The sequence below is a fragment of the endosymbiont of Galathealinum brachiosum genome, assembly GCA_003349885.1.
Classification (GTDB): domain Bacteria; phylum Pseudomonadota; class Gammaproteobacteria; order SZUA-229; family SZUA-229; genus SZUA-229.
The window spans coordinates 634,383-692,053 of sequence record QFXC01000013.1; the positions used below are offsets into that span (position 1 = coordinate 634,383).

The 57,671-nt window shown below is 38.8% G+C and carries 52 protein-coding genes (1 of these 52 only partly in view); 22 read left to right on the forward strand and 30 right to left on the reverse strand.

Features of this window, described 5'->3' with window-relative positions; all coding sequences use genetic code 11:
- The 18 genes from DIZ80_15795 to DIZ80_15880 all read right to left on the reverse strand — a co-directional run.
- Positions 1 to 378, reverse strand: the start of a protein-coding gene (locus DIZ80_15795; GenBank protein RDH81539.1) for a hypothetical protein. 432 nt of this gene lie to the left of the window's left edge; 378 of the gene's 810 nt are visible here — the first part of the coding sequence; its start codon is at positions 376 to 378; its stop codon lies off the left edge, out of view.
- Positions 371 to 862: a hypothetical protein gene (locus tag DIZ80_15800; protein ID RDH81540.1), complete on the reverse strand. Its 492-nt coding sequence runs from the start codon at positions 860 to 862 to the stop codon at positions 371 to 373. Before DIZ80_15800 ends, DIZ80_15795 begins: the two co-directional genes overlap by 8 nt.
- A gap of 25 nt (positions 863 to 887) precedes the next feature.
- The gene (locus DIZ80_15805) at positions 888 to 1,946 is read right to left on the reverse strand and encodes an N-acetylneuraminate synthase (GenBank protein ID RDH81720.1); all 1,059 of its coding nucleotides are present in this window, start codon (positions 1,944 to 1,946) and stop codon (positions 888 to 890) included.
- Positions 1,936 to 2,850, reverse strand: a complete 915-nt coding sequence (locus tag DIZ80_15810; GenBank protein ID RDH81541.1) for a hypothetical protein — start codon at positions 2,848 to 2,850, stop codon at positions 1,936 to 1,938. The genes DIZ80_15805 and DIZ80_15810 overlap by 11 nt, the downstream gene beginning before the upstream one ends.
- A complete protein-coding gene (locus DIZ80_15815; GenBank protein RDH81542.1) occupies positions 2,850 to 3,509 on the reverse strand; it encodes a GlcNAc-PI de-N-acetylase in 660 nt (219 codons plus the stop codon). Before DIZ80_15815 ends, DIZ80_15810 begins: the two co-directional genes overlap by 1 nt.
- Positions 3,509 to 4,294 carry a GNAT family N-acetyltransferase gene (locus tag DIZ80_15820; GenBank protein RDH81543.1) on the reverse strand — a complete coding sequence of 262 codons (786 nt, stop codon included), beginning with the start codon at positions 4,292 to 4,294 and terminating at the stop codon, positions 3,509 to 3,511. The genes DIZ80_15815 and DIZ80_15820 overlap by 1 nt, the downstream gene beginning before the upstream one ends.
- A complete protein-coding gene (locus tag DIZ80_15825; GenBank protein RDH81544.1) occupies positions 4,287 to 5,075 on the reverse strand; it encodes a hypothetical protein in 789 nt (262 codons plus the stop codon). The genes DIZ80_15820 and DIZ80_15825 overlap by 8 nt, the downstream gene beginning before the upstream one ends.
- A 99-nt stretch (positions 5,076 to 5,174) precedes the next feature.
- Positions 5,175 to 5,756, reverse strand: a complete 582-nt coding sequence (locus tag DIZ80_15830; protein ID RDH81545.1) for an acetyltransferase — start codon at positions 5,754 to 5,756, stop codon at positions 5,175 to 5,177.
- On the reverse strand, positions 5,753 to 6,895 hold the full coding sequence (locus tag DIZ80_15835) for a LegC family aminotransferase (GenBank protein ID RDH81546.1): 1,143 nt from the start codon (positions 6,893 to 6,895) through the stop codon (positions 5,753 to 5,755). Before DIZ80_15835 ends, DIZ80_15830 begins: the two co-directional genes overlap by 4 nt.
- Positions 6,895 to 8,085: a UDP-N-acetylglucosamine 4,6-dehydratase gene (locus tag DIZ80_15840; GenBank protein RDH81547.1), complete on the reverse strand. Its 1,191-nt coding sequence runs from the start codon at positions 8,083 to 8,085 to the stop codon at positions 6,895 to 6,897. The genes DIZ80_15835 and DIZ80_15840 overlap by 1 nt, the downstream gene beginning before the upstream one ends.
- Before the next feature lie 50 nt (positions 8,086 to 8,135).
- Complete coding sequence (locus DIZ80_15845) at positions 8,136 to 8,330, reverse strand: zinc-finger domain-containing protein (protein RDH81548.1); 195 nt, start codon at positions 8,328 to 8,330, stop codon at positions 8,136 to 8,138.
- A 67-nt stretch (positions 8,331 to 8,397) separates the two neighbouring features.
- Positions 8,398 to 9,324, reverse strand: a complete 927-nt coding sequence (locus DIZ80_15850; protein ID RDH81549.1) for a branched chain amino acid aminotransferase — start codon at positions 9,322 to 9,324, stop codon at positions 8,398 to 8,400.
- Positions 9,325 to 9,374: 50 nt separating this feature from the next.
- Complete coding sequence (locus tag DIZ80_15855; protein RDH81550.1) at positions 9,375 to 12,302, reverse strand: bifunctional [glutamate--ammonia ligase]-adenylyl-L-tyrosine phosphorylase/[glutamate--ammonia-ligase] adenylyltransferase; 2,928 nt, start codon at positions 12,300 to 12,302, stop codon at positions 9,375 to 9,377.
- A 145-nt stretch (positions 12,303 to 12,447) separates the two neighbouring features.
- Entirely contained in the window at positions 12,448 to 13,239 is a 792-nt protein-coding gene (locus tag DIZ80_15860) for a co-chaperone DjlA (GenBank protein ID RDH81551.1), read from the reverse strand.
- Positions 13,240 to 13,374: 135 nt separating this feature from the next.
- A complete protein-coding gene (locus DIZ80_15865) occupies positions 13,375 to 13,941 on the reverse strand; it encodes a hypothetical protein (protein RDH81552.1) in 567 nt (188 codons plus the stop codon).
- Positions 13,942 to 14,124: 183 nt separating this feature from the next.
- Complete coding sequence (locus DIZ80_15870; GenBank protein RDH81553.1) at positions 14,125 to 15,315, reverse strand: phosphoribosylglycinamide formyltransferase 2; 1,191 nt, start codon at positions 15,313 to 15,315, stop codon at positions 14,125 to 14,127.
- 122 nt (positions 15,316 to 15,437) lie between these two features.
- Positions 15,438 to 17,285 (reverse strand): dihydroxy-acid dehydratase, encoded by a 1,848-nt coding sequence (locus tag DIZ80_15875; GenBank protein ID RDH81554.1) that lies wholly within the window; start codon positions 17,283 to 17,285, stop codon positions 15,438 to 15,440.
- A gap of 169 nt (positions 17,286 to 17,454) precedes the next feature.
- Positions 17,455 to 19,041, reverse strand: a complete 1,587-nt coding sequence (locus tag DIZ80_15880) for a methyl-accepting chemotaxis protein (GenBank protein RDH81555.1) — start codon at positions 19,039 to 19,041, stop codon at positions 17,455 to 17,457.
- Between the two features lie 223 nt (positions 19,042 to 19,264).
- Between DIZ80_15880 and DIZ80_15885 the strand changes: the two genes are divergently transcribed.
- The 7 genes from DIZ80_15885 (at position 19,265) to DIZ80_15915 (ending at position 27,575) form a co-directional block, all read left to right on the forward strand.
- Positions 19,265 to 20,212, forward strand: coding sequence for a LysR family transcriptional regulator (locus tag DIZ80_15885; protein RDH81556.1), 948 nt, complete (start codon positions 19,265 to 19,267; stop codon positions 20,210 to 20,212).
- Between the two features lie 32 nt (positions 20,213 to 20,244).
- On the forward strand, positions 20,245 to 21,366 hold the full coding sequence (locus tag DIZ80_15890) for an acetylornithine deacetylase (protein RDH81721.1): 1,122 nt from the start codon (positions 20,245 to 20,247) through the stop codon (positions 21,364 to 21,366).
- Positions 21,367 to 21,450: 84 nt separating this feature from the next.
- A complete protein-coding gene (locus tag DIZ80_15895) occupies positions 21,451 to 22,761 on the forward strand; it encodes an amino-acid N-acetyltransferase (GenBank protein RDH81557.1) in 1,311 nt (436 codons plus the stop codon).
- Between the two features lie 18 nt (positions 22,762 to 22,779).
- Complete coding sequence (locus DIZ80_15900) at positions 22,780 to 24,336, forward strand: hypothetical protein (protein RDH81558.1); 1,557 nt, start codon at positions 22,780 to 22,782, stop codon at positions 24,334 to 24,336.
- Between the two features lie 308 nt (positions 24,337 to 24,644).
- On the forward strand, positions 24,645 to 26,219 hold the full coding sequence (locus DIZ80_15905; protein RDH81559.1) for a metal-dependent phosphohydrolase: 1,575 nt from the start codon (positions 24,645 to 24,647) through the stop codon (positions 26,217 to 26,219).
- Positions 26,220 to 26,295: 76 nt separating this feature from the next.
- On the forward strand, positions 26,296 to 27,162 hold the full coding sequence (locus DIZ80_15910) for a histidine kinase (GenBank protein ID RDH81560.1): 867 nt from the start codon (positions 26,296 to 26,298) through the stop codon (positions 27,160 to 27,162).
- Between the two features lie 26 nt (positions 27,163 to 27,188).
- The gene (locus tag DIZ80_15915) at positions 27,189 to 27,575 is read left to right on the forward strand and encodes a hypothetical protein (protein ID RDH81561.1); all 387 of its coding nucleotides are present in this window, start codon (positions 27,189 to 27,191) and stop codon (positions 27,573 to 27,575) included.
- On the opposite strand, the gene DIZ80_15920 is transcribed toward DIZ80_15915, so the two are convergent.
- Entirely contained in the window at positions 27,572 to 29,353 is a 1,782-nt protein-coding gene (locus DIZ80_15920; GenBank protein ID RDH81562.1) for a hypothetical protein, read from the reverse strand. The two genes, DIZ80_15915 and DIZ80_15920, sit on opposite strands and share 4 nt — an antisense overlap.
- A 206-nt stretch (positions 29,354 to 29,559) precedes the next feature.
- On the opposite strand from DIZ80_15920, the gene DIZ80_15925 reads away from it, so the two are divergent.
- The 3 genes from DIZ80_15925 to DIZ80_15935 all read left to right on the forward strand — a co-directional run bounded on the left by DIZ80_15925 (position 29,560) and on the right by DIZ80_15935 (position 32,355).
- The gene (locus DIZ80_15925; GenBank protein ID RDH81563.1) at positions 29,560 to 30,711 is read left to right on the forward strand and encodes an ergothioneine biosynthesis protein EgtB; all 1,152 of its coding nucleotides are present in this window, start codon (positions 29,560 to 29,562) and stop codon (positions 30,709 to 30,711) included.
- 61 nt (positions 30,712 to 30,772) lie between these two features.
- A complete protein-coding gene (nadC, locus tag DIZ80_15930; GenBank protein RDH81564.1) occupies positions 30,773 to 31,603 on the forward strand; it encodes a carboxylating nicotinate-nucleotide diphosphorylase in 831 nt (276 codons plus the stop codon).
- Complete coding sequence (locus DIZ80_15935) at positions 31,600 to 32,355, forward strand: 1-acyl-sn-glycerol-3-phosphate acyltransferase (GenBank protein RDH81565.1); 756 nt, start codon at positions 31,600 to 31,602, stop codon at positions 32,353 to 32,355. Before nadC ends, DIZ80_15935 begins: the two co-directional genes overlap by 4 nt.
- A 22-nt stretch (positions 32,356 to 32,377) precedes the next feature.
- Here the strand turns inward: DIZ80_15935 and DIZ80_15940 are convergent, their stop codons facing one another.
- Both DIZ80_15940 and DIZ80_15945 read right to left on the reverse strand, forming a co-directional pair.
- The gene (locus tag DIZ80_15940) at positions 32,378 to 33,169 is read right to left on the reverse strand and encodes a hypothetical protein (GenBank protein ID RDH81722.1); all 792 of its coding nucleotides are present in this window, start codon (positions 33,167 to 33,169) and stop codon (positions 32,378 to 32,380) included.
- Complete coding sequence (locus DIZ80_15945; protein ID RDH81566.1) at positions 33,162 to 33,929, reverse strand: zinc ABC transporter ATP-binding protein ZnuC; 768 nt, start codon at positions 33,927 to 33,929, stop codon at positions 33,162 to 33,164. Before DIZ80_15945 ends, DIZ80_15940 begins: the two co-directional genes overlap by 8 nt.
- A gap of 76 nt (positions 33,930 to 34,005) precedes the next feature.
- Between DIZ80_15945 and DIZ80_15950 the strand changes: the two genes are divergently transcribed.
- Both DIZ80_15950 and DIZ80_15955 read left to right on the forward strand, forming a co-directional pair.
- A complete protein-coding gene (locus DIZ80_15950; protein ID RDH81567.1) occupies positions 34,006 to 34,920 on the forward strand; it encodes a hypothetical protein in 915 nt (304 codons plus the stop codon).
- Between the two features lie 10 nt (positions 34,921 to 34,930).
- Positions 34,931 to 35,260, forward strand: coding sequence for a hypothetical protein (locus DIZ80_15955; protein RDH81568.1), 330 nt, complete (start codon positions 34,931 to 34,933; stop codon positions 35,258 to 35,260).
- A gap of 968 nt (positions 35,261 to 36,228) precedes the next feature.
- On the opposite strand, the gene groL is transcribed toward DIZ80_15955, so the two are convergent.
- The 3 genes from groL to DIZ80_15970 form a co-directional block, all read right to left on the reverse strand.
- Entirely contained in the window at positions 36,229 to 37,881 is a 1,653-nt protein-coding gene (gene groL, locus DIZ80_15960) for a chaperonin GroEL (GenBank protein RDH81569.1), read from the reverse strand.
- Positions 37,882 to 37,979: 98 nt separating this feature from the next.
- Positions 37,980 to 38,270 carry a co-chaperone GroES gene (locus DIZ80_15965; protein RDH81570.1) on the reverse strand — a complete coding sequence of 97 codons (291 nt, stop codon included), beginning with the start codon at positions 38,268 to 38,270 and terminating at the stop codon, positions 37,980 to 37,982.
- Positions 38,271 to 38,376: 106 nt separating this feature from the next.
- Positions 38,377 to 38,814 (reverse strand): biotin--acetyl-CoA-carboxylase ligase, encoded by a 438-nt coding sequence (locus DIZ80_15970; protein RDH81571.1) that lies wholly within the window; start codon positions 38,812 to 38,814, stop codon positions 38,377 to 38,379.
- Between the two features lie 180 nt (positions 38,815 to 38,994).
- Between DIZ80_15970 and DIZ80_15975 the strand changes: the two genes are divergently transcribed.
- From DIZ80_15975 to DIZ80_15985, 3 genes are all read left to right on the forward strand, one after another.
- Complete coding sequence (locus tag DIZ80_15975; protein RDH81572.1) at positions 38,995 to 40,872, forward strand: thiol:disulfide interchange protein; 1,878 nt, start codon at positions 38,995 to 38,997, stop codon at positions 40,870 to 40,872.
- A gap of 124 nt (positions 40,873 to 40,996) precedes the next feature.
- Positions 40,997 to 41,554, forward strand: coding sequence for a TlpA family protein disulfide reductase (locus DIZ80_15980; protein RDH81573.1), 558 nt, complete (start codon positions 40,997 to 40,999; stop codon positions 41,552 to 41,554).
- Positions 41,555 to 41,811: 257 nt separating this feature from the next.
- Positions 41,812 to 44,277, forward strand: coding sequence for a hypothetical protein (locus DIZ80_15985; GenBank protein RDH81574.1), 2,466 nt, complete (start codon positions 41,812 to 41,814; stop codon positions 44,275 to 44,277).
- A 125-nt stretch (positions 44,278 to 44,402) separates the two neighbouring features.
- Here DIZ80_15985 and DIZ80_15990 read toward each other — a convergent pair whose 3' ends face one another.
- Complete coding sequence (locus DIZ80_15990) at positions 44,403 to 46,562, reverse strand: hypothetical protein (GenBank protein RDH81575.1); 2,160 nt, start codon at positions 46,560 to 46,562, stop codon at positions 44,403 to 44,405.
- 291 nt (positions 46,563 to 46,853) lie between these two features.
- Here DIZ80_15990 and aroQ point away from each other — a divergent pair, with 291 nt between their 5' ends.
- From aroQ to DIZ80_16015, 5 genes are all read left to right on the forward strand, one after another.
- Positions 46,854 to 47,309 (forward strand): type II 3-dehydroquinate dehydratase, encoded by a 456-nt coding sequence (gene aroQ, locus DIZ80_15995; GenBank protein ID RDH81576.1) that lies wholly within the window; start codon positions 46,854 to 46,856, stop codon positions 47,307 to 47,309.
- A 42-nt stretch (positions 47,310 to 47,351) separates the two neighbouring features.
- The gene (locus tag DIZ80_16000) at positions 47,352 to 47,804 is read left to right on the forward strand and encodes an acetyl-CoA carboxylase biotin carboxyl carrier protein (GenBank protein ID RDH81577.1); all 453 of its coding nucleotides are present in this window, start codon (positions 47,352 to 47,354) and stop codon (positions 47,802 to 47,804) included.
- Between the two features lie 9 nt (positions 47,805 to 47,813).
- Complete coding sequence (gene accC / locus DIZ80_16005; GenBank protein ID RDH81578.1) at positions 47,814 to 49,160, forward strand: acetyl-CoA carboxylase biotin carboxylase subunit; 1,347 nt, start codon at positions 47,814 to 47,816, stop codon at positions 49,158 to 49,160.
- Positions 49,161 to 49,251: 91 nt separating this feature from the next.
- The gene (locus DIZ80_16010; protein RDH81579.1) at positions 49,252 to 50,148 is read left to right on the forward strand and encodes a 50S ribosomal protein L11 methyltransferase; all 897 of its coding nucleotides are present in this window, start codon (positions 49,252 to 49,254) and stop codon (positions 50,146 to 50,148) included.
- A 25-nt stretch (positions 50,149 to 50,173) separates the two neighbouring features.
- Positions 50,174 to 50,923, forward strand: coding sequence for a hypothetical protein (locus tag DIZ80_16015; protein RDH81723.1), 750 nt, complete (start codon positions 50,174 to 50,176; stop codon positions 50,921 to 50,923).
- Between the two features lie 103 nt (positions 50,924 to 51,026).
- On the opposite strand, the gene DIZ80_16020 is transcribed toward DIZ80_16015, so the two are convergent.
- The 3 genes from DIZ80_16020 to DIZ80_16030 all read right to left on the reverse strand — a co-directional run bounded on the left by DIZ80_16020 (position 51,027) and on the right by DIZ80_16030 (position 53,115).
- Positions 51,027 to 51,566, reverse strand: a complete 540-nt coding sequence (locus DIZ80_16020) for a DUF2058 domain-containing protein (GenBank protein RDH81580.1) — start codon at positions 51,564 to 51,566, stop codon at positions 51,027 to 51,029.
- A gap of 76 nt (positions 51,567 to 51,642) precedes the next feature.
- Positions 51,643 to 52,533: a fructokinase gene (locus tag DIZ80_16025; protein ID RDH81581.1), complete on the reverse strand. Its 891-nt coding sequence runs from the start codon at positions 52,531 to 52,533 to the stop codon at positions 51,643 to 51,645.
- Positions 52,534 to 52,560: 27 nt separating this feature from the next.
- Positions 52,561 to 53,115, reverse strand: a complete 555-nt coding sequence (locus DIZ80_16030) for a cob(I)yrinic acid a,c-diamide adenosyltransferase (protein ID RDH81582.1) — start codon at positions 53,113 to 53,115, stop codon at positions 52,561 to 52,563.
- An 85-nt stretch (positions 53,116 to 53,200) separates the two neighbouring features.
- Between DIZ80_16030 and DIZ80_16035 the strand changes: the two genes are divergently transcribed.
- Complete coding sequence (locus tag DIZ80_16035; protein RDH81724.1) at positions 53,201 to 54,199, forward strand: ABC transporter permease; 999 nt, start codon at positions 53,201 to 53,203, stop codon at positions 54,197 to 54,199.
- Positions 54,196 to 54,963: an ABC transporter gene (locus DIZ80_16040; GenBank protein RDH81583.1), complete on the forward strand. Its 768-nt coding sequence runs from the start codon at positions 54,196 to 54,198 to the stop codon at positions 54,961 to 54,963. Before DIZ80_16035 ends, DIZ80_16040 begins: the two co-directional genes overlap by 4 nt.
- 26 nt (positions 54,964 to 54,989) lie before the next feature.
- On the opposite strand, the gene DIZ80_16045 is transcribed toward DIZ80_16040, so the two are convergent.
- Complete coding sequence (locus DIZ80_16045) at positions 54,990 to 55,673, reverse strand: hypothetical protein (protein ID RDH81584.1); 684 nt, start codon at positions 55,671 to 55,673, stop codon at positions 54,990 to 54,992.
- Between the two features lie 3 nt (positions 55,674 to 55,676).
- On the reverse strand, positions 55,677 to 57,284 hold the full coding sequence (locus DIZ80_16050) for a hypothetical protein (protein RDH81725.1): 1,608 nt from the start codon (positions 57,282 to 57,284) through the stop codon (positions 55,677 to 55,679).
- Positions 57,285 to 57,671 lie beyond the last annotated feature (387 nt).

Here is a 57,671-nt window from a genome sequence, read left to right on the forward strand (position 1 = left end):
GTAATCCAGGTCATTTAAATTATGAATATTTATTTGTTCTTCTAAATATTCATAAGATGTAAATACGTTGTCACCTGTAATTCTTATAACATTATCAGCACACTCATTATTGCCTACTGAAATCATCCTCTCGATAACAGCATCAGGAGAGCCTCTATATATCTTGATTTCATTCCTACTAGCTACATCCTCCAAAATATCATCTACAGCTTCATGTGATGTGCATAAATATATTTCATTAATATTATTAACTAACTTTAATCTTTGTATCATAAAATCAAGCATTGTGAAGTCTTCAACAACATTTCTTAAAACTTTTAGCGGAAGCCTCGTTGAGACAGTTCTAGCTATGATGCAGGCAATAGTTTTTTTACTCATAGTGAAATACTTTTTCAAATAAATTTAATTTAATTTTAACAACCAACTTAACGACATTCGAGCAATCGCAGCCTGCCTTAACCCCAGTTTTATGCACATCTTCAAACATAAACACGCCTGCTTTTCCAGGTTCCAATATAATATTTTTTACTTTTTTATCGGAGTTATATAAATAATAATCGTTATCAATATCTGACTCAAAACATTCTAACGAATTATCAAACTTTAATAATTCTATTTTTTCACAACCATCAAGAACAATATGCACATCAATATATTTTTTGTGCGATTCAAACACGCTTTCAGGCTTTAGAGTGGCATGCATTGCGATGCAAAAAACATCTTCATTTAATATTATTTTTTCAGCTTCACCCAATTCAAGTGTTGTTGCTTTAATTTTACATCTATCGATAAAATCAATAATATTATTATCATCAAATAAATTATTTAATAGTCCATCACTTAAACTTACAATATATGCCATCACTTATACCTAACTAATGAACCAGTCAATCAAAATCGCTTAATAATAACGTTTTATCTTTTTTAGTGTCATTTTTGAACTTACGCCCCAGAACATAATCTATCTCGCCAGGCCTGATACCTGTTCCTGGACGCTTATAAACAAAATCTTCTTTCGTTAATACATGCCCTTTTCTCACGTCTACGTTTAATGTCGCGCTTCTTCTGAATTTTTCTCTTTTTTCAATTTCTTCAGGGGATAATACTTTATATGAGCTACCTAAAGTTCTATATACCTTATTTCCTTCTTCACAAATTATTTTTAGATCCTTTTCATCAGCAGACACTTTATGATCCCAGCCAAACATCTCCTTATCTAAAGTAAAATGTTTTTCAATTACTTTCACTCCTTTCCCAATTGCCGCTAAAGGCACGGAAAAACCAAGCGTGTGGTCTGAATAACCAATTTCACAATCATATAATGCATTTAATGTGTCTATAAAATTAAGATTAACAATTTCATCTCTAGGTGGATAAATAGATACTGTATGTAATAGAGAGAAGTTATCAAACTTTTTACTTTTAAATAAATTATAAACAGCATCAATTTCCTGCAAATCAGCCATGCCTGTTGATATAAGTATAGGCAAACCTGTATCTATTGCAGCTTCAATCATTTCCAGATTATCCGCATCCATCGAAGCCAGCTTAATAAAACTACTATTTATTTCTTTTAAAAAATAAACGCCATCAGCATCAACAGGTGTACAGCCAAAATCAATACCTATATCATCACAATATTTTTTAAAAACACCAAGCTGTTCTTTGTCATTAATAAACTCATCTATCTGCTCTGATACACCATCAAGATTTAATTCTTTTGTTTCCCATTTATCGATGTTTTCTATTTTTACTGAACCCTCATCTAAATCAGACATATACTGCTCTGTAAACAGGTTTTCTTTAGTAAAATACTGAAACTTAACTGCATCAGCTCCGCAATCTTTAGCTGACTTTATCATTTTCAAACCGAGCTCTGTATTTCCATTGTGATTACATCCAATTTCAGCAATTATATATGGCTTATTTAATTCTTTAAAAATCATCATATAACTCTTTCTTTAATTTAATATTTTCCCACCAACAAAATTTATTAGTATTAAATCGTGCATTAATAATACTTATATATTTATCTTTACCGATTTCTTCTATAAATCTTTCTAATTCAATCACGTCAGAATATAACTCTTCAAACTCAGCGCATACGTGCCTAAAATAATTATAATGTGATTTTTTTATACTAATTCCTTGCGCCAGCCTATCTTCAGTCAGCTTAAAATCAAACCCTACAAATGATTCATCGTGTTGTCTATAGTTTGCAAAAGTCTTATCTAACTTAAGGCCTTTACCGCCATCAATTAACACTTTTGTAGCTATAAACCAATCAAGTGCGCGTATATCATCAGGAAACATCATATCTCTATAATTATATTCAGTTAAATTAATAGCCATACTTCCAAACCCGATATAATTAAATGATTTTATATGTTTCCAATTATCAATATCACGCGGGATGCTCCTACTACCAAAAAACGACTCTTTACCCAGTCTATTAAGGTTTTTATCCACAATGTAAAAATCATTAAACACAAACGAATAATTATCAATTTTATTTCTTATTTCTTTTACCCTGTTGCAATCAACATTCTCATCAAAATCAGAAAATATTAATACATCCGCATTAAGATCATATGATAAATCTATCAGGCGCTTCCTTAACTCAATGTGTGTTTGTTTATTTGTTACATCAAACACATGAATAGTTAAGTGATTACTGTTTAAACTTGCTATTTCGCTTCTTATCAACTCTCCATCTGCTTGATCATTAATGATCAAAACTTCAAAATCAATATCAACCTGACAGAATACAGACTTTAAATAATCATTTAAAAATAGTTTAAACTCTTTACACTCATACATTACCGTCGAATATATGATCTTTTTACTCATCAGCGAATTTCTTTTAATAATACAAAGCTCTCAGCATATTCACATCCAGCCGTGGAGCCTCTCAATGTTGATAGTGCCTTTAAACCTCTAATGCTTCTTGGAAATGGGTGTTCACCCACTTCACCTTCGTATAACTTCATTATTTCCAATTTCTTTTCAATATGATCTGTGATATCAACAAATACATTTGGAATATATGCATCTTCTTTTGTGCTGGGAGAGAACTCTGTTTCGCTTAATGTTTCCATCATGTATATTTTTTTAATATACGGGTATCTAAATGATTTAGTACAGCTATAAGCAGCTGAAAAGATTGCCCTATGATCGCTATGAACATCACTTTTAAATGGCAGATAGATTATAGTTGGTTGTATTTTTTGAATAACTTCTGATATTTTACCTACAAGATCACTAACCGAATATTCATCCACCCGCATAGTATCGAGTCTTAAGTTATGAGTGCTACTAAAGCCATACTCTTTACTTACTTTTGATATTTCCTCTTCTCTTTTATCATAATTTTCATCTGTAGCATTAAGACTTGTACATATCAACCAATGTATATTGTCACCTTCAAGTTTATGCTTTAATAGAGCGCCACCACAGCCCAACGTTTCATCGTCTGGATGTACAGCTAATACCAATACTTTATCATTCATTAGAAAACGTCCGACATTATTAAATCAACCTTAAAATTGCATCCACTCATATGCTCATCAAATATTTTATAACCAAAGGCGTAGTCAAATGACTTCTCATTATCATAATCATTACAATCACTTACATATAAATTATATTTTCTATTCTTATCTAATGAATCAAAATAATTATCATGAAAAATCAGATCATGTTCGTTTTCAAATTCTTTATATATTACATTTCCATCTTTAATATATTTCATGCCCGGCTTAGATAAACGCCAATTCAACATCAATTCATCATCAAGACTAAACTCAATCTGATTTTTACTTTTTTTTGAGCTTTCTCTCGGCAATTTATCACTCGTAAGCTCAACTACACAACCCTGTGTGTCGATTGTCCATCCTAGCCTCTTTTTGAATCCAGGGGCAGAATTCATGTTAGGAAACCCATAAACTAGAGAATAATTTAATTTTTTAGCTTCCTCATAAACCACATTAGCTTGCTCAATAAACAAACCATGCCTTCTATAACTCACATCAACCATAGTCGTCATAGACAATGCAGCCAATATACCTGTCCCATTATATTTCAGCCTTACAGGAATAACGGCATAATGGCCGACTAAAGCGCCTTCATGATAATACAATGAAACAACAGGGTCACCACAGGGATTCTCAATATAAGCCCACTCCCATAGCTTTTCATCGAGCTCAGCGTTAAAGCTTTTATGAAACAATTTAATTATTTCTTTTTTATGTTTTTTTAACTCTAATTTATCTGTAATTAATATTTTTTCAAACATCTTCTATTATACTTTTTATCGTTGTTTTGTTTTTTCTACCCAATATATTTCTTTCTAATGCTTTTTTAAGTGTTTTTGGCATGTATATTGTTTCATCAACCTCTTTAAGGTTGCTTAATATTTTATAAGAAACATCAATACCTATAAGATCTATAATAAAAAATATATCTCTACCATCATATAATTTTGAATACACCTGGTTTATTTGCTCTACTCCATAACCAAATTTTTCTACCAGTTTTAAAGCAGATGAAATCTCATGGAAAAGTATGTAATTCCCTATGTATCCTCTATTTTCATTAACATCAACGACAACATAACCCAGACTCTCAAACTTACTCACTAAAGAACTTAGATCACCTAATTCTTCCTGCTTCACATTGTTGTTTGACAACTCAATCAAACCCAAACTAATTGGATTAAAAAAATGCATTCCTAATATCTCTGAAGATATTTCATCTGGTGAGTATGATGATGTATTGGTTAAATACAAACTATTATTATTGAGTCTTATTTTTTCATAAATTTCTTTTTTTATCGTTATGTCTTCAACGACGCTTTCAATAGTTGTACAGTTAGGTAATTCATTCAATTCTGCATATAAAACATACTTGCCTTCCCGGGTATCTCTTAGACTTTTTTTAAGGATTTTTACCTGTCTTAAAAAATCTTTTTCATTAATATCATTTCTACTATATATATTAACTTCACAGCCCGACAAATATAATAATGCGGAAATTTGTTTCCCCATCAATCCAAAACCCAAGACATTTATCATCATTATTTATTCGCCTATCTTTCTTCACACTTAATCTATATACATTGCTTATTCTATTTAACTAACCAATAATCATTTATCGATAAGATTTATCTGAATCTCTTATTCTTTAATTACTTCACCTGCTTTAATAAAACTATCACAACCTATTTCAGCTCCTTCCTTGCAGACAGCATTACTACCAAAAAAAGTGCCTTGTCCTATTTTTGCTCCTCCATTAACAGCAGCACACGTTGATATATGACAGAAATCGCCAATAATGACTTCATGCTCTATAAGTGCCTTGCTATTTATAATGCAATTATCACCTATTGTTACAGCCGCATTAATTAATGCATCATGCATTATAATAGTACCCCGTCCTATTTTTGCCTTACGTGACACATATGCACGAGGAGACACAACATTAGCCAGGCTGGAATTATTAACCTCTAGAATACGGTTAATTCTTTTACGTATCGATACTGTTTTTATCTGCCCTACAGTAATCAGAAACTCATTACCTTTTTTGGTCAAACGTTCTATATCATCATCTGTGCCTATGTACTGATAACCTGATATTTTTTCACCTATCAGTTCTTTCTTATCTAGAATACCGACTATTTCATATAGATTTTCCTGTTCAATAACATCTATACAAGACTTACAATGACCGCCGCCACCAATTAATACTATTTTTTTCATCCCGGCCTTACGCTACTTGGTATATTCACAACACGTGATTCCAGCCATACCGAATTATCCAAATCACCACATTGTGCATCTTTATACATATCCAGCTTACTCATTAAGCACCATATTGGTCTCGTCATAACATTTCTAGAGTTAGTCTCTTCAAGAAAGCTGTCTCTATCTTCTTTAGAATTTAAAATTATTGAGTTAAGCCAGTAGTTAGCTTCACTGTTCACTGGGCTTTTCACGAATGTCATATTTTTAGTTGAAAAATAATTTTCATACATCCTTGCAAGCTCATGTTTATTTTTGATAAACACACTTATATTCTCTAGTTGAGCAACCAATAGAGCTGCATTTATATTTGGCATTCGGTAATTATAGCCAGTCATATCATGTTTATATTCCCACTTATGCGGAACTTTAGCAGTAGTAGTCATATGTTTTATTTTCTTTGCGATCTCTTCATCATCAGTAACAACGCAACCACCGCCACCTGATGTTATAATTTTATTACCATTAAAACTGAATACACCTAATTTACCAAAAGTACCAGTATGTTTGTCCTTATAATAACTACCTAATGATTCAGCAGCATCTTCAACGAGGGAGATATTGTACTTATCACATATTTCTTTAATTTCATCAATTCTGCACGGATGCCCAAATGTATGCATTGGCACACAGGCTTTAATTGCTTTTCCTGTCTTTTTGTTAATACACGTATCATTTTCTACTATTGCATTTTCTTCTAAAAATACTTTCAATGAAATGGCCGACATACCCATAGTATCTCGATCTACATCGACAAAAACAGGTATAGCATTACAATAACTAATGGCATTACACGTTGCTACAAACGTCAGGGGCTGGGTTATAACCTCGTCACCTGATTCTACCCCAACCGCAAGTAGTGAAATATGTAAGGCTGAAGTACCATTTGATGTAGCCACTGCATACCTTGCACCTACAAATTCTGCAATAGAACTTTCAAATCGATCAACAAATTCACCTACAGAAGAAACAAACGTTGAATCTATACACTCATTTAAGTATTTCTTTTCATTACCAATAAATCTTGGCTCATGTAATGGTATAAACTCATCTGTCTTATAAACCGACTTAATAAAATCAATAACATCCTTATACATTACATTTTTCCATCAAGATACTTACCTGTATCTTTATAGCCAAATTCAGGAATCATTTTGAAAAAAAGATCTACAATATCTTTTTTAGACCATTGTTTATTTTCTTTAAATACTCTTATCGTTTCTTCAAAATTTTCAAGTAATTTTTGTTCATATTCCAGATCATTCTTTATCACTGCAATGTTCTGGTATTTCTCCATATCTATCGTTTCTTTATCTGTAAAAAATTCTTCGAAATCTTTTTCACCCGTAGTATCACTAATTGTAAAAAAGCAGGGCCACATACCTTTTTTGGGTAATGTTTTAGCTAGAGTTCTTGCTTCATCTTCATCTTCACACAAATAAGGCTCATAGCCTTTTCCCTTCAGATACTCTACTGCAATATCAGCAAATGACATTAAATGCAGATTCTTACTTAATTTTGGAAAAAATATATCTCTATTTTCCCCAAATAAGCAACTCATTAAACATAACTCACCACTTTCTTGCTGAGTAATAAAGTATCTCTTAATATCTTTCGGCGCGACTATGGGTTGGTTTTTTTCTATTCTTTGATTAAAACTATGCAGTAGCGAACCATCGCTAAACGCTACATTTGCAAATCTTGCTGTTGATATTTCGATGTTTAAAGACTTTCTCATCAGAAACATTTCCATTATCTTTTTACTTGCACCCATCATATTTGCTGGGTTTGCCGCTTTATCAGTGGATACGCAGAAATACTTTTTAGCTCCATTATCGATTGATTGCTGTATTGTTTTATCCGTATTAAAAACATTTACATCTATCATGCGCATCAAGGTAAAGGGATCTTTCTCACTTCTGACATGTTTTAAAGCCGACAGATTAAATACATAATCATATTTACCATCGGATTCAATAAAAGCATCATACTCAATGCTACCAATATCTAACGCTAACGTCTGAAACTCACCCTCTATATAACCAATTGAACTTCTTAAATCACGAACGAGTTCAACCATATTATTTTCACTAATATCTACAACATGTAATTTTTTTGGGTTTCTTTTGAAAATTTCTTTAACTACAGCCTGGCCGATCGAGCCAGCACCACCAACCACTAGAAATGTGGACGATGAAATAATCTTTTTAAGCTCGGAATCATATTTTTCAATATCTTCGTTGAATAGCTCTTTTTCTCTGCCTATCAAACTTAATATCTGACTCATTTTTACTTACAACCTATTTATTAGATAGTCATTGCTCACAAGTTATAAATTTATTTTTTTAAATGGTATTCAGCACCACAATACGGGCACTTGCCTTCTCCGTCATCATCTAAAGCAATAAACACCTGTGGATGTGAGTTCCATAAACTGGTTCCCGGCATAGGACAATGCACGGGAACGTCATCCTCTGTCACTTCATATTTGTTTTTTTCATTTGGCGTAGATAATTTTTCCTGAGCTGTCATCGTTATTCTCTTTTGGGCTTTGCAAATTATTTATCATATGCTAAGAATGAGCAGCCTCAAAGCCACCCTACTTAACTGTTGTTAACCATTTCTTATCTATTTCTTTTCTGCCGTGAACCACATCAAAATATAATGTTTGTAGTTTCTCGGTAATTGGTCCACGTGTACCAGCACCAATCATACGGTTATCAACTTCACGTATGGGGGTAACTTCTGCAGCGGTACCTGTAAAGAAAGCTTCATCTGCAATATAAACTTCATCGCGTGTAATGCGCTTTTCAACAATTTCGATACCCAGTTCATTACAAAATTTGAATATTGTATTTCGTGTAATACCATTAAGTGCAGAAGTTAAATCCGGTGTATAAATAACGCCGTTTTTAACCAGGAATATATTCTCACCACTTCCTTCCGCTACATAACCTTCAGGGTCGAGAAGCATAGCCTCATCATATCCATCACTAATTGCTTCCTGTAATGCCAGCATAGAATTAATGTAATGCCCATTCGCTTTCGCTTTTGTCATGCTAATATTTACATGATGGCGCGTATAAGATGAGGTATGTATTCTTAAACCATTTTTCAGATTATCTTCACCCAGATATGCGCCCCATTCCCAGGCAGCAACAATCATATGTGTTTTCAAATTATCTGCACGTAATCCCATACCTTCAGAACCATAAAAAGCCATTGGCCTTATATACGCCGACTCTAGATTATTTTCACGCACCACTAATTTATGCGCTTCATTTATTTCATCTTTACTGTATGGCATATCCATACGCATAATATGCGCCGAATCAAACAAACGATCTGTATGCTCCTGTAGACGAAATATTGCAGTACCCTGCTCTGCTTTATAAGCTCGAACTCCTTCAAATACACCCATTCCATAATGTAGTGTATGGGTTAAAACATGTACCTTAGCTTCGCGCCAGGGAACCAGTTCCCCGTCAAACCAAATTACACCATCGCGATCGGCCATGGTTTGCATACTTCTTACTCCTAAAATTATTTTACCCGTGTTCTTTTAAAATAAGGCTCTTATACGACCGACTGTTTTTCAAAAACAACCCGCCAAATTTCTTTCACATTATCTTTTAATGTCGCTACAGATTCAATTTCTACAACTGAAGTTAACTGCTGCAAGGCACGCTGATGATTACAGGTTCGATATTCTCTATAAGCATCATATAAACATTGCGCCTGATCCGAATTCAATAAGTTGCATTCGATCAACTTCATCAATATTTTTCTTGTCGCTGTATACTCAGTAAACTGCTCATATTTCGACGCACAACTTAATACGCCATACTGCGCAATAAACTCGATATCAACTAGCCCACCCGCATCCTGCTTCAAATGAAATTGCCCTGTTTCATGCTTTGTGCCCAAGGCATCACGCATTTTCTCACGCATTTCCACAACATCAGTTGCCAGTGCCGCATTATCTCGCTGACGCATTAAGATTGAACGGCGAATTCTACCAAATTCTAACGCTAAATGTTCACTTGAACACAAAATACTGGCACGAATCAAAGCCTGATGCTCCCATGTCCACGCTTTTTCATGCTGGTAGAGGTCATAAGCCTGCACGCTACTGACGAGCATGCCCGCATTGCCATCCGGCCTTAAACGCATATCTATTTCATATAAACGGCCATTTGCTGTTTGCAGACTAAGTAAATGTATAACTCTTTGTGCCATACGAGCAAAAAAACTGGTGTTATCTAGCACACGCTCACCGTTCGTCTGCTGCTGCTCTCCCTGACTATCATGCAAAAACACGAGATCAAGATCCGAGCTATAACTCAACTCCCTGCCCCCCATTTTTCCATAAGCAACCACAGCCATGCTCGGCAGATATTCCTCCCCATCAATCACACATGTGGGCTGCCCGTGTTTAGCTACCATCCAGTCAAGTGCAAGAGACATCACTTTATCCAGTAATATTTCAGCGACATTACTTAACTGCTCACTGACTTCAAACACATCTAAAACACCCGCAACATCCATCGCGGCTATCTTCAGTACCTGAGCCTGTTTAAACTTCCTCAGGCTTTCTATTTGCTGCTCTTCATCATCAACAACGCGTAATAACAATCCATCTAATTCCTGCTTTAATTTTAAAGCTGTTGGAATTTGATATAAATTTCGAGGATCCAGCAACTCATCTAGCAATACAGGATATCGGCTAAGCAGCTGCGCAATCCATGGACTTGCAGCAAATAATGTAATCAGCTGTTTTAGCGCTTCTGGGTATTCATTCAATAGAGAAAGATAAACACTTCGTCTTAAAATCGATTGCAGTAATCCTAACAATCGCTTTAGAACCTCTTCTGGATTTGACTGTTCCCTTAAAAACACCAGTAATGTCGGCATTAAAGTATCCAGACGTTGCCGCCCGGTTGCTGTCATAGCATTGAGTTGAGATGATTTTTTAAATTGATCAAGTAAGTTATAAACAGCCTTGAAATTAGCCATACCTGAATTTTCAAGTATAGCTAAAACTTCATCTTCATCCTGCTGGTGTAACCAGATTGAACGAATGGAATTCTCTTCTGTTTTTTCCTGTTCTGCATCATTTTCTGATTCACTCCCTTGCTCATTTAATAATAAAACAAATGATGCCTGAACGGATGCCCTATGTTTCTCACAATCATCGAATAAACTTTGCCAGCTTTCATACCCCATTGCCAACGCCATACTTGCCTGCTGCTCTTTACCATCAGGCAACAGGTGAGTTTGCGCATCCGCATATATTTGCAACCGGTTCTCCAGGCGTCGTAAAAAATCATAACTGGCTGTTAGTGAATCAGACTCTTTACTATCCAGGTATTCTTTTTCTGCCAGTACTTTAAGCACATCCAGTATGCCGCGTATTTGCAAATCAGGATCACTACCGCCACGCAATAATTGAAACGTCTGACCGATAAATTCAATTTCACGAATACCACCAGAACCCAGCTTAATATTATTCAGATTACCCTTACGAAGAATTTCAGCGTTGATCATGGCTTTCATGTCACGAATAGATTCAAACGCACCAAAATCAAGATAACGTCTGTATATAAAGGGTTTAAGCATATCCATCACTGCTTCCCCTTCAATCCGATCACCTCCTATCACACGCGCTTTAATCATGGCGTAACGTTCCCAGTCACGACCCTGTGTCTGATAATACTGCTCAAGCCCGGCCTGACTCATCACCAACGGCCCACTGTCACCATAAGGCCTTAAACGCATATCAACCCGAAAGACAAAACCATCAGCTGTCACATCATTTAATGCTTTAATAAAACGCTGTCCCAGACGAATAAAAAACTGACTATTTGCTAATGAGCGTTTACCTGAAATTTCACCCTCTTCTTCAAAACAGAAAATTAAATCTATATCTGATGAAAAATTAAGCTCATACCCCCCTAATTTTCCCATGCCTAAAATAACCAGACGTTGCTGCTCTTCTCTGGAATTAAACGGCACGCCCAACTGCTCACACTGATCCTGATAAAGTGTCTCCAGCGTTATATCTACAAGACTTTCTGCAAGGTCAGTCAGATTACAAAGCGTTTCTTTAGTATTCGCACTATCGGCCAGATCCCGCCACGCAATGCGTAACATTTGTTGCGCCCTGAACAAACGCAACTGCTTCATTAATGCTATATCATTTATTGCAGAATTTTCTTCCAGACGAAGCATTAAATGCTGACGGTAATCTTCAAGCGTAAAACTTAAATTGAGAAAGTTACCCTGTATTAGATCAAACCAGAGCTGAGGATGACGAATCATCGTCAGTGGAATAAATTCACTACAGGCCCAGATTTTTCCCAGCAGGGTTAAATCAGTCTCTTGCTGTGGATTTTGCTCTATTGATTCACATGCTTTTACCCAATCCTGCCAGTGTCGCGTTACACGCTCATGCAAAATTTCTGGAACAAGGTTTAAAAGTGATTTTTCTGAATTGACTGTCACGCGTTAACCTCAAATCTAAATATAATAAATACTTAATACGCAAAACGGGAAGCAAAGCTTCCCGATATGCACCCCCGATAAGAACACGGAAGCGAAAATTTGACATAAGACTTACGACTTACGACTTACGACTTACCACTATCATTTACTGCATGCGCTTTGATTTTATCAGCATTTCATAAGCATTTTTGATGTCATGAACAATATCATGTGCTTCAACTACCTCTACTTCACTAGCACCTTTAGCAACTAACTTGTCAGGATGAAACTTACTCATCATCCTGCGATAAGCCTGTTTAACCTGTTCCTGATTTGCCCAACGGTTAACACCTAACATTTCATATGAATCTGAAAGACTAAAAACTTTTTTGGACACACTTGCTATCGGCTGATTAGCTACTTTTTTTTCTGCTCTTACACGCCTTTCGATACGGGTATAAATAGAATCTGACACATCAAGACGTTTGCACATGCGTTTGATTAGTTTGCTTTCCCTGTCATTCAGACTTGCATCGGCATATGCCATTTTTAACTGAATTTCTATAAAAACCTGCACGACACTGACACGATGACTGCATTGACGCTTGAAACGCCATAATAAAGTTTCCAGAGTAAAATCTTCATGTTTGCCTTCATTAAACAGGCGAATTGCCAGCTGACGTTGTTCTGACGTCAGGTCCAGATGATCCATAACCTGTGTGGCCAACTCAATTTCAACGCTTTTAACCCGACCATCACATTTTGCAACATGTCCCATTGCTGCGAAACTGGATATAAAGAAAGCACCCTGCACAGCACCATCATAACCACTGGCTTCGAGTTTTTCCTGATAGGTTTGCCACCAGCGTGCTAGTGGATCTCTGAAAAGACGCTCTGTTAGTGCGTCAGGGCTAATAGATCGGAAAGTTTGTGTAACTACATCGGCTAGGCGTGGCAATGTCTTATCCTGCTTTCATCATTTCGTTGTAATAAACAATAGTCCAATAAAAAACAAAGGTAAAGGAAAAAATCAATAAAAATAGATATTTAGGTGGTTTTGTTAATAATTCACACTAAAAATATCATCTAAAAATCAGAACAACTCAATTTCATCTTCTGTAGTAGCAACCTGATGCATTTTTTCCAGCACCTCCATCATGTCTTCCCCGTTAAGAATCGCATCAAACAGAACACGTTCCTTTTCCATTGTGTAACGACTTCGAATCACTTCCTGTAAAGCGCCCCACTCATGGGGTGAATACAGTCTCGCTGGATCACTCACCAGATCACCCAGTTTGGACAGACTATTAACAACATGATCCATTCTCTGCACCAGCGTATCATAAAACTGAAACGCAACAATAGCCTGCTGCATCTTACTTGAGACCTGCTGACAGTTATCAACTACTATTTGTTGATCACTTTCATCCACATTATATTTCTCAAATAAACCTGATGTGCCTAATTCGATTGCTTTTATACTCCCCGCCATACTGGTAAAAGAGTCGGTCAGAGTATTCACTGAATTTGAGCCGTCTTTTAATGAAAACTCTACCTGAGCTGCCGCCAGTTTTAGCATCAGCACAGTTTCTTTTACCTGACTCCAGTCAAGGTCGGGATGATTAGCTGTAGAACTTGAATTTTTTTTGATCTCAGACATTTATTATATCTCTTAACTTTAAAAAAGACGGTATACATCTGAGTGTAGATCAAACATTTAACAATATAATGAAAATGATTCAACTCGCCTTAAAAAAGACTTAACGACAAATATTTAAGTACAGACAAGACGAGAAAAAACACTAAAAAATAATATTCAGCCCCAGGTATAACAAACTCAGACTTATACAGGTTTAACCGTGGAAGCAGCCAACCTTGCTCTGCCACGAGCCTCATCTATTGAGCTACCACTTGAGACTGCAACACCCATACGACGTTTTTCAAATGCTTCAGGTTTTCCGAACAAACGAATTTCCGTTGAAGGTACACTTAATGCTTTTTCTATATTATCAAAAGAAATAGCCTTTGCATTTTTACCACCATATATAACAGCACTTGCACCATCACATCGTAAACTGGTGTCCACGGGCAAGCCGAGCACGGCACGTGCATGTAATGCAAATTCAGATTGCCATTGAGTTATGATTGTTACCAGACCGGTATCATGGGGTCTTGGGCTTACTTCACTAAAATAAACCTCATCACCTTTTATAAACAGTTCAACACCAAATAAACCACGACCACCCAGGGCTGTGGTCACTTTTTCTGCAATATCTCTGGATTTTTCTAATGCGCTTTCTGACATAGGGTGAGGTTGCCAGCTCTCAACATAATCACCATTTTTTTGAATATGGCCAACAGGTGCGCAGAAATGCGTTTCAATTTCATCATCAGAATTTAGCGCTCTAACCGTTAACTGGGTAATTTCATAATCAAAATCGACTACACCCTCAACAATGACTCTGCCATGATTAACCCTGCCCGCATCCATAGCATATTGCCATGCGGCCTCCACATCACTTTCAGACTCCAGTCGTGATTGCCCCTTACCTGACGAAGACATCACCGGTTTTATAATGCAGGGAAAACCTATCAGTTTTGCTGCCTGCTGTAACTCTTCAAAACTATCAGCAAAAATATAATCAGATGTTTCAAGCTTTAAATCTTCTGCCGCCAACCGACGAATACCTTCACGATTCATAGTAAGCTGAGTAGCACGTGCAGTAGGAATAACTTCAGCCAGACCTTCTTCTTCAATTACTGCCAGCATATCAGTAACTATCGCCTCTATTTCTGGCACAATTAAATCTGGACGCTCTTTTTTAACCAGCGCTTTTAACGCATCACCATCGGTCATATCAATAACATAGGAACGATGCGCAACCTGATGTCCCGGTGCATTTTCATAACGATCAACAGCGATCACTTCAATACCGAAACGCTGTAACTCGATAATAACTTCTTTACCAAGTTCACCAGAGCCCAGCAACATAACTTTTGTTGCTGTCGTGGATAATGGAGTTCCTATTTTCATATTTAACCTTTAAACAGATGCTTTTGAAAATAATCGTACGCCAGAATCTAAAGCTGACCCTTGTTTGGGGAGCTGGCTTTTGACTTTTTGTTTTGACTTACGACTTCTGACTATCTTTTTATTTATTTTTCCAATTGAGAAACATCTCGCACCGCACCACGCGCCGCACTGGTCGTCATCGCTGCATATGCTTTAAGCGCGTTGCTTACAACTCGCTCACGCCCAACCGGCTTCCATGCATCTTTTCCTTTTGCATCCATCCTGGTTCTACGTTGAGATAATTCATCGTCTGAAATCGCTAAATTAATCGTTCGATTTGGAATATCGATTTCTATTTTATCGCCTTCTTCAACCAGACCAATCGCACCACCTTCCGCGGCTTCCGGCGAAGCATGCCCAATTGATAAACCAGATGTTCCACCGGAGAATCGGCCATCAGTTAATAATGCACAGGCCTTACCCAGGCCTTTTGATTTCAGATAAGAAGTTGGGTACAACATCTCCTGCATACCCGGACCACCCTTGGGGCCTTCATAACGAATAATAACCACATCTCCTGCAATAACTTTATCATCTAAAATAGTGGCTACCGCATCATCCTGAGATTCAAAAATGCGTGCTTTTCCGGTAAAGGTTAAATTATCTTCATCTACACCTGCGGTTTTAACAATACAACCCAGCTCGGCAATATTGCCAAAGAGAACAGCCAGACCACCATCGAGTGAATAGGCATTTTCCAGATTATGAATACAACCATTGGCACGATCAGTATCTAATGGCCAGACTTTTTCCTGAGAAAAAGCCTGTTGTGTCGGCACATTACCCGGCGCAGCTGAAAAAAGTTTTTTAGCCGCGTCATCATCCGATACAGCGATATCCCATTTTGCTAATGCATCCGCCATGCTGGCGCTATGCACCGTAGGCAGTTCGGTATGCAAACAATCTGCACGGTCTAGTTCACCTAGTATACCCATCACACCACCGGCACGATGAACATCTTCCATATGATATTTCTGTGTTGCCGGTGCAACCTTACAGAGATTAGGCACTTTACGTGAAAGACGATCAATATCATCCATAGTGAAATTCACTTCACCTTCCTGTGCAGCCGCCAGTAAATGCAACACCGTATTGGTTGAACCACCCATAGCAATATCAAGACACATAGCGTTTTCAAACGCTTTAAAATTCGCAATCGAGCGAGGCAGCATATCGTAGTTATCATTTTCATAATGATCTCTGGTTATCGCCACAATACGTCGACCTGCTTCTAAAAATAACTCTTCACGATACGCATGAGTTGCTAGCAATGACCCGTTACCAGGCAAAGACAACCCTAAGGCTTCTGTCAAACAGTTCATTGAGTTTGCTGTAAACATACCCGAACAGGATCCACAGGTTGGACAGGCTGAACGCTCTACCTGCGCTACGATTTCATCAGACTGGTTATCATCTGCGGCCATGACCATGGCATCCACTAAATCTAAATGCACTTCTTCACCCAGCATTTCTGATTTACCCGATTCCATTGGCCCACCGGAAACAAAAATAACCGGTATATTTAAACGCATTGAAGCCAGTAACATGCCCGGAGTAATTTTGTCGCAATTTGATATACAGACAATGGCATCTGCACAGTGCGCATTCACCATATACTCAACTGAATCCGCAATAATTTCCCGCGAAGGCAATGAATACAACATGCCACCATGACCCATGGCAATACCGTCATCAACAGCAATAGTATTAAACTCTTTTGCAATACCGCCGGCTTTTTCTACTTCACGCGCTACCAGCTGCCCCATATCTTTTAAATGCACATGACCGGGAACAAACTGGGTAAATGAATTAGCAATCGCAATAATCGGTTTTTCAAAGTCCCCATCTTTCATACCTGTGGCACGCCATAGCGCACGGGCACCTGCCATGTTTCGACCATGGGTTGACGTTCGAGAGCGATAAACTGGCATTTTGAGACCTTTTATTAATTTAATTGAAGACTGATATTGTAAATGAATAACCTATAAGTCGTAAGTCATAAGTCACAAGTCGTAAGTCTAAAACACAAAAAAAGCGGGCTCTCCATTGGAGGGCCCGCTTTTGACTTAAGACTGTAGACTTCTGACTTACGACTGCTCTTTAAATCTTGAGCCTGGAAATAACGTGTTTAAGCTCCTCAGCTACATTGCGTAAATCTTCCGATGTTTCCGCCATATGAGTCGCACCATCTGAAGAAACTTCAGCACCCTGCGAAATACTCACAATACTGCGATTAATTTCTTCAGCCACTGCATTTTGCTCTTCTGCCGAGCTTGCAATCAGGGTATTCATATCATTAATATTAGTAACGGATGAAGTAATACTGGTTAACACTTCTCCTGCACGTGCTGCTGTATCTCGAGTTACATCAGCCTGTGAACGACTCTGATTCATTGCTTCAACAGCCTGCTGAGCACCACTTTGCAGCTTTTCAATCATACTTTGAATTTCTTCTGTTGATGTTTGAGTACGCTGCGCCAGAACCCGCACTTCATCTGCAACAACGGCAAAACCTCGACCCTGCTCACCCGCACGAGCCGCTTCTATTGCCGCATTTAACGCCAATAGATTTGTTTGTTCTGCAATACCACGAATAACATCCAGTACCGAACCTATTTCTACCGAATCATTTTCCAGGGCATGAATAACATCCGCTGCTCTTTCTACCTGCTGTACTAATTTCGAAATTGCACTAATAGATTCATTAACAACACTCTGCCCGGTATTAACTTCGCTATTTGCCTGATTAGCCGAGTCTGCTGCAAGCTGTGCATTTTGCGCAACTTCATGCACCGTTGCAGTCATTTCATTCATCGCAGTCGCCACCTGGTCAGTTTCCATCCGCTGTTGACCCATCGCCTGACTAGACTGTTCTGTACTATGCGCCATTTCTTCTGCTGAAGTTGAAAGTTTGTATACCGACTGGTTAATCTGATTAACGATATTACCGATATCATCTCTTAATATTGATGCACTATCGGCTACCTGACCTAATTCATCAGCCGAGTCGACTGTTATCTCATGAGTAAAATCTCCCGATGCCATTAATGACAAATCCTGAGCCACTGCCTGCGCAGGTACAACAATGATTTTTCTAACCATAATCAGGAATACTAAAAATGCAGCCACAACAGAGATAATGAGTGAAATTACGGTAATTTCCACACCTTCCATAGCATGCTGTTCACTTCTCGCTATAATTCTCCTTACACTTGCCCCTAATTGCTCCGATACAACTTCTAGCATTTTAGTGGTTTTCTGGTCGATGCCTTTTACAGATTTATCTCCCACTTTATAGTCATAACCCGAGCTTACAAAAATCTCCAACCCTTTTTTATATAACGGCAAAAGATGAGCGTGCTCTGCTTTAACTTTACTCAAACTCTGCTCAATCTTGGCATCATGCACATCGGCACTTAACAGATCAATTTCATGCTGTACATTTTCATGTTTTTTTAAAAATTTTCCCCAGTATTTTTTTCTCTGTGAGTCTTCATGCCCCCTTATCAGCACATTTTTCCAGTCCTGAACCTGGGATCTAAAACCCACCGAAATATCAGTAAATTCCGCTTCAACTTTCAATGCATGATGTATAGCATCTGACATTTCCTGCTTTACAACCCACCCACTATAAACACCATAAACAGTTGCAGCCAGAACAAGGGAGGTTCCAAAACCGGTAATCATAAGTAATTTATTGCGAATGCTTGAACAGATATATTTCTTTATCACTTTGTTTCTCACTTTATTTAGAGCGAACGACCCTGCAATGATCTTTTCAGCTTTAAGTATTGTTATAGCAAAGATATCGACAAACAACAGAAAGACTTTAGCGAAATTATTTATTCATAAACAGTCTTATGATTGATTTTATAAATGAAATTAGCTCAGATTCAGCTACAATCAGCCCATGACACTAACAGAATTAAAATATATCGTTGCGGTCGCGCAATACAAACACTTTGGTAAAGCTGCTAAAGCCTGCTTCGTTAGCCAGCCGACGTTAAGTCTGGGTATCAAAAAACTTGAAGAAGAATTAGAGCTGAGTATTTTTGAACGTGAAGCCCGTAATGAATTACGCATTACCGAACAAGGTGCACAAATTATAGAGCAGGCTCAAAAGGTCCTGGATCAGGCATCACACCTGAAAACGCTGGCTCAGGCCCATCAGGATCCATTAGCAGCGCCCCTAAGACTCGGAGCCATATATACAATTGCTCCCTATTTATTACCTGAACTCATTCCGCGTCTGCATAAACGCGCACCACAAATGCAATTACGACTGGAAGAAAATTTCACAGCAGTACTTTCCGAACAATTAAAACAGGGCAAACTCGATGTCATACTTATTGCCCTGCCATTTAATGAAGCAGGCGTAATGACACAGGCTGTATATGACGAACCGTTTGAAGCAGTTATACCTGTCAGCCACCACTGGCAAGACCGTCAACAGATAAAAGCAAATGAACTGGCTCAGGAAAATCTGTTGTTACTCGGCCCCGGGCATTGTTTTCGTGACCAGGTATTGCAGGCTTGCCCTGACTGCAGCTCATCCAGTAATTTACAGGAAAGTCTGGCAGGAGGGTCACTGGAAACTATTCGCCATATGGTGGCAAGCGGCACGGGCATTACGGTACTTCCTTCCAGTTCAAAGCAAAAAGCAACAAACAATCCGTTAATAAAAATGATCCCTTTTATTAACCCAGCACCACAACGTCGCGTTGCCCTGGCCTGGCGTAAGGGGTTTACCCGACCTGAAGCAATTGAAGTATTACGTCAGCAAATTCTAAAATGCTCTCTTAGTGGCGTAAATATGCTGACTGAAGAAACAACCCAGACAAATAAACAACGACTGTGAATAAAGCCAACTCTAAACCCGATACACTGACAATGATTCAGCAACTCATTGCTACGCCATCTGTAAGCTGCGTTGACCCCAAAATTGATCAGAGCAACTTACCGGTAATACACCTGTTAGCAAACTGGTTAAATGAACTAGGGTTTAAAGTTGAGGAGCTTGCAGTTGCAAACGGTAAAGCCAATCTTATAGCCACTCTGGGCTCAGGGTCAGGTGGTCTCATTCTGGCCGGGCATACAGATACGGTTCCATATGATGAAAATCACTGGCAACACAACCCTTTTAAGTTAACTGAAAAAGATGGAAAGTTTTATGGTCTGGGCACATCAGACATGAAAGCCTTTCTAGCGCTCGCCATTGAAGCAGCAATTAGTTTTGAGAAAAAAGAATATAAACAACCGCTCATAATACTCGCAACATCTGACGAAGAAACCACAATGGCCGGAGCGAAAGCTCTCGTCGATGCTGGAAAACCCGCCGCTCGTTACGCAGTTATTGGTGAGCCAACAGGCATGAAACCCATTCGTATGCATAAAGGCATTATGATGGAGGCGATTCGTATTACCGGCCTTGCGGGACATTCAAGCAACCCTGCCTATGGACATAATGCTTTAGAAGCCATGCATAAAGTCATAGCCGAATTAATGTTATGGCGGGATGAATTACAACAGCAATACACCAATCACTTATTTGAAGTACCCGTACCAACCATGAATTTTGGGCATATACACGGAGGCGATAATCCAAATCGAATTTGTGGTACCTGTGAGCTGCATATTGATATTCGCCCCTTACCGGGTATGACGCTAGAGAACTTACGCACCGAGTTAAAACAGCGCCTGCAAAAAGTGATGCCCGCTCATGGCTTTACACTGGAGGTTCTACCTTTATTCTCTGGTATTCCTTCAATGGAAACGCCAACTGAATCTGCATTAGTCAAAGCAGCAGAAAAACTCACTGGTCATATTGCAGGTAGTGTCGCGTTTGGAACTGAGGCACCTTATTTGACTGAAATGGGCATAGACACTATTGTATTGGGGCCGGGTGATATTGCACAGGCCCACCAACCGGATGAATATTTAGATATTGATCGGATTGAACCGACAGTAGATATACTGAAAAAACTGATACATAAGTTTTGTATTCAGGCTTAAATATGTGCAGAGTCAGTTGCACTGCCATGGCACACCTCCATCGGGGAAGAGCTGAACAAAACAAACTGGAAAAATTAACCAACAATGACATCAAATAAACAACAATACGTAGACTGGTTCCGTGGATCTTCACCTTATATTCATAGCCATCGCGGGCGCACGTTTGTTATTTATATTTCAGGCGAAACTATCACTCACGATGGTTTCCCCCATTTAATTCATGATATCGCTCTACTTAATAGTCTTGGCGTAAAACTGGTGCTGGTTCATGGTGCACGCCCACAAATAAAACAACAGCTTGAAACATTGAAAATTAAATCTGATTTTCACAATGGCTGGCGCATCACACCCGCTAAAATACTACCCGGCATTGAGCAGGCAGTCGGACAGGTTCGAGTAAATATAGAAACACATTTATCTAAGGGGCTAATTAATACTCCCATGGCCGGTGCTGCATTAAGCGTTATCTCCGGAAACTTTGTAACAGCCAGACCCTATGGAGTTAGACAGGGCATAGATTTTGGTTTTACAGGTGACATTAGAAAAGTTAATACCAATGCAATTCAGCAACAACTCTCGCTGAATAATATTGTATTACTCTCACCCATAGCCTATTCACCCAGCGGTGAGGCATTTAATTGCCGCGCTGAAGATGTGGCCACTGCAGCAGCAAGTGCATTAGGCGCTGACAAGCTCATTTTTATGATGCCCGCAGCAGGCGTACAAAATGAACAGAAAAAAATTGTGCATCAGTTAAGCCTGACAGAAGCAGAATCACTTTCAGAAAAAAATAACAATGACGAAATCACTCAGCTACATCTTTGCAGCGCAGTTAATGCCTGTAAAAAAGGTGTTCGCAGAGCGCATTTAATCAGCCATGAAACAGATGGCGCATTACTGCTTGAACTATATACTAGAGACGGCAGTGGCACGATGATCACCACAGACACCTATGAAGGGTTACGTCAGGCCAATATAAATGATGTCGGCGGCATACTAGAATTGATTCAACCCCTGGAACAACAGAATGTTCTAGCTCACCGCTCACGCGAACAACTCGAACTTGAAATTGAACAGTTTACCGTTATAGAACGTGATGGAATGATCATCGCCTGTGCAGCACTTTATCCTTACGATAATCACTGTGCTGAACTAGCATGTGTAGCCGTTCATAACGACTACCAGAAACAGGGACGTGCTGGTGAATTAATACAACACGTTCAACAACAATGCAGACATAATCATATAAACCAGTTATTTATACTAACCACTCATACTGCACACTGGTTTATAGAAAAGGGTTTTATCGAAGGCGATTTAAAGCAGATACCTATTCAACGCAGAGATATGTATAACGCACAAAGAAACTCTAAGATATATATTAAAAATTTATAATCGGATCACAGCTAGTTCATGCATCGTTTCTACAGCCTCATTAATGATTTAAAACACGACCAACACGGTCAACACATCCGATTATTACTGATAGCCAGTTATGCTATTATTTTCTGCATTCTGTTCGCAGCCATGGCTATTACCTATAAAACTGGTTCAGAAATTATTTCATTAGGTACAGAAACACATAAAAACAGCCACCCTGTCACTTTACAGATGATCACATTAAAGTTAACTATAAATGAAAGCAATCAGTTAATTAACACCTGGCTGGCAAAACCCAATAAGGAAATGCTGGGGGCTTATAAAAAATCAAATAACCGATTAAATACCGAGTTAAAAAAACTAATATCATTATCCAAAAACAATACCCCTCTCATAAACTCGCTTTCAAAAAACATAAAAGAAAATCAGGATTTTATAAAAAAATCACAACTTATTACTAATAACTTCGAACACTGGAACAATGCCAGAAAAATAATTCAAAACTATTTATCCATAGACGAAACCATAGATCAACTAATTCGTGATCACACCATTATTTCACAGAAAAATAGTCGAACATTAAATAATAAATTATCACAAATTATTAATGTCAATATCGGTATCATGTTATTCGCATTGTTATTTGGCCTGATCATCATATTTAAAATAAGCAAACATGTAGTTAACTTGCTCGAAGAACTTAATAAAAACCGTGAAGCAGCAGACTCAGCAAGAGGCATTGCTGAACAGAAATCACTAGAACTTGATAATACCAGTCGAGTTTTAATTAAAACCAATCGAAATCTGGTTGATTCTATTGAAAACCTCAACAACACGCGTGACCAGTTGGTACAAAATGAAAAAATGGCATCTCTGGGAGAGCTGGTTGCAGGTGTTGCGCATGAAATAAATACACCCGTTGGTATTGGCGTTACAGCAGCCTCACACTTACAGGATTCTGTTCATGTTTTTTCTAAAAAGTTCGAAAATGGAAAAATAACTAAAACCGAATTTTCAGATTTTTTACACGATGCAAATGAAGGCAGTAATATTTTATTACGAAACCTTGAACGAGCAGCAAAACTTATCCGAAGCTTCAAACAAATTGCTGTCGACCAGACGTCTGAAGACAGACGATGCTTCAATATAAAAGAAACAATAGAAGAAACTTTACTCAGCCTACACCCTAAAATAAAAGTAACTAAAATTAAAACCCATCTTGAATGCCCGGACGATTTAGAAATAGATAGTTTCCCGGGATCATATTCTCAGGTTATGAGTAACTTAATCACAAACTCATTAATTCATGGATTCAATAATGGTGATGAAGGAAATATCAATATAACCATATTAAAAATAGACAATCACATTCAGATAACTTACTGCGATGACGGATTTGGCATTTCAGATGAAAACAGAAAAAAAGCATTCGACCCATTTTTTACTACACGCAGAGGAAGAGGTGGCAGTGGTTTAGGTTTACATCTGGTTTATAATATAATTACACAACAATTGAAGGGTGAAATATCAATATCAAACATTAAAACAGGGCTTTGTTTTGATATTAAATTGCCCGTCATATCACCCTGAAACCACCATCAATAAATGTTTTCTATAACCTCATTCACTCCTTACGCCTGTCAGTACGCATTGTAAATGATTAGCACTTTTCAATATGGTTGTGGTAGTCTCGAATAAACATCTCTAAATATATAGAGAAACACTTAAATACAAACATTTAATCACCCGTTTGGGTTAATAAATGTCACCACACTACAAGTTTGTCCTGTTTTATTTATTATGGGCGCCGGAAAATGGAAGTACCGATAAAAATAATTTTTCACCTTTTTGTACCGGGATGGTCAGCAAGGTATTTTGACACGGTGTAAGCAGTAACAATGTCCGATGATATTTTTGAGTTTATTGATGACAACGAAGTAACGCATCAAGAAAACAATCCAGACGGTGATTCTACTCATTCCAGTTCAAGCTGGAAAATCCTCATAGCAGATGACGAACCATCTATACATGAAATAACTACACTCGCACTGAAAGACATTCGGTATGAAAATAAACCGATTACATTTTTGCACGCATATACCGGCAAGCAGGCCATAGAAATACTCAAACAAAATCCGGACACAGCCCTTCTATTGCTTGATGTTGTTATGGAAACGGATGACTCCGGTCTCGCTGCTGTTGAGGTGATTCGTAATCAGTTAAATAATCAATCGGTACGTATTATTTTACGTACCGGGCAACCTGGAAGTGCACCGGAACTTGATGTAATACAGAAATATGACATAAATGATTACAAGGAAAAAACAGAGCTTACATCAAAAAAATTATTCACAACTGTTTACACTGCTTTACGCAGTTACAATGACATAATTCGCCTTGAACAAAGCAGACAGGGTTTAGAAAAAATAATTAATGCAACTGCTGATATTTTTCGACAGCAATCGATGGAAAAGCTTGTTTCTGGTGTGCTCATGCAGGTTATGTCAATCATCGGCATCGATGAAAGCGCATTTTACGGTCACTCCTCCAGTTTTATCGGCCATAAAAACAAACAGCTAGATACAAATGATGCCAATAATATGATTATAATTTCTGGCACAGGAAAGTTTGAAGACCAGATCAATCGACCTGTTAATCAAACACTCACTCCAGACATTATTCACCATATAAATATTGCTTATCAAGAAAAGCACAATGTATTTACTGATGATAGCTGCATTGTATACCTTAGAAATAATAGTCTGATTTATATAGATGGTTACAAAAAATTAAACAAAATAGAACAATCATTACTTGATATTTTTAGCGCCAATGTCACCGTTGCTTTTGAAAATGTAGAATTGAATGAAGAAATTCTTGAGACCCAGAAAGAAGTTATCTTCACTCTGGGCTCAACAACCGAATTCCGCTCTAATGAAACAGGAAATCATATTGCTCGTGTTTCTGAAATGTCCAGAAAACTGGCTAAACTGGCCGGTCTACCTGAAGAAGAAGCTGAGTTAATACGTCTGGCCTCACCTATGCATGATGTGGGGAAAATAGGTATCCCAGACAATATTCTTTTGAAACCCGAAAAGCTAACTGATGATGAATTTGAAGTAATGAAAACTCACACCACCATTGGTTATGATTTACTTAAACACTCATCTCGCCCTATATTTCAGGCTGCAGCTACAATCGCGTATCAACATCAGGAAAAATGGGATGGAAGTGGTTACCCACAGGGGTTAAGTGGACGGGACATACATATATTTGGGCGCATTATTTCTATTGTTGATGTATTTGATGCTCTTTCGAGCTCTCGCTGTTACAAAGACGCATGGTCAGAAAGTGACATTAAAAAATATTTTTCTGATCAGAAAAACAAGCACTTTGACCCCGAACTGGTTGATATCTTTATAAATAACTTTGAAAGCTTTGCTGACTTTAGAAAAGAGCTTGGTGACGACTGATCGATACCTGTCTTATGGACTATAATCTATAACTCTAAACATTTAATCAGACAAACAGTTATAGCAGGTTAATACAATGAGCTCTCCTTCTACAGAACCTGACATGAATGAGGCAGAATTAACAAAACTTATTCGTAACTATAACATTCCACCCCAACCACACATTCTCGCTGAAATTCAAAATGCCGATGATAACCTGAACACTATTGCTGACATCATCAGTCAGGATGTAGCGCTATCATCAGGTTTATTACAAACTATAAATTCATCATATTACGGCCTGGCTAATCACATCACCTCTATACAGCAGGCCGCAATGCTACTTGGATTAAAAGCGGTTAAGAATATAGTCAACTGCCAGTTACTTCATGCACAGGCTGGAAACTATCAGAACAAGGACCTGTCAGACTTCTGGCAAACAGCGAATGATGTTGCAAACACGGCTGCTACACTGGTGCATATACTTGGTTTTGGCTCTACTGATGAAGCCTATACACTCGGCTTATTCCATAACTGCGGCATACCTATTTTAATGGATAAACACGAAGATTATCTTGCCACTATACAATCCGCATATAACGCTACCGATAAACGGATTACTCAAATTGAAAATGAAAACTACTCTACAAATCATGCTGTTCTTGGATATATGGTTTCACGCGCCTGGAAACTACCTGAACACCTGCGTATAGCAATACGCGACCATCATAATTTTGAACGTTTGAGTTTTAAACAAAATGATTACAGCACTGAAGCAGATACTATTTTAGCCATATTAAAAATGTCTGAGCATATTTCTCATGTGCATGCAGTACTGGGTAAAGACCATGAAGATAACGAATGGAAATCAATTAAAACCGGTATTTTTGATTTCCTGGGAATCAGTGAGCCCGATTTTGAAGACATCTCTGATTCGGTTATTGAAAAATTAAATATGTATTAAATCAATTGAGATAAACAACTCTGCTTATGACGAAAAACAAATCAGACTACACAGTATTATCCATTGATGATTCTGACATTTTAACTGCTTTAATGAAAACCTTAATGGAAGATGAAGGTTATACTTTTTACTCTACTGAAAGTGCAGCTGAAGCCATTAAACTGATAAACAAACATCATTTCGACATTATATTAATGGACATAGAAATGCCTGGCATAACCGGAGTTGAATTATTAAAAGCATTAAACAACAAGAAATTATTACAGAAAACAAAAGTCATTATGCTCACAGCAAAATCAGATCCTGACTCTATCAGTGAATGCATTCAACTTGGAGCCGCCGGTTATATTCTCAAACCATTTCAGCACGATGACATCAAAACACGTGTATGGAAATATTTACAGGAAATCTAATTTTTATCAGATTTGTTTTTGGCCGATTGCATTATACCTTTAGCTAACAAACGACAAACTCCCTGAAACTGTGAAAATTCTGCCTGAGTCAATTCTCCTTTCACTTTATCAGCATACATCAGTCCCATAGCATGATTATTTACAAAAATAGACATTGCAAAAAAACTTCTCACACCAATTGCCAGCTTTACCGTTTCAGGAATAAAGTTCCAGTATTTACCAGCATTTGATTCATTCAAAAATAAATTCCTGCTTTTCTCCATCAATAACTTAAAAACATGGGGTTTATTAATCGGTATTTTAAAATTATTGATAGCCAAATCATCTGAAACCTGAGCAGAATAACGAGATACCATCATTTCTTTACCCGGTAATTTAATAGCAAAAACGCATCTTTGCACACCGCATAATAAACAAGTTTTAACCGCATACTCAATAAGGTCATGAGCTGGTTTTGCCTGCGCGACCATTTCCTGAAAACATTTAATTGATGCCGCAAGATCCTTGCTAATTGCAGCAGTTTTTTTATTTTCAGGTATAGACCCGGACTTTACTTTTTTAACTTCTACTGGCTTTAATTTGTTCACAGGTAGATCAGAAGGAGATTTTTCTATTTCCCGAGAACTGATACGTGTTTTCTCTTCCTGTTCAGCCGCTACTTTTCTGGCTTTTATTTTTTCTAATATTACATCCCTTGCTGCTGATGTTTTAATTTCAGGCTTATCTATTGACTTGACATTATCTTTCCCGACATCTGCTCTCTTTACTTTTTTCTTAACTTCATTTTCTGTCTTTATTTTATCTTTACTATGCGTTTTATTTATAACACTTTTAATTTCATCTGCTTGCTCATGATTATTTTTATTCTGCTCTTCATTACTTAATATAAATTGAGGATATTTATATTTGTCATCCGCTAGTTGAAACAGAAGTTTTGCCGGCGCAGCATATCCTTTACCTATAAGAGTGTCATTTACATTAACCGCATTAAGGTGCAATCGGCGTTCAATTTCACCTTCTGCCCTCCCTTTGTATTTCGCAATTCGTTTAATAATCTCCGTTGCATCTTTTCCATACCAGTTTAAAGCGACAATTCTACTCATCTCCGAAGACAAAGACACTCCGGTAGCTAAGGTAAAATCATCCTGTCTGGTAGTCAGACCAAGTGTTGCCATTTCAGGTAAATTCCATGCAGCCGACAGTTTAGCCCCTAACTCTCGCATACCACACCCCAGCACAGCTTTTGCAGCCTGCTCATAGTTCTGTTTTTTTACATAACATAATTCTTCTATTTTAGGCATTACATCATCGCCATAACACCAGAGCAATAATTCGGTAATACTTTGCAGCAATGTCGCCAGTTGAGTTTCTTCCGTTTCGGCTACATTTCGCTGTTGCGCCCATTCTTTTGCCTGTAAAGAGGCGTGACATGCAAGCCCCAAAACACGCATATATCCCTGACTGTTTTTGTCTGACAAATTAAGATTTTCAAGCAATGGCGTTTCATTAAGAAAGCTCTGAAAAGCGGCCTGTCCTAAATGAGATAATGCATTACCCATTGTCGTTAACGGGTTTTTCCCCGACTTTTCACGCTGAGTATTAACATGACAAAAAATTTGCGCACTAAAACCAGCATCATAAACAATCGGGCCTGAGTATTGAGTAATCGATAACTGTGTCTGATCGATCAATGCCTGTACATCTGTTTTTGTACGTTTCAAAACAGGTAAGGATTTACCTGATAAGAATGACAGCCATTGCTCAAGGCCTTGCTGCATAGTTAATATCCTGAATCTGAAAGAATGAATAGTTTAGATTTATACTAACTAAGTATAGGGTATCTTTATTATTTCTGATCAAACTATTGATAGCATTAATTAGATTTAATCCGGCTAACACTAATATTTTATAGCTCGCCTCGCTATGTTAATATCTGGTAAAAATATAGAGTTATTTAATCTTTGTGACAACTTCTCTCTCAACCATGATTCGCCTGCGTGCCATTCAAAATAAGACTAGAAAGTTATTTGAAGGCATGAACGATATTCAGTATAGACTGCAATATCACCACGACCTAAGCCCGGCTGGCTGGTATCTGAGTCATGGTATATTTATTGAAAACTACTGGTTACACGAGGTAATTCAGGGAGACAATCAGTTTACTGAAGACAAATCTCTGTTTTTAGCCAGAAACTGCCCTGTACCCCAACGAGGCCCTCGCCTACCCGAACTAAAAGCAACCGTAGAAACCATATTAGAACAACAGGACAACAACGATCTGTTGCTCATGGAAAAAGCCCCCCCTCTAAGTGATCACCCACTATTCAAAGACGAGTATATTGAGAATTTTATAATTCAGCATTATGCTCGTCATTATGAATCTATCTGTATGGTACTGAACCAGATTGCCCTGAAAAAACACTATAAAGACAAAAAGGATCACCCTTACACCCCCCAAGTGCCTTTAAAGTCACTTGCCCTGATAAAAAATATCACTCAAATAAAAAAAGGCACTTACCCTGTTGGCGGCGAGTTACCTTTTTCATATGACAATGAGTTACCTGCACATGAAATACAGCTGGATGATTTTTTTATTGCCAATACACCCGTAACAAATGCTCAGTATTTACTTTTTATAGAAAACAGAGGTTACAGCAGTAAGGAATTCTGGAGTGAATCAGGCTGGCAATGGCGTGAAAAAAACAATATACAACACCCGGAACACTGGAGCAGAGACAATAATGAACAATGGTACGGCATAAATAACCTCGGCCCTTTTGATCTGAATGCAAATGATTCGGTATACGGAATAAGTCATTTCGAAGCCAGTGCTTTTGCAAGGTGGGCCGGCGCCCGACTCCCTCACGAGCATGAGTGGGAAACGGCTGCACGACTTGAACTGATAAAAAATACAACCAATGTCTGGGAATGGTGTGAAAACACGCTTTATCCTTATGATGGATTTAAAGATTTTCCATATGAAGAATCATCATTAGAATGCTTTGATAACAAACACTACGTTTTAAAAGGAGCATCTGTATTTACCCGTCATGAAATCAAACGGGCATCATTCAGAAACCACTACCTTGCCCATCAAAGACATATATTCGCTGGTCTACGACTGGTATTTGATTAAATAAGCCGTACACTAACGACTAACGACTAACGACTAACGACTAACGACTAACGACTAACATATGCATGTACCCCACAGTTATATAGAAGAAAGTGTACACATCGCCCTTACTGAAGACATAGGCAATGGAGATGTCACTGCTAAACTCATACCTGAAGATGACTTTAGCCTGGCAACAGTTATTAGTCGTGAAGATGCAACCATTTGTGGAATAGACTGGTTTGAAGAGGTATTTGCCCAGCTTGATTCTCAGATATTTATTGAGTGGGATGTAGATGACGGAGACACGGTTAAAGCCGGACAACAAATTTGTTCTTTAAGCGGATCTACTCGAGCTCTTTTAACCGGTGAACGTAGCGCTTTAAATTTTTTACAGACATTATCCAGCACGGCGACTAAAGCAGCTGAATATGCTGCGGCAATTAAAGATACCAATGTAAAAGTACTGGACACTCGAAAAACTATACCCGGTTTACGTTTAGCTCAAAAGTACGCTGTTAGCTGTGGTGGCGGACACAATCATCGAGTTGGATTATTCGACGCTATTCTAATTAAAGAAAATCACATTCTTGCAGCTGGTGGCATACCTGAAGCTGTTGAAGCGGCACGTTTTCATAACCCTGATTTAATGATAGAAGTTGAAGTAGAAAATTTGGACGAGCTTCAGTTAGCTTTAAATGAAAACGTCGATCGTATTATGCTGGATAACTTTGATTTAGATTCACTCACTCAGGCCGTTAAAATAAATAACCATAAAACTGAGCTTGAAGCCTCGGGTAATGTCACGCTTAAAACAATCAGTGCTATTGCCAGAACAGGTGTTGATTATATTTCTACTGGCGCATTGACCAAGGACATTAAAGCACTGGATTTATCCATGCGTTTTTCATGAAATCATTAATATTAAGCTGGAAATTATTCCGCATTAGTCTGCATTTATTTTCTGGCATAACACTTACATTATTATTTGTACGTAATGGTATACATAATTCCAGCACCGCTTCTCGCCTTTTCATCTGGTGGAATGATCGTTTATGCCAGATATTTAAAGCCCGCATATCAATAAGTGGCGAAATGAATCAGGAAGCCACACTTTACGTTATGAATCACATTTCATGGTTCGACATCCCTGCACTGGCCTCGCAGAAACCTCTACACTTTTTATCTAAAGCAGAAGTCAAATCATGGCCATTAATTGGCCGCTTCACTGAAAGAGCAGGCACATTATTTATTCAACGAGGTGCAGCAGGCGCAGCAGAGAACTCCCTCAATGAAATCACTCAATGCCTTGAAGCGGGTGGCAGTGTTGTCATATTTCCTGAAGGCACCACAACCGATGGATCAGGCTTAAGAAAATTTCATAGTCGTTTATTACAGGCCGCTATAGATGCGCGGGTAAAAATTCAACCCATTGCTTTACGCTACCCGTATAAAGAAGGAATAAACCCACACGTTCCTTACATAGATGAACTAACATTTATGGACTCCGTCATGGGTTTAACAAAATCTAAACCTTTAAATGTAGAGCTACATTTCCTACAGTCAATAGACCATCACCTAAGCAACAATAACGACATGTCAAACAAGCAACTTGCCTTACTAGCAAGACAGGCTATTGCCAGCAAACTAAAAATAAAAACCTGAATATTTTTTAGATTAACACAGCCTAAGCATCTTGTTTAAATCTAGAGATAAAAAATAGAGCTACCGATGCAAGTACGATAGATGGCCCAGCAGGCGTATCCCATTGCATCGACGCAAACACACCACCCAACACTGAAAACAAACCAAACACAATAGCTGCTATCGCCATTGACTCAGGTGATTTAGAAAAACGTCTGGCACTGGCCGCTGGGATTATCAGTAAAGCTGTAATTAAAATAATACCCACAATCTTCATTGCGACAGCAACCACTACAGCCATCAATAACATAAAAATTAACCGTACTCGATCAACCGCAACACCTTCGCTACGTGCCAGCTCTTCATGTACGGCTACAGCAAGTATTGACTGCCATAACCAGCCGATAAACATTAATACCAGCAAACATACTCCGCTAAGCCATATCAGATATGCCCAGCTAACTGAAAGAATATCACCGAACAGGTAAGCCATTAAATCTACGCGCTGCCCCTGTGACTGCATAATGGCTAACATCACCAGACCTGCAGCCAATGCACCATGTGACAAAATCCCCAGAATCGCATCACTGGACAAATCTTTTTTAGCCTGCAAACGTATTAGTAAATAACTCAGAACAACACCAATCAACATAACTCCGATTAACGGATTTACATCAAACATAATCGCTAATGATGTACCCAATAAAGCGGAGTGAGCCAGTGCATCACCAAAATATGCCATGCGACGCCATACCACAACACAACCCAGAGGACCTGATACCAGTACAACGAGTAAACCCGCCAGTAATGCACGAAGAATAAAGTCATCAATGATCATGATTACAACCTTCATGATGCTGATGCTCAACCACATCACCACTTAAATCATGTGAGTGATTATGATTATGGGTATAAACGGCAATTCCATCTAAGGATGCACCAAATAGTTTAAGATACTCAGGGTGTTTACTAACTGCCTCAGGATGACCTGAGCAACATATGTGCGTATTAAGACAAAGCACCTGATCGGTAGCTTCCATAACCAGATGCAGATCATGTGAAACCATTAATACACCGCAGCCAAACTCATCTCGTATACTGGAAATTAGCTGATACAACTGTTGCTGCCCATTAATATCAACACCCTGCGCGGGTTCATCCAGCACCAGTAAATCAGGTTTACGTAATAACGCACGGGTTAACAATATTCGCTGAAACTCGCCACCAGAAACCGACTGCAATGGCTGATCCAATAATGAGACAATACCGAGTGTAGAAGCCATATACCCCATTTCATTGGCATCAGCTTCTATCCCCATTTTCAAAAATCGCCTGACACTCATTGGTAAAGTTGCATCAATATGCATTTTTTGTGGCACATAACCAATAACCAGATCAGGTTTCTTCTGCAACTTTCCCTGGTCAGCTTTAAGCAAACCCAGCAACACCCTGACCAGAGATGTTTTTCCTGAGCCATTAGGTCCAACCAGCGTCAGTATCTCTGCTGATTTGATACTCAGACTAATATTCTCCAGAATCTGGCGCTGATTAATTTGCAGACCAATATTCTCAGCTTTTAATAAAAATGAACTCATTACACCCTTTGATTGACCGAAAATTTATGACCTGTAAACTACCAACGAAAGAAGCAACCTACAATAGCATAATTTGATGTTTATCCGTTACCTGACCAGAGCATTCTACAAGTCGACCACATTCAGCCTGCTTTTGTTTTTAATGGCTACAAATAGCTATGCTAAACCAGCTGAAATCCTGGTCAGTATCAAACCACTACATTCCCTTGTTAGTAATATAACCGATGGTATTAATCAGACCCAGCTCTTGTTAACACATCAACAATCACCACATCACTTTCAGTTATTACCGTCTCAAAAACGCCTGATAAATAAAGCAAATATTTTTTTCTATAGCAGCGACAATGTTGAAACATTTGTTCCCGCTTTAAAGAACACCACTCAACATTTACAGTTTGTCCAGCTCAGCCTTATCCCGGACATAAATGCTTTAAACGTTCGTGGTTTTCATTCCCACGATACACATACCCCAGGCGAAGTTGATGGACATATCTGGCTATCAATTAATAACGCTAAAATAATAAGCCGGCACATAACACAAATATTAAGTAAACACTCACCTGAAAATGCCACTCACTATCAAAAAAACCTAAACCATTTATTATTAAAGCTGGATAAACTTAAACAGACCAATCAGCTAAAACTAAACAAATATAAAGATAATTCCTATCTTGTTTATCATGATGCTTATCAGTACTTTGAAGATGAAAACCAGTTAACCGGTGCTCACTTCATTACAACCGACCCCGAACACAAACCAGGAATTAAACGGGTCAGGGAATTACGAAAATTAATTGATGACGAAAAAATTCAATGTATTTTCTATGAACCGCCCAATATACCGGCATTACTATATACACTGACAGAAAATAAATCAGTTAAACTATCCGCTATTGATCCTGCAGGTTTACATATACATATGGGTAAACAGCACTATTTTCAGCTATTACAACAAACCGCTTCAGCACTCAGTAACTGCCTTAGCCAATAAGGAAATAAAAATGCAGCAACGTGAAATAAGAACCCTGGTCGATAACAGCTCAGTTCAGCTCGAAAGAGAATCTGATAAGCAGACAGACAAAGAATACAAAGTGCTCAACATAAGTCGTGGAGGTTTATGTTTTGAAAGCAAAACGGATGAGTTCCAATTAAATGAAGTCATTAAACTCAATCTCACTATCGATAAACATTCTATTCATAAAGCGAATGGACGAGTATGTTATTGCAATGATTGCAGCGGGGAGAACCCTACTGCATATGGTCTGAGTTTTTTAGATAAATTTATTGATACCGACGTGCTGCGTGGGAAACCACAACCGGACAAAACATAGCAGATAATAAAAACTGAGTCGTAAAAACAAAAAAGCCCGCTTTATAAGCGGGCTTTTTATGGAATAAAAAAAGCGGGACTACTCCTTGTCCCTATGCATCAGCGTGGTTGCATTATTAAAACTGGTAAAAACAGTTTTCAGTTAAACATCTTGTTTAGCTGTGAAAAAGTCAGCATGTTTCTGGCATGCTTTATCAGGTCTCGTACCCGACGTTGTAAAAAGAGCGACGCCATTTCAGGCATCTATCAGCATGTTTTCTGACATGCTTTATCAGGTCTCGTACCCGACGTTGTAAAAAGAGCGATGCTATTCCATGCATCTAAGCATCAGCGTGGTTGCTTTATAAAATCTTAAATTCAATTCCGGTTGTAGCTCTGTAACTTTTTAAAGGTTTAACTAATTCAGTATCACCTTAATGCCTGTATATATTGCAGGGGCTGTGCCAATAATATTTTTTATATATTATTCAATGAGTTAGATAAATATCGTTATTGATATAGCTCAAATACCATTGCATCATGCAACGCTTTTGCAAGTTGCAATATGCATCTTGCAACATCTGTGAGGTTCGTTTATTCATTTAATTAACTATTTATAGATATAGCACAGAGCTTTAAAAAGGCTTTCACAAAAAGTACCGTTTAATCTATTCGATTACTGATTGCGACGAACGGTTGTTTTATCAATTGTTCTGAAATATCTACTTCGTAGCGCTCTTGATGGTACCCATAAGGGGACAGGGCGCCAAAAGACGGCGGTCTTTCCCCGAGGGAGATGTGCCAAAACAAGGCAAAAAAAAGCCTGATCGTAAGATCAGGCTTTTTTGAGAATAGTGCAGGAAAACACTAGTCATTGCTCAGGTTGTCTCAGCAGTGTTTCAGATCAAGGCGAAAAAAGTGAGCCTACAACTGTAGGTGATCATTTTTTAACGCAGAGCTGAAGCGCTGATGAGGTAAGCTGATCAATGACTACATCATGCCACCCATACCACCCATTCCACCCATGCCGCCCATATCAGCGCCAGCAGCAGCACCGTCATCAGAAGCAGGGATATCAGTAATCATGCATTCTGTAGTAATCAGTAAACCTGCAACAGAAGCCGCGTTTTGCAGTGCAGAACGTGTCACCTTAGTTGGATCAAGAATACCCATTTCAATCATATCGCCATACTCGCTAGAGCCCGCGTTATAACCAAAGTTACCTTTACCTTCTACTACTTTATTTAATATTACAGAAGCTTCATCACCCGCATTGGTAGTAATTTGACGTAATGGCTCTTCCATAGAACGCTTGGCAATTTGAATACCAACTTCCTGATCATGGTTATCACCGGTAATACCTTCAATTGCAGCAATCGCACGAATCAATGCAACACCACCACCGGGTACAACACCTTCTTCAACCGCTGCACGAGTTGCATGTAATGCATCATCAACACGATCTTTCTTTTCTTTCATTTCTACTTCAGTTGCTGCACCCACTTTAATTACCGCAACACCACCTGCTAATTTAGCCATACGTTCCTGAAGTTTCTCAGTATCATATTCTGATGTAGATTCTTCCATTTGCGCTTTGATTTGAGCAACACGTGTATCTATATCATCACTAGAACCCGCGCCATCCACAATAATAGTTACTTCTTTAGTAACCGTTACTTTCTTCGCAGAACCTAAGTCTTCTAATGTCGTTTTCTCTAAAGACAAACCCACTTCTTCAGATACAACCTGACCTCCGGTTAATACTGCAATATCCTGCAACATCGCTTTACGACGATCGCCAAAACCAGGTGCCTTAACTGCTGCAACTTTAACGATACCGCGCATACTGTTAACAACCAATGTTGCTAATGCTTCACCTTCTACGTCTTCAGCAATAATTAATAATGGACGACTTGCTTTTGCAACGCCTTCTAATATCGCTAATAAATCACGAATGTTTGATATTTTCTTATCAAATAATAGAATGAACGGGTTATCTAACTCAGCAATCATGCTCTGCTGGTTTGTAACGAAGTAAGGAGACAGGTAACCACGATCAAACTGCATACCTTCAACGATATCCAGCTCATTTTCTAAAGATGTACCTTCTTCAACAGTGATAACACCTTGAGTCGTTACTTTTTCCATTGCTTCTGCAATGATGCCACCGATATTTTTATCAGAGTTTGCAGAGATAGTGCCTACCTGTGCAATCGATGCATTATCTTCACAAGGCTTAGATATGTTCTTAAGCTCTTCAACAGCAGCAGAAACAGCTTTATCAATACCGCGTTTCAGATCCATCGGGTTCATGCCCGCAGATACTGATTTCATGCCTTCACGAACAATCGCCTGAGCAAGAACGGTTGCCGTCGTTGTACCATCACCAGCAACATCAGAAGTTTGTGAAGAAACTTCTTTCACCATCTGTGCGCCCATGTTTTCAAACTTATCTTCTAAATTAATTTCTTTAGCAACTGAAACACCGTCTTTAGTTACCGTTGGTGCGCCATAAGACTTATCTAAAACAACGTTACGACCTTTAGGGCCTAAAGTAACTTTTACGGCATTAGCCAGAATGTTTACACCGTTAACCATACGGCTACGTGCGTCATCTCCGAAGCGGACTTCTTTTGCAGACATGTTTATATCCTCTAAATTTATTCTTTAATTATGTAGGTTCGACTTTTTTTCGAACGGGGGTGTATATAACCTGGCGCGACTAATCGCTACCAAAGCTTTTAGCCTTCAAACACACCTAATATGTCTTCTTCACGCATAATCAGCACTTCATCACCGTCAAGCTTGATTTCAGTACCCGCGTATTTACCAAATAAAATCTGGTCACCGGCCTTAACGTCTAAAGGACGCACATCACCGTTGCTTGTTACCTTGCCATTACCTACAGCTAGAACTTCACCACGTGAAGGTTTTTCAGTTGCTGAATCAGGAATTAAGATACCACCAGCACTGGTTGTTTCTTCTGCCATACGTTTTACGACCACGCGGTCCTGTAATGGGCGAATATTCATTAGATTTTATCCTCGTTAATTTTTAGCACTCGGGCTTTGCGAGTGCTAATGATAGTCATGAGACGTGCTGAGTCAAGCTCACCATCATTAATACATGATATATGTATCAATCTTCCCGGCGGTATTCGCCTTCAATGGTATTCGAGCTCTCAGTACTCCTGTGTTCTTGATGAACCGTATATGAGGATTTGATTGTAGATTTCAAGAGTATTTGTTGAATAATTGCACGGCGGGTAAAAGGCAGCAAACAGACAAAACCAATAAAATCAGTAAAAAAGCCCGGTGTAATCAATAATGCACCCCCAACAGCCAGAAACAGTCCCTCCATCATTTCCATAGCGGGAACCTGCCCCTGAGACATCGCCTGATTAGCTCGCATTAACGTGCTGATACCCTGCTGGCGCAACAGATTAACACCAATGGTCGCTGTCAGCACAACCAGTAAAATAGTCCAGCCAGCGCCTATATGACTACCCACTTCAATTAACAGATACACTTCCAAAATAGGTATTATTAAAAACAATACCGGCCATATTCTAAGCATGTTGTTCTCTCTAAATTAAGCACACAGCTTGCACTGCCCACATAAAAACTTTAATGTTCACACCAGTTAAGCGCACCTTAAGCAATAAATAATAATATATGTTTAACTGGACTACTTTTTAAGAACTTCTACACATTATAAAGTTCTAACCTACACAATTTATAATCGGGTAATTTCACAATGCATTTAAAACTACCACGTTTTTTCCATTTTTCACTGTTATGGCTATCACTATTACTTCAGTCATTAGTTATACAGCCCGCACTTGCCGAAAACCCGTTCAGCTCACTTGGCGATGATGATAGCGGCATTAGCCTGGGCGGTGGTGATGACGAAATACTTGAACCCGATCAGGCATTTGCACTAAAAACCTGGTCTGAAAATGGCCGTATATTTGCTGAATGGCTAATCGCTGACGGTCATTATATGTATCGCGATAAGACCAAAATAACTGCGGCAGACAACAGCTCATTCACCACATCTAATTATGTTATCGATGCAGGTGAACTCAAACACGACGAATTCTTTGGTGATATCTACGTATTTCATCATACGGCCAAAGCATCTTTAGCCATTGATAATGCTCAAGATGGTGTCAAAAATACCAGTTTCAAGGTTAAGTATCAGGGTTGCTCTGAAATTTCCGGCATTTGTTACCCTCCCATCACCAAGACAATCACGTTAGATATCAGCCCAATTTCAGATCTGGCAGCCAGCACTTTAGACAGCTCAACAAATGCTGCACCTATTTCAGAACAGGATCAAATTGCTGATTTACTAAAAAATAGCAGTGTGTGGCTTAGCCTTATCACTTTATTCGGTATTGGTTTATTACTGGCCTTCACGCCTTGTGTTTTCCCGATGATTCCTATTCTATCCAGCATTATTGTTGGTCAGGGTACAAAAACCAGCACGGGACGCAGTTTCTCATTATCCGTTTCATATGTTTTAGGTATGGCGTTAATTAATTCTGCTGCCGGCGTTGCAGCGGCATTAACCGGTGAAAGCCTGGCCGTTATGCTGCAAACACCCTGGATACTCGCCAGTTTTGCTGGTGTTTTTGTTCTTCTGTCACTGGCCATGTTTGGCTTTTACGAATTACAGATGCCCGGTTTCATTCAGAACCGTTTGACCGCTGTTAGTAATAACCAGAAAAGCGGTTCTTTAAGTGGTGCTTTCGTAATGGGCCTGTTATCTGCCGTTATTGTTGGCCCCTGTGTAGCAGCGCCCATGTTCGGAGTATTATTATTTATTTCTCAAACAGGCGACCCGGTATTTGGCGGTATTGCACTGTTCTCCCTGAGCCTGGGTATGGGTGCTCCACTTATTGCCATTGGCACATCAGCAGGTAAGTTGTTACCTAAAGCAGGGGTATGGATGGACGCCGTTAAAGCTGTATTTGGCGTATCACTATTAATGGTTGCCATCTGGATGATTCGTAGCATTGTTTCTGATCAGGTTGTGATGATACTTAGCGGAACATTACTGATTGTCTGCGCCGTTTATATGGGCGCACTTGATGGTTTAAAAGCAGAGGCCACAGGCTGGACTCGATTCTGGAAAGGCACAGGTCTGGTTATATTTATTTACGGTATCATTTTAATGTTTGGTGCAGCAGCAGGAAGCGCCAGTTTACTTACACCTTTAAAAGGCGTCATTAGCAGCAATGGCACACATGCCAGCGAACAGCATTTACAGTTCAAAAAGATTAAAGGCGTTGACGGTTTAAACAAAGCACTGGCAGAGGCCAAAGCACAAAACAAAACCGTCATGTTAGATTTTTATGCTGACTGGTGTGTGTCGTGCAAAGAGATGGAAAGCCTGACTTTCACCGATCCGAAAGTACAAAGCACTTTATCAAATACGGTTTTATTGCAGGCTGATGTAACCGCTAATGATGAAGCTGACAAGTCACTTTATAAACATTTTAAAATCATCGGCCCTCCAGCCATTATTTTTTATAACACACAGGGCGATGAACTTAAACCTTATCAGGTTGTAGGCTACATGCCTGCTGAAAAGTTTAACACTCATATAAAACAGGCTTTTAACCTTTAAACCATATGACACAGAGGCACTGAGCACACAGAAATTTTATGCCTTAAACGATATACGTTTAAGGCAATAACTATTTTTCTCCGTGACATCTGCGGCAACATTTTTAAGAAGACAGTATTTAATTATGAAAAACATCCTCCCCTTTTTACTCGTTATTATTATCGCTGGTGGTGCTGGTTTTGGTTTTCAGCGTTACCTGCAAAATGAAAAACGTGATTTAGCCCCCATCATCCCAAAAGCAGTTAACAGTGATGTCATTGGCACTCAACGCCCAACATTTTCATTAGAAGATCTCGAAGGAAAAACGCGCAATATAGACGAGTGGAACGGCAAAGTCGTATTGGTTAATTTCTGGGCCACCTGGTGCCCCCCCTGTAAAAAAGAAATGCCCGCATTTATCGAGTTACATGAAAAATATCAATCACAGGGCTTTGAGGTTATTGGTATAGCACTAGATGATGAAGATTCAGTACAGGATTTTGTAGACACATTAGGCGTTAACTACACCGTTGTTGCAGCTGAACATGCGGGGCTGGAATTATCACGACTATATGGTAATCGTATAGGCGCATTGCCTTTTTCTGTTTTTGTCGGGCGTGATGGAAAAATTGAATTAACTCAGGCGGGTGAACTTTCTAAAGAGCATGTAGAAGAAATAATTAAACCTATGTTAGCCTTATAAAGCATTTTCTTTGAAGCGAACCCAAACCACGTCTTACACCTGACAAAGCACGAACATCAATTACAGCACCATCAAACACCGGTAACGACATGAAATTCCTGCTATATAAAAACGTCTATGATATGTATACTTATTAATTCAATCCTTACATCACGAGCAATTTCTGATAGTCTGGATTTTATGCCAGTATCACTGTATTGTTTAATTTTCATTCTTAATAAATAAGATTTAATGTTGTCTTAGGTCACTCAACATACATGCATAAACTTATTAGTAAACTTTCATATTATATCCTGATAATCATAATATTAAGCGCATGCTCTCATAAGAGCGCAGTAGAGACTGAGCCGTATACAAACAATGGAACATTAGATAAATTATTTTTAAATCAACAATCGTTAAATGATTTATTACTCACACAATCGCATGAAAATGACCCAGGCAAAGACACAAGAATGCTACGCCGCATCCAACGTCTGGATAATAAAATTAGAAACCATAATGATTTTACAGACAAAGAAAATGAGGCACTTACTTCTGAACATAATGCGCACTTATTGCTTTTAGAAATAGAAGAAGAACAGTTATATTTAATCAATAATTTCAATGATATCCTTATCAGGGACAATAAACGGAAGCAAATAAAAAGCAGGCAAGCTCCTAAAAAGCGTTCAAAAAAACCCCGTAAAATGGCTAAAAAATCCGGATCATTAGCATCAGGAAATGATCTTACTGATTTAATGGATGCAAATGATCCGTTTTCATCCATCGACTCGAAAAAATCATCTAATAAAAAACCTAAACCCACAAATGATATTATCAAACGTTTTCCCACAATTGAATCTCCTGATGAGGTGCTAAGCGGTGATTCAATATCGGTACTAATTTCACTAACTGAAGATTTAATTACACCAACAGTAAAAATAACTCAGGGTAACGCAGACACAAAAGGGCGTTTAAAATTATCTTTGCCGGCTCAACCAGAAGATACTAACTGGGAGATTGATGTCGTTTTATCTGCATCAGGTTTTACTTTTAATAGCCCTAACAAAGCAACAATAATACTACCTAAAAATGGTGATTCAACACCCGCCATGTTTCAGCTAACAGTAAAAAACAATCAGGTAATATCATCGCAACGCCAGTTATATGCAACTTTCTGGTATAAGGGACAATATATAGCAAGGGTTATGAAACCCATTATAGTTAATCAGGCAAACCAAAAAGCTTCACAAACCTGTGCAGCTAATGCTGCGTTATCCGCTGAATCACAGTCTATGATGCAACATTCAGAAAGAGTGAATTTAAAGACAGACTACAGAGCTTCAGACCTGACTATTTATATGCGTAGAGATTGGGACTCCTGCTCTTCGAACGATTATTTCATTACGCTTTCTTCACCTCATATAGATATTCATCATGAACGCATTAATTTATCTGAAGATATAGGTAAATGGTTGATACCTAAATACAGGGCTTTCTCCAAAAAAGGCCGGGGCATCAGTTTTCAAACCAGAGATAACTCTTCTCAGACATCAAGCAAAGACCAGTTATTAGGTTTCGGTAAACTTATATACAAAAAATTTGCCCCTAAAAGCTTTAAGTCTGTATATAGTGAATTACAAACAAAACTGGGTAGTGACTTTAAAAGCATAAAAATATATACCGATGACCCTGGCATCCCATGGGAGCTAATGGTTCCAGATAAAAATGATAATTTTATTGGTATTAAACATACAGTTGGGCGCTGGATTATTCCTAAATCGGCCAGTAACTTCACCAGTCCGGAACAAAATCTAACGATTAACGGGATACGTTTAATTGTTCCGAAATACTCAGGAAGCCTTGCATTAAATGCAACCACCAATGAGGCTTTACATATATATAAATTACCCTGGAAAAACAACACTGAAATAATTAAAGCTGACTATGACTCATTTAAAAAATCACTTCAGAAAACAGAACCTGTCATTATTCATTATGCAGGACATGGTTACACCACACACGAAAATGAAGAAGGTATTTCAGAATACGGATTAATACTTGAAGATGAAAACTTACGTGCATTAAACTGGCGCGGATTACTGAGCGACCAAACCAACCGTTCGTTAGTTTTTTTTAATGCCTGCGATGTTGGGCAGGCAGGAAAAGCTGCTGGCTTTATCGATGGGTGGTCAACTACACTTGCTGATACAGGTAGTTCTGGCTTTATTTCAAGCTTATGGGAATTAGGTGATCAGGGTGCATCTGAATTCTCTAAGCGTTTTTATGATGACATTAAAAACCAGTTTAAAACAAACGGTAAAGCATCGATAGCCGCTGCAATGAAAACAGCAAGACAGGCATTTATTGAAAGTGGTAACCCTACATATCTGGCATATGTTTTTTATGGTGATCCGGAACTTGTAATAGAACAGGCGCCTGAAAACAAAAAATCAGATAAATCTGTTATAAGGCGTAATCATCCACAATTCTATCGCATTTATAATCGTGAACTGCGTAAAAATCCGGACTTACAGGGTAAAATTAAATTGCAGATTACAATTTCACCTAATGGTCGTGTTGCGAATGTAAGTATTGTATTATCTGAATTTAATTCAAATCAATTTACAAAAAGACTACTAAGAAGATTGAAACATTTAAAGTTTGATTCTGCCGATAACTTAAAGTCGAGGATTGTTTTTCATACTTTTAATTTTCATCCCGAAAACAAAGCATTTTAAGGACAATATGTTTTACAGACTAACGTAATTTTTTGTTAATCATTCTTCTAGCTAACAACCGTCATCCATAAAAAAACCGGCATCTAAAAAAAGATACCGGTCCAGTTGTATTACTAATTATTATTTTATTTTCTTACTTCAATCTCATGTATACCCACTTGAGAAGCATAATTTGGCGCACCCATTTTAATGTAAATTTTCGATGTATTTACATTAAGGTAAACCGTATCACTTCCGCGAGTTACACTCATTGATCCTGTCATATTAGCCCAGCTACCATTTACCAGTGCATACACAGTGAAGCTACTTGGCAGCATGCTGCTCTGCCAGTGAATCGTGACCTCATTTACTTCCTGCGTACCGCCCCAGGTAAGATAAACTTTTTCATCTGCCGGATTCCAGTAACTAATATAATCACTCATCCAGTAATTATTAAAGCTTTCGTCACCATCATTAATCTTTGATGCACTGTAATAAGACATATAAGTGCTACTTGCTGAAACCGATGCATTAGGTGCAATATTTTCACCAATGACCGGATTAATTGTCACCTTAACAGTAGCTGTCGATTTAGCTCCATCACTATCAGTAATACTGGCGGTTATGGTATGAGAACCAGCCGTTAGACTCGCATTAATTGTCGCACCCTGCCCCATACTGCCATCAATATTTGAGCTCCATTTAACATTGCCACTAATCGCTCCATCTTCATTATCTGAAGCAGTCGCTGTAAAGGAATTCATTTCACCCGCTGTTGAAGTCGCACCCGATGATGGCGAATCTATTGCAACAGAAGGCGCTGTATTGGTAGGTGAAGTTGTGCCACCATCAGTACCTCCACCCGTACCATCATCCGTACTACCAGCATTATCGCCACTTCCCAACTCACGTGGTACAGGAGAGTTTTGATCCATTAACTGAGGCATCATCGCCATTAACTGATCCAGGGTAAATGGCGTGAAGCCACCTTCCACTAACTGTATCATTGCCGTCAACATGCCTCCGGCTGGTGCCCATTGGTGTATCTGTGCGCCACTAACCATAGATTTAAAGAAACTAAACCCATACTCATTCATCTGCCCATCAGCACCAATAATCAACCCCATAAATTGCCCGAACAGAGCATTGGCCGGTGCACTGGAGTCCGGTGCGGGTGGCAAGGTCTGGTCATACGCAGGTAACACACCAATCGTAAAACCTTTTATAGAAGCATACATATTGTAATGGGCCTGTGCAGCATGTAGCTGCTCACTTGCATCACGCGGTGTACACTGCCAGTCCCACCATGCACAGGTTTTTTCCGGTATCTGTATTTTCCCAAGGAACATCAGGTCCATCATGCTCTTTTGAGTTTCACCATCAACCTGAGATAATGCAGACATAAAATTTCCCGCAGCCGTTACGTTTGCAAAGACGGCTGAAAAGACATCTTCTGTTGCAATCTCATTTCCATCATCACTATCATCAACCGTTCCCATATTGGCAAAGGCACGCGTGAATGGCGTACTTCCCTGCAATACCTGTTCAGCATTCTGATCTAACAGTTTTGTCACATTTACCGTCGTTTCATTTTTGCATTGCATACCGGCACTTAAGCTGCCATACAAGTCATCATCTATCTTGGCAAACAGGAAGTTTTTCATATTGCTGTGATTTAATGCCATTTGGGTTAATGCTTCACCTAACTCACACCCCTGACTGGTTCCATCACCGGTTTGCTCCATATAATAACCAACCTGTCTAAGCAGGCCCGGGTTTTTATCCATCACATCAATCATAAAACTTAACATGCCATCATTGGCATTGGCACAGGCCATCATTTCGAGTGTCAGGTCAGGATTTTCAAGAATCTTGGAGAAAAATGAACCGGCCATTTTGTCCAGATCAGGACAAAACATACCAAAAAAAGGCATCGATTTGCAGAAACCATTCATGAAGTTTGCGACGCTATAAGCCATTAAACCCATATCTGACATCATATTCGTTATGCCAGATGAACATGCATTGGGATTATCTAAATCGATCGCCTGAGATGTAGCCGGGATTGCTGCGCCAAGTGTTATAGCAAATGCAGCCCCTCTAAAGCTCTTCTTTAATCCATCCATGTTAAGTTTTACTACTCCGAATAAGTCTTTTTTCATATCATTATTCTCTTTTTTATTATTTTTATAAATATTTTTATAATAAATGCATTCCCACAGGCATTTACTATCCACGCATGGGCATATAAACATAATTAATATAAGCAAATCAACCAATAATTTCAGTAACTTACAAAATAACATATTTAAATTGTGCTTTTATATTTCAATTTTATAATTTTATAATATATTGTCATTTATTATAAGGTTTATACTTTTAGCTATAGAAATTATAGACATAGGTCTAACTCGACAAGTCACACTTTAAATACCGCTGGTACTTTTAGATCGTGTGAAATGCATCAAAATTATGAGCAAAAAATGTGGCGATCTTCATTGAATTTGCAGGGAATGGGTTAAATTTTGTAGACATCGTCATTAATTAGTTGCACAATTCACCCTTAACGAATACTGCGATAACAAAAAAACTTCTTTATGGCACAAATACTTGTCTTAAATGGCCCAAATTTAAACCTGCTTGGTACTCGAGAGCCGGAATATTACGGCAGTAAAACCTTAAGCGAGATCATTAAAGAACTAACATCGCATGCGAAAACCTTAGGGCATTCAATTGCTCACTTACAAAGCAATCAGGAACACCAGTTAATAGAGCGCATTCACACCGCACAATCTGACGGCACTGAATTCATTATTATTAACCCCGCAGCATTTACACATACCAGTGTGGCATTGCGTGATGCTTTGAGTGGAGTAAAAATCCCCTTCATCGAAATGCATTTATCCAATGTGCATGCCCGTGAAGAGTTTCGTAAACAATCTTATTTTTCTGATATTGCGCTGGGCGTAATTTCAGGCTTAGGTGCGCAGGGATATCAACTTGCTCTGCTTGCTGCAAACGAACATTTAACTGCTCAGTCTTCCCCTGAATAGTTAAATCAATATTTAAACAAACATAAAAGGTGTATGACCCAGATGGATATACGCAAAATTAAAAAATTGATTGAGCTACTGGACGAGTCCGGTGTCGCTGAAATCGAAATAAAAGAAGGCGAAGAATCTGTTCGCATCTCTCGCCAACAAAATGTTATCGCTGCTCCTGCTCCAGTCGCTGCTGCACCAGTTGTTGCTCCAGTTGCTACTGCACCTGTTGCTGCTCCAACTGAAGAAGCTGCTGTAGAACCTGAAATTTCAGGCCATCAGATAACGTCGCCTATGGTTGGCACATTTTATCGCTCAGCATCACCCGGTGCTGCGGTATTCACTGATGTTGGCCAGACCGTTTCTGAAGGCGACACACTTTGCATTATTGAAGCAATGAAAATCCTTAACCAAATTGAAGCTGACAAGTCTGGCAAAGTTAAAGCCATTCTGGTTGAAAACGGTCAGCCTGTTGAGTTTGGTCAACCTCTCTTTATTATTGAATAGTCCAGTATCATGATAGAAAAAGTAGTTATAGCTAACCGGGGTGAAATAGCCCTGCGTATTTTACGAGCCTGTCGTGAAATGGACATTAAAACTGTTGCCATTCATTCTGAAGCAGATCGTGATTTGAAACATGTGCGCCTTGCTGATGAATCAGTTTGTATCGGCCCCGCACCTTCCGATCAAAGTTACTTAAATATCCCCGCTATTATTAGTGCGGCTGAAGTAACTGATGCCATGGCAATTCACCCGGGTTATGGTTTCTTATCTGAAAATGCTGACTTTGCAGAACGCGTAGAAGACAGTGGTTTTATTTTCATTGGCCCTAAAGCAGACTCAATTCGTATTATGGGTGACAAAGTTCAGGCAATTGCAGCCATGCAAAAAGCCGGTGTTCCCTGTGTTCCTGGTTCTGATGGCGCAATTAATGAAGACAATAAAGAAGAAAACATGCGCATTGCCAAAGAAATTGGCTACCCGATTATTATAAAAGCATCGGGCGGCGGCGGTGGTCGTGGCATGCGTGTTGTACACACTGAAAGCGCTTTAATCAGCTCAATTTCTTTAACGAAAGCTGAAGCGGGTGCTGCATTTGGTAATGATGAAGTTTATATGGAAAAATATCTGGAGCATCCTCGCCATGTGGAAATTCAGGTTCTTTCAGATGGACAGGGCAATGCAGTTCATTTAGGCGAGCGTGATTGCTCCATGCAACGTCGCAACCAGAAAGTGGTTGAAGAAGCACCTGCACCTGGTATTACTGAAGAAGTTCGAAATAAAATTGGTGCGGTTTGCGTAAATGCATGCAATGAAATTAACTATCGTGGCGCCGGCACATTTGAATTTTTATTCGAAGATGGCGAATTTTATTTCATCGAAATGAATACACGTGTTCAGGTTGAACACCCTGTAACAGAAATGATTACCGGTGTAGATATTGTTAAAGAACAATTATTTATTGCCGCTGGTGAACCCTTACGCATTAAGCAGGAAGATGTGAAAATAACGGGCCATGCTATTGAATGTCGTATCAATGCAGAACATCACAAAACGTTTATTCCTTCACCTGGCTTAATTACTCGATACCACCCACCGGGTGGCCCGGGTGTTCGCGTTGAGTCACACATTTATGCTGGCTACAGAGTTCCGCCACATTACGATTCAATGATCGGTAAATTGATTTGTCACGGTGATACACGTGATGTTGCTATTGCTCGTATGCAGGGTGCATTATCTGAAATGGTAATTGACGGTATCAATACCAGCACAAAATTACAGATGAGTATTATGCAGGATGCAAACTTTCAGGCTGGTGGTGCAAATATTCACTATCTTGAAAAGAAACTGGAAAAACCTTAAAACCATTGCCACAGAGACGCAGAGAACACAGAGTTAATTAAAATAAAAAACTCTTTTTCTCTGTGAACTCCGTGTCTCTGTGGCGAGCATCATGCCCTGGATTCAATTAATACTTCAAACCGATAAAGCCAATAACGATAAAGCCGAAGAGACTTTACTCGATGCCGGCGCACTTTCTGTTACTTTTAAAGATGCAGAAGATAATCCTGTACTAGAACCTCTTCCCGGTGAAACACCTTTGTGGGATAAAATTATTCTTACGGGCTTATTCGAAGCTGATATCAATACCGAATCTTTAAAATCACAAATACTATCTCAACTTGGCGAACAGACATCACTCAAACTCGAAGCACTGGAAGATAAAGACTGGGTTCGTGCATGGATGGATGATTACAAACCTATGCAGTTTGGAAATCGTTTATGGGTTTGCCCTAAACATTTACCACCGCCACAAGCCGATGCGGTAAATTTAATGCTCGACCCGGGTCTGGCATTTGGCACCGGCACCCACCCCACTACCGCCTTATGCCTTGAGTGGCTAGATTCAATAGATGCAGAGAACGGAATTACTAATAAAAGTGTTCTTGATTTTGGTTGTGGCTCTGGCGTATTAGCCATTGCAGCACTTTTACTGGGCGCTGAACATTGCGATGGCACAGACATTGATCCACAGGCTATTATCGCAAGTAAAGACAATGCGCTTGAAAACAATGTAAATGATAAATTAGACCTATACTTACCCAAAGACATGCCCGACAACCAGTCACATGAATATTATGATATTGTATTAGCTAATATTTTAGCCGGCCCATTAACAGAGCTTGCGGAACAACTGGCAAATTATTGCAGGACGGGGGGTGACATTGTTTTATCAGGTATACTGGAGACTCAATCAGATAAAATAATTCAGGCCTACTCTCCCTGGTTTAATCTTGACCCCATTGCAGTAAAAGATGACTGGATTCGTGTTACCGGCAAGAAAAAATAATACTTAAATTTAATTACAAAATTATATGCAAACTGAATGTCCCCATTGTAATACTGTATTTCGAGTAAAAGAGTCCGAGTTAGAACAGGCTGACGGGCAAGTTCGTTGCGGCCACTGTCTGGCTATATTCACTGCTGACAATCCATATAATGCCATTAATTATCAAACCGAAAATAACGCAGTTGAGTCACCTGACATTAATGAAGAAGAAACTGACAGTTCGCCGGATACTCAACACATAGTTGCTGATGTTATTCCCCCGGAATTACGTGCTGAATCGAGAAAAGGAAAAAAACGATTTGGATTTATCGGCACTTTAATTTTAACTCTGGCAATCTTAACGGGTATATCAGCCATATTTTTACAATATGCTTTTTACAATCGTGACAAGCTGGTAAAAATTGCAGAACTACGCCCCTGGTTGAATATTTTATGCCAACAAACAGGCTGCACACTACCGCCACCAAAAGATAGAAAATTAATTATTCTTACCAGTAAAAATATTTTTTCTCACCCGAATGTTGAAAATGCGCTAATGGTATCAGCAAGCATCGTAAATCAGGCTGATTTTGCTCAGGACTTTCCTGTTATTGAATTGCGTTTTGAAAATGTACGGGGGAAAACAATTGCAGGTCGTCGCTTTAATGCCGTTGAATACCTGGGCATTCCTAAAGAGCAGATTTCAAAAATGCAGCCCGACATTTCTATTAATATCAATCTGGAAATAAAAGATCCGGGTAGCGATATGGTTAGTTATGAGTTTGCTTTTTTATAAAAGTGGATTTCTCACGTGCTTGCTTTGCTCGGGGATGGGCCGCGTTTTTTGCGCTCCGTCCCCTGTTGTGATTCCGATCAGATTGGCAGAGCAATGAACTACTTCACCAGACCAGATCATCCGGCACTTCATAATCAGCATACGGATCATTTTCATCTTTCACTTCTTCTTCAAGAATAACAACACGCTTCGCATTACGCTGCTGTATTTTTTCTGCAATATCTAACGGTATAAGCTCATAGATACCTTCTATACGAGCAATACCTAACTTACCCTTAACCAGTTGCTGTTTCATCTCAGCATTAATATAAATTTTCTTAACTTTATTCTGATGTTCAAAGTTATATGATAGGTCACAGCCTTCATCACGATTGAGTTTATTCGCAAGAATGAGCTGATTAATTTCAGCTGAAAGCGCTTTACCTTTTGCCTGATCCTGCTTCTTTTTATTTAATTCTCGATCGCGAGCCGCTTTTTCTTCTTCTGCTTTTATTCTTTTAAGCTCAGCCGTATTATCGACTTTAATTTTTTTATTATTATGCTGCTGTTTTTTCTTTTTATTTTTTTCCTGTTTAGCCTTTTGAACTTGCTGTTTACTTACCACACCGGCTTTAAGAAATTGTTCTGCGAAAGGGTTGCTCATTGTTCTATCTCAATAATGTATCTGTATAGGGCTATTTTACCGTGATTTCATTACAATGTCTTGAACTAGACACAACTCAGTCCCACAGCCACGCAGCCCCTCTAACGCCACTAGAATCACCATATACCGGCGCAAGCAGACGTGTGTTTACCACATCAGAGAAAACATACTGGCCCCACAACTCAGGTACATTTTTATACAGCCTCGACACATTAGACATTCCCCCTCCTAACACGATCACGTCCGGATCAAGTACATTAATAATGTGTGCCAGGCCTCGTGCCATCCTGTCTTCATAGCGCAGCAGGCATACCTCAGCCTGTGAATCAGCCTTTGACAGAGCCACAACGTCAACAGCGTCTAGCTGTTCTCCCGTACTTGAAAAATAGTCAGCCGATAAACCTGGCCCCGATAAAAAAGTTTCTATACAGCCGTACTTCCCGCAATAACACTCAGAACCGGGAAGCTCGTTGCTTTCTGGCCAGGGCAAAGGGTTATGCCCCCATTCACCTGCAATTGCATTTGCTCCCGTTAATACCTTTCCGTTAACAACAATACCTGCACCCGTTCCTGTTCCAACAATTACACCAAAAACAATATTTTCACCTTTTGCAGCACCATCCGTGGCTTCAGATAAAGCAAAGCAGTTAGCATCATTACTCATACGAATTTCACGATTCAGCAACTTTTCTAAATCCTGCTTCACCGGCTGACCGTTCATACAAACAGAATTTGAATTTCGTAGTAACTGATTTACTGGAGATAAAGAACCGGGCGTACCAATACCAATGCTTGCGCAGTGTTTGATTGATGACTCTATATAACCAACTAAATCAACTATCGCATTTAATGTTCCCTGATAATCACCCGCTGGTGTTAAAACCCTATGACGAATTAACTGTTTACCATTATCATCAAGTGCAATACCTTCAACTTTAGTTCCACCGAGGTCTATTCCAATTCGCATACTAAATGCCCGTTACTTAATTAATGATTAATTATTAAGACGATCTGACTGCCAGTAAACTTCAGCTTCATCGTCGATTTGATTCATAATTCTACTCGCAACAAATAACCAGTCCGACAGACGATTTACATATGCCAGCAACTCGGTTTTAATTACGGTCTCTGAATTTAAAGAAACCATCACCCTTTCTGTTCGTCGGCAAATTGTACGTGCCATATGACAGAAGCAGGCTGCTTCTCCTCCGCCCGGCAGAATAAACTCCTTGAGTGGCTGCAACTTCTCATTCATTTCATCTAAGGTAGACTCTAACCAGTCAATACGCGACTGATTTATCTTTTCATAATCAGGCATAACCAGTTCACCGCCCAGATTAAAAAGATCATGCTGAATGGTAATCATATTCTCCCGAACCTCACCCGGCTGACATTTGTTGACGACCACCCCCAGCATACTATTTAGTTCGTCTAAATCACCGATTGCATGCATTCGTAAACTGTCTTTAGCTACTCGGCTACCATCGGCCATGCCGGTAGTTCCACTGTCACCCTTTCGGGTATAAATTTTTGAAAGTCGATAACCCACTATTTAAACCTGCGTGTTAATTAAGTTAATTAAGCTTATAATCACTATGCCATTAAATAAACCCATAGATACTGATTTTTTTAAAATGCGTAAACCTCTAACCATACTCTTTCTACTTATATTATTGAGCATTGTCAGTTTTTTATTTGCACTTTCAGTTGGCAGCCTGTCTTTATCTTTTAACGATATACTAAAAACACTAATGGGTGATGGCTCAGACATAACACGCACTGTGATTTATGAATTACGCCTGCCTCGCGCATATGTGGCATTTATTACAGGGGCTCTGCTATCGTTAGCGGGCATGTTAATGCAGGTATTATTACGCAACCCTTTGGCTGATCCATATATTCTGGGTGTTTCTGGTGGTGCATCAGTAGGTGCCATACTGGCTATAGGTGCAGGTTTGGCAACTGGCCTTGTATCAGCAAGCGCGTTTGTTGGTGCACTTATTTCTATTACTCTGGTTTTTGGTCTAGCGCATGGCAGAGGTAGCTGGAACCCTTCTCGCTTACTACTGACAGGTGTGGTTGTTGCATCCGGCTGGGGCGCTACAATTAATTTCATCTTATCGGTGAGCCCTGACCAGTCACTTAAAGGTATGCTGTTCTGGTTGATGGGAGATTTAAGTTACGCGCATTCTGAACAGCTAAGTAACCCGGTATTACCTCTTGTATTAATTATAGGCCTGGCACTCAGTTTAATAATGGCACGTTCACTCAATGTATTATCACGGGGGGAAATGCAGGCCAGTGTATTAGGTATTTCACTTAAACCGCTTCGCCTAAGCCTTTTTTTACTCGCCTCAGCCCTCACCGCAATTGCAGTCACTCAGGCTGGCAGTATCGGTTTTGTGGGATTAATCATCCCACACATGATGCGTTTATTAATCAGCAGTGACCATCGCTGGTTAGCCCCCGCCTGTGTATTTGCGGGGGGTAGCTTATTGCTTTTATCAGACACGTTAGCACGTAGCATTATTGCACCACAGCAATTACCCGTTGGCGTCATAACCGCATTTATTGGTGTACCATTATTTTTATTTTTATTAAGCCGTGGTTATAAACAGCAGGAGATGTCATGAGCTTGTTATCTACTTCAAATTTAAGAATAAAAATAAGCAACACCCTGGTTTGTGATGATTTGAACATTGAATGCAAACAATCAGAAGTCTGGGGCATTCTCGGTCGCAATGGAAAAGGAAAAACAACTCTACTTCATACATTGGCAGGATTACGTCCGGCATTAAACGGCAACATAACTATTCAGAAAAAAAACATTTTAGAGTTAACACGTAAACAAATTGCACAACAACTGGGTGTACTATTACAACATCATGAAGACAGCTTCCCATGCAGTGTAATTGAAACCGTAATAACAGGACGTCACCCACATATCAGTAACTGGCAGTGGGAAAGTAAAAACGACTACGAAATTGCACACAATGCACTAAATAGTGTTCAGCTTTCTCATTTAGCAGAACGTCCGATCAATCAACTCTCCGGTGGTGAGCGCCAACGAGTTGCCATTGCGACACTGATAACACAAAACCCACAGATATTATTACTGGATGAACCGAATAGTCACCTGGATTTAAAATATCAGATTCAGATATTAGAAACATTATGTAATCAGGCAATACATCAGAAAAAAATAATTATGATGACCTTACATGATTTAAATTTAGCTGCCCGGTTTTGTGACAAACTAATGTTACTGCTAGGTGATGGAAAAGTGTTAGTCGGAAACACCAATGAACTGCTTAGTGAAGAGAATTTACTGAAGCTTTTTGATTACCCGATAACTCGAATTAACTCTGGTAAATACCCGATATTTATAGCCGGATAGTAAGAGTATATTATTGGTTAGATATATCAGTTTAATCTGAAATCAATATCTATATTAAACAGCTCTGCTTTTTTTAAATGATTTTCAGCAATTAAAAATGGAGAAGCATCCATAACTGCCGATTTTGCTGCTTCATCCAGCAAGCCATAACGACTTGATTTCACAATAGCTATATTAGATACCTGTCCATCTGGATACAGCATAAATTTAATTTTTACCAGACCTTCACGTCTTTGCCTGATAGCCATGAATGGATAATTTTTATGTTTATTAATTTCACGATGCAACAAACCCAATAACAGATTTTTCTGCTCACCTAATAACTCTCTGTTCTCAGCCTCTGCTAATTCTACTATTTTCTCCTGATAATCATTACCTCTATCTAATTCATCTAATTCTTCATCCGACTCATCAATCGCACTGAATTCAATTATTTCTTCGGGCTCTTTTTTAACAGATGGACTTTTTACTTCATGATAATCATTTACTACAGATTTATGGTTATCTATTTTTTTTAATTTATTACTTTTCTTACTAGAAACTTTTTCAACTCTATTGTTCTTTGCTTCTAGTTTTACTGAAATAAAATTAGAAACCTCTTCAACCCCCCCATAACTGAAATCATTAATATAATAAAAAATAAACACACCATGCACCAGCCCCGAAAAGGCCAGTGCAATAACAATTATTTTTTTAGAACACTTAAACAATTTTTATTCAAATCTCACTGCAGCACTCAACCAGAAATTTCTTTCTGGTGAAGGGAAGAACGAAACAGCACCAAAAGATTCATTAGCACTGGCGGAATACTCTTTATCAAAAACATTATTAATTCGAGCAGAGAATGTCCATTCTTTTAACTGATATCTAAGGTTAGCATTCACAACAGTATAACCATCCAGTTTTGGATTGCTGTTTGCATTATCGCCAGAAACAAAGTGGTCATCAGTATAAATAACTTCTACGTATGTTTTCAGGTTTTCTCTTATACGATAATCAGCCGCCATTGATGCTTTACGCTCTGGCACACCTGATATTTTATTTCCAGCAAACACACCGGAATCAAATATTGCATCTGTATAGGTAAATGCTGCATTTACATTTAAATCACTATATACCTTATAATCAGCTTCAACAATAAGCCCATCATGGGTCGTTGGATCCAGGTTAACATTTGCACCTGTACCTGGCCCGAATGGACCTTCTGCACCCGGGTCATAAGCAATCTCATCTTCCAGTTCAAGCCTATAAACTTGCGCCTTGACGGCATAACTTGCTACAGTCCACTCTATGCCCACCTCATTTGAATCACCTGTCTGTGTTTTTAATGGTGCGGTCGGAGAAGCAAACGAAAGCTCATCAACTTTGGCAAATCTAAAGTTTTGGTCAAATCGAGCAAATAACACCAGATTATCTGACAACGCACTTTGAATACCTAACTCATAAGCGGAAACACGCTCAGTTAACTCACCATTGGTAAAACTGGATACCATCTCATTTTCAACTCTGGCTTTTCGACCACCAAGAGTCAGTGATGTTTTAGACGCCAAAGGTACAACAGCCTGCATATAGTACGACAGTGCTTTTTGTTCATCTGTTAAATATGATTCATAATCTGCTTTCAAATAATCTATGCCCGTTGTAATAATTGCCTCACCACCATTAAATGAAAATATACCGATCATACGGGGAGTGAATTCCAGCTGTTCGCTGTTTATAAAAAATGGTGTGGTATTTTTACCAAAACTGGAACTTTGAACACTTTCATATTCAAACTCATGAGATATCAACTCAGCCTCAACAAACCAGTTATCACTCACTGATGTTTTAGTACCTACTCGTGAAACCTTAGTATCTTCATCTAAATAATCATCTGAAAAGTTTATAGTCGATTGTCTTCTATCTGCTTCGACCTCATTTGAAAATAACGCGCCAGGTAGTTCCTGCTCTCTTGTTATAACCTGGTATTCAGCGTAAACATTACCAGATGAAAACTCATAATCTATTCGCCCAAGCAAATTAACATTTTCTAACTCATTATTATCTCTATAATTATCTGCCTCTAATACATCACCAGATAACACATAACTTACACCATTTGAAATTTTATCAGTTATTCTTGCTAAAACTTGTTTACGTCCATAACTACCTGTTCGTGCTTCAATATCTGCAGTGAACTCTTTAGGCTTTCTGGTAATAACATTAATCACACCACCGACGGCCTGATCACCATACAATACACCTGCACTACTCTGTATGATTTCAATCTGCTCAATATCTTTTATTGAAACAGCATTAAGATCCGGACCCGATAAATCAATATTATTCACTCGACGACCATCGATAATAATTAATGTATTCGATATAGCTGTACTATTACTAAACCCTCGCATTGATACCGTAGCCTCAGTGCCATCACCATATAAATCCGTAACATGCACTCCACCTACGCCACTAATTACTTCAGCAAAGTTACTTGCTCCGCTCGCTTCAATTTGCTCGCGTGTAATCACTTTAATATTCATTGGAATTGTTACAGTCGACTGATTTGATCTAAATGCACTAACAACAACAGTTGGCACATCTTCTGCCATAACGCTATGACATGGCAGGAAACTGGAAGATATAACAGCCAGTAATAAAGTATTTTTTTTATTCAATAACATTAGCTCACCCAAAATTTTAGATAAAGTTAATGTTGCAAAGGA

Coding starts and splice junctions, on each gene's coding strand:
- nadC (RDH81564.1), top strand. CDS start 30,773: ATGCATGTACCCCACAGTTATATAGAAGAAAGTGTACACATCGCCCTT.
- DIZ80_15810 (RDH81541.1), bottom strand. CDS start 2,850: ATGAGTAAAAAGATCATATATTCGACGGTAATGTATGAGTGTAAAGAG.
- DIZ80_15905 (RDH81559.1), top strand. CDS start 24,645: ATGTCCGATGATATTTTTGAGTTTATTGATGACAACGAAGTAACGCAT.
- DIZ80_15900 (RDH81558.1), top strand. CDS start 22,780: ATGCATCGTTTCTACAGCCTCATTAATGATTTAAAACACGACCAACAC.
- DIZ80_15980 (RDH81573.1), top strand. CDS start 40,997: ATGAAAAACATCCTCCCCTTTTTACTCGTTATTATTATCGCTGGTGGT.
- DIZ80_15945 (RDH81566.1), bottom strand. CDS start 33,929: ATGAGTTCATTTTTATTAAAAGCTGAGAATATTGGTCTGCAAATTAAT.
- DIZ80_15875 (RDH81554.1), bottom strand. CDS start 17,285: ATGCCAGTTTATCGCTCTCGAACGTCAACCCATGGTCGAAACATGGCA.
- DIZ80_15950 (RDH81567.1), top strand. CDS start 34,006: ATGTTTATCCGTTACCTGACCAGAGCATTCTACAAGTCGACCACATTC.
- DIZ80_15890 (RDH81721.1), top strand. CDS start 20,245: ATGATTCAGCAACTCATTGCTACGCCATCTGTAAGCTGCGTTGACCCC.
- DIZ80_15840 (RDH81547.1), bottom strand. CDS start 8,085: ATGAGTCAGATATTAAGTTTGATAGGCAGAGAAAAAGAGCTATTCAAC.
- DIZ80_15985 (RDH81574.1), top strand. CDS start 41,812: ATGCATAAACTTATTAGTAAACTTTCATATTATATCCTGATAATCATA.
- aroQ (RDH81576.1), top strand. CDS start 46,854: ATGGCACAAATACTTGTCTTAAATGGCCCAAATTTAAACCTGCTTGGT.
- DIZ80_16015 (RDH81723.1), top strand. CDS start 50,174: ATGCAAACTGAATGTCCCCATTGTAATACTGTATTTCGAGTAAAAGAG.
- DIZ80_15955 (RDH81568.1), top strand. CDS start 34,931: ATGCAGCAACGTGAAATAAGAACCCTGGTCGATAACAGCTCAGTTCAG.
- DIZ80_15870 (RDH81553.1), bottom strand. CDS start 15,315: ATGAAAATAGGAACTCCATTATCCACGACAGCAACAAAAGTTATGTTG.
- DIZ80_15990 (RDH81575.1), bottom strand. CDS start 46,562: ATGTTATTTTGTAAGTTACTGAAATTATTGGTTGATTTGCTTATATTA.
- DIZ80_16025 (RDH81581.1), bottom strand. CDS start 52,533: ATGCGAATTGGAATAGACCTCGGTGGAACTAAAGTTGAAGGTATTGCA.
- DIZ80_15845 (RDH81548.1), bottom strand. CDS start 8,330: ATGACAGCTCAGGAAAAATTATCTACGCCAAATGAAAAAAACAAATAT.
- DIZ80_15800 (RDH81540.1), bottom strand. CDS start 862: ATGGCATATATTGTAAGTTTAAGTGATGGACTATTAAATAATTTATTT.
- DIZ80_16010 (RDH81579.1), top strand. CDS start 49,252: ATGCCCTGGATTCAATTAATACTTCAAACCGATAAAGCCAATAACGAT.
- DIZ80_15825 (RDH81544.1), bottom strand. CDS start 5,075: ATGATGATAAATGTCTTGGGTTTTGGATTGATGGGGAAACAAATTTCC.
- DIZ80_15815 (RDH81542.1), bottom strand. CDS start 3,509: ATGAATGATAAAGTATTGGTATTAGCTGTACATCCAGACGATGAAACG.
- DIZ80_16000 (RDH81577.1), top strand. CDS start 47,352: ATGGATATACGCAAAATTAAAAAATTGATTGAGCTACTGGACGAGTCC.
- DIZ80_15915 (RDH81561.1), top strand. CDS start 27,189: ATGACGAAAAACAAATCAGACTACACAGTATTATCCATTGATGATTCT.
- DIZ80_15965 (RDH81570.1), bottom strand. CDS start 38,270: ATGAATATTCGCCCATTACAGGACCGCGTGGTCGTAAAACGTATGGCA.
- DIZ80_15895 (RDH81557.1), top strand. CDS start 21,451: ATGACATCAAATAAACAACAATACGTAGACTGGTTCCGTGGATCTTCA.
- DIZ80_15920 (RDH81562.1), bottom strand. CDS start 29,353: ATGCAGCAAGGCCTTGAGCAATGGCTGTCATTCTTATCAGGTAAATCC.
- groL (RDH81569.1), bottom strand. CDS start 37,881: ATGTCTGCAAAAGAAGTCCGCTTCGGAGATGACGCACGTAGCCGTATG.
- DIZ80_16020 (RDH81580.1), bottom strand. CDS start 51,566: ATGAGCAACCCTTTCGCAGAACAATTTCTTAAAGCCGGTGTGGTAAGT.
- DIZ80_16040 (RDH81583.1), top strand. CDS start 54,196: ATGAGCTTGTTATCTACTTCAAATTTAAGAATAAAAATAAGCAACACC.
- DIZ80_15835 (RDH81546.1), bottom strand. CDS start 6,895: ATGTATAAGGATGTTATTGATTTTATTAAGTCGGTTTATAAGACAGAT.
- DIZ80_15880 (RDH81555.1), bottom strand. CDS start 19,041: ATGATTACCGGTTTTGGAACCTCCCTTGTTCTGGCTGCAACTGTTTAT.
- DIZ80_15935 (RDH81565.1), top strand. CDS start 31,600: ATGAAATCATTAATATTAAGCTGGAAATTATTCCGCATTAGTCTGCAT.
- DIZ80_16035 (RDH81724.1), top strand. CDS start 53,201: ATGCGTAAACCTCTAACCATACTCTTTCTACTTATATTATTGAGCATT.
- DIZ80_15925 (RDH81563.1), top strand. CDS start 29,560: ATGATTCGCCTGCGTGCCATTCAAAATAAGACTAGAAAGTTATTTGAA.
- DIZ80_15850 (RDH81549.1), bottom strand. CDS start 9,324: ATGCAAACCATGGCCGATCGCGATGGTGTAATTTGGTTTGACGGGGAA.
- DIZ80_15910 (RDH81560.1), top strand. CDS start 26,296: ATGAGCTCTCCTTCTACAGAACCTGACATGAATGAGGCAGAATTAACA.
- DIZ80_15975 (RDH81572.1), top strand. CDS start 38,995: ATGCATTTAAAACTACCACGTTTTTTCCATTTTTCACTGTTATGGCTA.
- DIZ80_15885 (RDH81556.1), top strand. CDS start 19,265: ATGACACTAACAGAATTAAAATATATCGTTGCGGTCGCGCAATACAAA.
- DIZ80_15830 (RDH81545.1), bottom strand. CDS start 5,756: ATGAAAAAAATAGTATTAATTGGTGGCGGCGGTCATTGTAAGTCTTGT.
- DIZ80_15820 (RDH81543.1), bottom strand. CDS start 4,294: ATGTTTGAAAAAATATTAATTACAGATAAATTAGAGTTAAAAAAACAT.
- DIZ80_15805 (RDH81720.1), bottom strand. CDS start 1,946: ATGATTTTTAAAGAATTAAATAAGCCATATATAATTGCTGAAATTGGA.
- DIZ80_15865 (RDH81552.1), bottom strand. CDS start 13,941: ATGTCTGAGATCAAAAAAAATTCAAGTTCTACAGCTAATCATCCCGAC.
- DIZ80_15970 (RDH81571.1), bottom strand. CDS start 38,814: ATGCTTAGAATATGGCCGGTATTGTTTTTAATAATACCTATTTTGGAA.
- accC (RDH81578.1), top strand. CDS start 47,814: ATGATAGAAAAAGTAGTTATAGCTAACCGGGGTGAAATAGCCCTGCGT.